At 53.7% G+C, this 57,671-nt stretch carries 54 protein-coding genes (1 of these 54 running past the window's edge); 47 read left to right on the top strand and 7 right to left on the bottom strand.

The annotated features are described in order from the left end of the window. From JJU47_RS10310 to pheT, 4 genes are all read left to right on the top strand, one after another. A protein-coding gene (locus tag JJU47_RS10310; protein ID WP_228618992.1) for a M42 family metallopeptidase crosses the window boundary here: on the top strand, window positions 1-243 show its final stretch. 837 nt of this gene lie to the left of the window's left edge; only the last 243 of its 1,080 coding nucleotides appear in the window; its start codon lies off the left edge, out of view; it ends in the stop codon at window positions 241-243. Window position 244: 1 nt separating this feature from the next. Continuing rightward, entirely contained in the window at window positions 245-991 is a 747-nt protein-coding gene (locus JJU47_RS10305; protein WP_228618989.1) for a TrmH family RNA methyltransferase, read from the top strand. A 299-nt stretch (window positions 992-1,290) separates the two neighbouring features. Continuing rightward, window positions 1,291-2,313 (top strand): phenylalanine--tRNA ligase subunit alpha, encoded by a 1,023-nt coding sequence (gene pheS, locus JJU47_RS10300; RefSeq protein WP_228618986.1) that lies wholly within the window; start codon window positions 1,291-1,293, stop codon window positions 2,311-2,313. 12 nt (window positions 2,314-2,325) lie between these two features. After that, window positions 2,326-4,698: a phenylalanine--tRNA ligase subunit beta gene (pheT, locus tag JJU47_RS10295; protein ID WP_228618983.1), complete on the top strand. Its 2,373-nt coding sequence runs from the start codon at window positions 2,326-2,328 to the stop codon at window positions 4,696-4,698. 41 nt (window positions 4,699-4,739) lie between these two features. Here pheT and JJU47_RS10290 read toward each other — a convergent pair whose 3' ends face one another. The 3 genes from JJU47_RS10290 to rnhC all read right to left on the bottom strand — a co-directional run bounded on the left by JJU47_RS10290 (window position 4,740) and on the right by rnhC (window position 7,902). Continuing rightward, window positions 4,740-5,762 carry a PTS sugar transporter subunit IIC gene (locus tag JJU47_RS10290; protein WP_228618980.1) on the bottom strand — a complete coding sequence of 341 codons (1,023 nt, stop codon included), beginning with the start codon at window positions 5,760-5,762 and terminating at the stop codon, window positions 4,740-4,742. Window positions 5,763-6,105: 343 nt separating this feature from the next. Continuing rightward, window positions 6,106-6,918 carry an alpha/beta fold hydrolase gene (locus JJU47_RS10285; protein ID WP_228618978.1) on the bottom strand — a complete coding sequence of 271 codons (813 nt, stop codon included), beginning with the start codon at window positions 6,916-6,918 and terminating at the stop codon, window positions 6,106-6,108. Window positions 6,919-6,990: 72 nt separating this feature from the next. Beyond that, a complete protein-coding gene (gene rnhC / locus JJU47_RS10280; RefSeq protein ID WP_300997836.1) occupies window positions 6,991-7,902 on the bottom strand; it encodes a ribonuclease HIII in 912 nt (303 codons plus the stop codon). 125 nt (window positions 7,903-8,027) lie between these two features. On the opposite strand from rnhC, the gene JJU47_RS10275 reads away from it, so the two are divergent. The 7 genes from JJU47_RS10275 (at window position 8,028) to JJU47_RS10245 (ending at window position 16,106) form a co-directional block, all read left to right on the top strand. Further along, entirely contained in the window at window positions 8,028-8,429 is a 402-nt protein-coding gene (locus JJU47_RS10275) for a hypothetical protein (RefSeq protein WP_228618975.1), read from the top strand. Further along, entirely contained in the window at window positions 8,429-8,953 is a 525-nt protein-coding gene (locus JJU47_RS10270) for an NfeD family protein (RefSeq protein WP_228618973.1), read from the top strand. The genes JJU47_RS10275 and JJU47_RS10270 overlap by 1 nt, the downstream gene beginning before the upstream one ends. After that, a complete protein-coding gene (locus JJU47_RS10265; protein WP_228618971.1) occupies window positions 8,954-10,474 on the top strand; it encodes a flotillin lipid rafts scaffold protein FloT in 1,521 nt (506 codons plus the stop codon). It begins immediately after the preceding gene. A 138-nt stretch (window positions 10,475-10,612) separates the two neighbouring features. After that, the gene (locus JJU47_RS10260; protein WP_228618968.1) at window positions 10,613-11,584 is read left to right on the top strand and encodes a BMP family lipoprotein; all 972 of its coding nucleotides are present in this window, start codon (window positions 10,613-10,615) and stop codon (window positions 11,582-11,584) included. Continuing rightward, window positions 11,581-13,224 (top strand): methyl-accepting chemotaxis protein, encoded by a 1,644-nt coding sequence (locus JJU47_RS10255; protein ID WP_228618966.1) that lies wholly within the window; start codon window positions 11,581-11,583, stop codon window positions 13,222-13,224. Before JJU47_RS10260 ends, JJU47_RS10255 begins: the two co-directional genes overlap by 4 nt. Before the next feature lie 172 nt (window positions 13,225-13,396). Then, window positions 13,397-13,972 (top strand): helix-hairpin-helix domain-containing protein, encoded by a 576-nt coding sequence (locus JJU47_RS10250; protein WP_228618964.1) that lies wholly within the window; start codon window positions 13,397-13,399, stop codon window positions 13,970-13,972. Between the two features lies 1 nt (window position 13,973). Beyond that, window positions 13,974-16,106, top strand: coding sequence for a DNA internalization-related competence protein ComEC/Rec2 (locus JJU47_RS10245; RefSeq protein ID WP_228618962.1), 2,133 nt, complete (start codon window positions 13,974-13,976; stop codon window positions 16,104-16,106). Window positions 16,107-16,159: 53 nt separating this feature from the next. On the opposite strand, the gene JJU47_RS10240 is transcribed toward JJU47_RS10245, so the two are convergent. Then, window positions 16,160-16,324 (bottom strand): YqzM family protein, encoded by a 165-nt coding sequence (locus tag JJU47_RS10240; RefSeq protein ID WP_024371416.1) that lies wholly within the window; start codon window positions 16,322-16,324, stop codon window positions 16,160-16,162. A 91-nt stretch (window positions 16,325-16,415) separates the two neighbouring features. Between JJU47_RS10240 and holA the strand changes: the two genes are divergently transcribed. Then, window positions 16,416-17,426, top strand: a complete 1,011-nt coding sequence (gene holA, locus JJU47_RS10235) for a DNA polymerase III subunit delta (RefSeq protein WP_228619116.1) — start codon at window positions 16,416-16,418, stop codon at window positions 17,424-17,426. 9 nt (window positions 17,427-17,435) lie between these two features. Then, window positions 17,436-17,870, top strand: coding sequence for a GNAT family N-acetyltransferase (locus JJU47_RS10230; protein WP_228618959.1), 435 nt, complete (start codon window positions 17,436-17,438; stop codon window positions 17,868-17,870). 30 nt (window positions 17,871-17,900) lie between these two features. Here the strand turns inward: JJU47_RS10230 and rpsT are convergent, their stop codons facing one another. Beyond that, on the bottom strand, window positions 17,901-18,161 hold the full coding sequence (gene rpsT, locus JJU47_RS10225; RefSeq protein ID WP_021065661.1) for a 30S ribosomal protein S20: 261 nt from the start codon (window positions 18,159-18,161) through the stop codon (window positions 17,901-17,903). Between the two features lie 219 nt (window positions 18,162-18,380). Between rpsT and lepA the strand changes: the two genes are divergently transcribed. The 5 genes from lepA to hemW all read left to right on the top strand — a co-directional run bounded on the left by lepA (window position 18,381) and on the right by hemW (window position 24,959). Then, window positions 18,381-20,204 (top strand): translation elongation factor 4, encoded by a 1,824-nt coding sequence (gene lepA / locus JJU47_RS10220; RefSeq protein WP_228618957.1) that lies wholly within the window; start codon window positions 18,381-18,383, stop codon window positions 20,202-20,204. Window positions 20,205-20,317: 113 nt separating this feature from the next. Next, a complete protein-coding gene (gene serC / locus JJU47_RS10215; RefSeq protein WP_483298125.1) occupies window positions 20,318-21,397 on the top strand; it encodes a 3-phosphoserine/phosphohydroxythreonine transaminase in 1,080 nt (359 codons plus the stop codon). After that, complete coding sequence (locus tag JJU47_RS10210) at window positions 21,375-22,538, top strand: phosphoglycerate dehydrogenase (protein WP_228618951.1); 1,164 nt, start codon at window positions 21,375-21,377, stop codon at window positions 22,536-22,538. Before serC ends, JJU47_RS10210 begins: the two co-directional genes overlap by 23 nt. A gap of 12 nt (window positions 22,539-22,550) precedes the next feature. Then, window positions 22,551-23,735, top strand: coding sequence for a DUF1015 domain-containing protein (locus JJU47_RS10205; RefSeq protein WP_228618948.1), 1,185 nt, complete (start codon window positions 22,551-22,553; stop codon window positions 23,733-23,735). Between the two features lie 66 nt (window positions 23,736-23,801). Further along, window positions 23,802-24,959, top strand: coding sequence for a radical SAM family heme chaperone HemW (gene hemW, locus JJU47_RS10200; protein ID WP_228618946.1), 1,158 nt, complete (start codon window positions 23,802-23,804; stop codon window positions 24,957-24,959). Between the two features lie 53 nt (window positions 24,960-25,012). Here the strand turns inward: hemW and JJU47_RS10195 are convergent, their stop codons facing one another. Beyond that, complete coding sequence (locus JJU47_RS10195) at window positions 25,013-25,618, bottom strand: DUF1054 domain-containing protein (RefSeq protein WP_228618944.1); 606 nt, start codon at window positions 25,616-25,618, stop codon at window positions 25,013-25,015. Window positions 25,619-25,809: 191 nt separating this feature from the next. Between JJU47_RS10195 and hrcA the strand changes: the two genes are divergently transcribed. The 6 genes from hrcA (at window position 25,810) to JJU47_RS10165 (ending at window position 32,197) form a co-directional block, all read left to right on the top strand. Next, window positions 25,810-26,832 carry a heat-inducible transcriptional repressor HrcA gene (gene hrcA, locus JJU47_RS10190; protein WP_228618941.1) on the top strand — a complete coding sequence of 341 codons (1,023 nt, stop codon included), beginning with the start codon at window positions 25,810-25,812 and terminating at the stop codon, window positions 26,830-26,832. A gap of 17 nt (window positions 26,833-26,849) precedes the next feature. Next, window positions 26,850-27,428 carry a nucleotide exchange factor GrpE gene (grpE, locus tag JJU47_RS10185; RefSeq protein ID WP_228618939.1) on the top strand — a complete coding sequence of 193 codons (579 nt, stop codon included), beginning with the start codon at window positions 26,850-26,852 and terminating at the stop codon, window positions 27,426-27,428. A 29-nt stretch (window positions 27,429-27,457) separates the two neighbouring features. Then, window positions 27,458-29,281, top strand: a complete 1,824-nt coding sequence (gene dnaK / locus JJU47_RS10180; protein WP_228618936.1) for a molecular chaperone DnaK — start codon at window positions 27,458-27,460, stop codon at window positions 29,279-29,281. A 106-nt stretch (window positions 29,282-29,387) separates the two neighbouring features. Further along, complete coding sequence (gene dnaJ / locus JJU47_RS10175; protein ID WP_228618934.1) at window positions 29,388-30,491, top strand: molecular chaperone DnaJ; 1,104 nt, start codon at window positions 29,388-29,390, stop codon at window positions 30,489-30,491. Between the two features lie 17 nt (window positions 30,492-30,508). Further along, window positions 30,509-31,447 carry a 50S ribosomal protein L11 methyltransferase gene (prmA, locus tag JJU47_RS10170; RefSeq protein WP_228618931.1) on the top strand — a complete coding sequence of 313 codons (939 nt, stop codon included), beginning with the start codon at window positions 30,509-30,511 and terminating at the stop codon, window positions 31,445-31,447. A 3-nt stretch (window positions 31,448-31,450) separates the two neighbouring features. Next, window positions 31,451-32,197: an RsmE family RNA methyltransferase gene (locus tag JJU47_RS10165; protein WP_228618928.1), complete on the top strand. Its 747-nt coding sequence runs from the start codon at window positions 31,451-31,453 to the stop codon at window positions 32,195-32,197. A 43-nt stretch (window positions 32,198-32,240) separates the two neighbouring features. On the opposite strand, the gene JJU47_RS10160 is transcribed toward JJU47_RS10165, so the two are convergent. Next, window positions 32,241-35,903 carry a S8 family serine peptidase gene (locus tag JJU47_RS10160; protein ID WP_228618926.1) on the bottom strand — a complete coding sequence of 1,221 codons (3,663 nt, stop codon included), beginning with the start codon at window positions 35,901-35,903 and terminating at the stop codon, window positions 32,241-32,243. Window positions 35,904-36,222: 319 nt separating this feature from the next. On the opposite strand from JJU47_RS10160, the gene JJU47_RS10155 reads away from it, so the two are divergent. The 23 genes from JJU47_RS10155 to rpoD all read left to right on the top strand — a co-directional run bounded on the left by JJU47_RS10155 (window position 36,223) and on the right by rpoD (window position 57,504). Then, window positions 36,223-36,867, top strand: coding sequence for a class I SAM-dependent methyltransferase (locus tag JJU47_RS10155; protein ID WP_228618924.1), 645 nt, complete (start codon window positions 36,223-36,225; stop codon window positions 36,865-36,867). Further along, window positions 36,864-37,331 (top strand): S-ribosylhomocysteine lyase, encoded by a 468-nt coding sequence (locus JJU47_RS10150; RefSeq protein ID WP_214760959.1) that lies wholly within the window; start codon window positions 36,864-36,866, stop codon window positions 37,329-37,331. The genes JJU47_RS10155 and JJU47_RS10150 overlap by 4 nt, the downstream gene beginning before the upstream one ends. Next, window positions 37,332-38,270 (top strand): PLP-dependent cysteine synthase family protein, encoded by a 939-nt coding sequence (locus JJU47_RS10145; RefSeq protein ID WP_228618921.1) that lies wholly within the window; start codon window positions 37,332-37,334, stop codon window positions 38,268-38,270. After that, window positions 38,236-39,393 carry a bifunctional cystathionine gamma-lyase/homocysteine desulfhydrase gene (locus tag JJU47_RS10140; protein WP_228618919.1) on the top strand — a complete coding sequence of 386 codons (1,158 nt, stop codon included), beginning with the start codon at window positions 38,236-38,238 and terminating at the stop codon, window positions 39,391-39,393. The genes JJU47_RS10145 and JJU47_RS10140 overlap by 35 nt, the downstream gene beginning before the upstream one ends. 121 nt (window positions 39,394-39,514) lie before the next feature. Next, window positions 39,515-40,402, top strand: coding sequence for an EamA family transporter RarD (gene rarD / locus JJU47_RS10135; protein WP_228618916.1), 888 nt, complete (start codon window positions 39,515-39,517; stop codon window positions 40,400-40,402). A 90-nt stretch (window positions 40,403-40,492) separates the two neighbouring features. Then, entirely contained in the window at window positions 40,493-41,158 is a 666-nt protein-coding gene (deoC, locus tag JJU47_RS10130; RefSeq protein WP_228618914.1) for a deoxyribose-phosphate aldolase, read from the top strand. A 77-nt stretch (window positions 41,159-41,235) separates the two neighbouring features. Further along, window positions 41,236-41,430, top strand: coding sequence for a 30S ribosomal protein S21 (rpsU, locus tag JJU47_RS10125; protein ID WP_029334745.1), 195 nt, complete (start codon window positions 41,236-41,238; stop codon window positions 41,428-41,430). Window positions 41,431-41,463: 33 nt separating this feature from the next. Next, on the top strand, window positions 41,464-41,913 hold the full coding sequence (locus JJU47_RS10120; RefSeq protein ID WP_228618911.1) for a GatB/YqeY domain-containing protein: 450 nt from the start codon (window positions 41,464-41,466) through the stop codon (window positions 41,911-41,913). Between the two features lie 134 nt (window positions 41,914-42,047). Then, complete coding sequence (locus tag JJU47_RS10115) at window positions 42,048-42,560, top strand: NfeD family protein (protein WP_228618909.1); 513 nt, start codon at window positions 42,048-42,050, stop codon at window positions 42,558-42,560. Continuing rightward, window positions 42,557-43,537, top strand: coding sequence for a flotillin-like protein FloA (gene floA / locus JJU47_RS10110; RefSeq protein WP_228618907.1), 981 nt, complete (start codon window positions 42,557-42,559; stop codon window positions 43,535-43,537). Before JJU47_RS10115 ends, floA begins: the two co-directional genes overlap by 4 nt. Before the next feature lie 5 nt (window positions 43,538-43,542). Continuing rightward, window positions 43,543-43,986: a hypothetical protein gene (locus tag JJU47_RS10105; protein ID WP_228618904.1), complete on the top strand. Its 444-nt coding sequence runs from the start codon at window positions 43,543-43,545 to the stop codon at window positions 43,984-43,986. Between the two features lie 185 nt (window positions 43,987-44,171). Further along, a complete protein-coding gene (locus tag JJU47_RS10100; RefSeq protein WP_228619113.1) occupies window positions 44,172-45,128 on the top strand; it encodes a PhoH family protein in 957 nt (318 codons plus the stop codon). A gap of 18 nt (window positions 45,129-45,146) precedes the next feature. Further along, on the top strand, window positions 45,147-47,228 hold the full coding sequence (locus tag JJU47_RS10095; RefSeq protein WP_228618901.1) for an HD family phosphohydrolase: 2,082 nt from the start codon (window positions 45,147-45,149) through the stop codon (window positions 47,226-47,228). Next, the gene (gene ybeY / locus JJU47_RS10090; protein ID WP_228618899.1) at window positions 47,206-47,682 is read left to right on the top strand and encodes an rRNA maturation RNase YbeY; all 477 of its coding nucleotides are present in this window, start codon (window positions 47,206-47,208) and stop codon (window positions 47,680-47,682) included. The genes JJU47_RS10095 and ybeY overlap by 23 nt, the downstream gene beginning before the upstream one ends. Continuing rightward, window positions 47,679-48,023, top strand: a complete 345-nt coding sequence (locus tag JJU47_RS10085) for a diacylglycerol kinase family protein (RefSeq protein ID WP_228618895.1) — start codon at window positions 47,679-47,681, stop codon at window positions 48,021-48,023. The genes ybeY and JJU47_RS10085 overlap by 4 nt, the downstream gene beginning before the upstream one ends. A gap of 49 nt (window positions 48,024-48,072) precedes the next feature. Next, window positions 48,073-48,981 carry a GTPase Era gene (era, locus tag JJU47_RS10080; RefSeq protein ID WP_228618892.1) on the top strand — a complete coding sequence of 303 codons (909 nt, stop codon included), beginning with the start codon at window positions 48,073-48,075 and terminating at the stop codon, window positions 48,979-48,981. Window positions 48,982-48,984: 3 nt separating this feature from the next. Next, complete coding sequence (gene recO, locus JJU47_RS10075) at window positions 48,985-49,734, top strand: DNA repair protein RecO (protein ID WP_228618889.1); 750 nt, start codon at window positions 48,985-48,987, stop codon at window positions 49,732-49,734. 290 nt (window positions 49,735-50,024) lie between these two features. After that, complete coding sequence (gene glyQ, locus JJU47_RS10070) at window positions 50,025-50,918, top strand: glycine--tRNA ligase subunit alpha (protein WP_369793398.1); 894 nt, start codon at window positions 50,025-50,027, stop codon at window positions 50,916-50,918. Next, on the top strand, window positions 50,911-52,965 hold the full coding sequence (gene glyS, locus JJU47_RS10065) for a glycine--tRNA ligase subunit beta (protein WP_228618887.1): 2,055 nt from the start codon (window positions 50,911-50,913) through the stop codon (window positions 52,963-52,965). The genes glyQ and glyS overlap by 8 nt, the downstream gene beginning before the upstream one ends. Before the next feature lie 21 nt (window positions 52,966-52,986). After that, window positions 52,987-53,616: a transcriptional regulator CcpN gene (gene ccpN / locus JJU47_RS10060; RefSeq protein WP_228618884.1), complete on the top strand. Its 630-nt coding sequence runs from the start codon at window positions 52,987-52,989 to the stop codon at window positions 53,614-53,616. Further along, entirely contained in the window at window positions 53,603-54,436 is an 834-nt protein-coding gene (locus JJU47_RS10055) for a pyruvate, water dikinase regulatory protein (protein WP_228619111.1), read from the top strand. The genes ccpN and JJU47_RS10055 overlap by 14 nt, the downstream gene beginning before the upstream one ends. A 120-nt stretch (window positions 54,437-54,556) precedes the next feature. Further along, complete coding sequence (gene dnaG, locus JJU47_RS10050) at window positions 54,557-56,374, top strand: DNA primase (RefSeq protein ID WP_228619108.1); 1,818 nt, start codon at window positions 54,557-54,559, stop codon at window positions 56,372-56,374. A gap of 35 nt (window positions 56,375-56,409) precedes the next feature. Beyond that, entirely contained in the window at window positions 56,410-57,504 is a 1,095-nt protein-coding gene (gene rpoD, locus JJU47_RS10045) for an RNA polymerase sigma factor RpoD (RefSeq protein WP_228618882.1), read from the top strand. Window positions 57,505-57,671 lie beyond the last annotated feature (167 nt).

The following is a 57,671-nucleotide window of genomic DNA, read 5'->3' as shown; positions in this document are numbered from 1 at the left end:
GTGGCGAAAGAGAACGACATCAAGTACCAATTGGACTTGACACCGGGTGGCGGCACGGATGCCGGTCGCTTCCACTTGTCAGGGGTCGGGATGCCGGCCGTGGCGCTCACGGTGCCGGTCCGTTACTTGCACACGAACGTCTCGATTATCCATAAAGCGGATTACGAGGCGGCGGTCGACTTAGTCGTCGCGCTCACAAAACGATTAGATCAAGAAACGGTTCAATGGTTGAAAGAGGGATAATATGACGAAAATCACGTCTACGAAAAGTGAGACCATCAAGCGGTTGAAACGGTTGATGACGAAAAAAGGCAGACAAGAGTCCGGACAATTTCTTGTCGAGGGTGAACATTTGGTCGACGAGGCGATTCGTGCCGGTCGTCTCGTCCAGTTGATCATGGGAGAATCTTACTCGCCAAAGAGCTCATGGCGTCTAGATGAGATGCCTGTGCTCGAACTGTCAGACCATGTCGCCGATTTGTTGTCTGAGACGGAGAAGACGCAAGGCGTCTTCGCTGTCGTGAACATGTCCCCGGTCGAGCGCAAGATGAAGCACGTCCTCGTCCTCGACCGGATTCAAGACCCGGGTAACTTGGGGACAATGATTCGGACGGCTGATGCGGCCGGGTTTGATACGGTGTTGCTCGGGAAAGGGACGGTCGACCCGTATAACGCCAAGGCGGTCCGGGCGACGCAAGGCTCACTGTTCCACGTGAACGTGCGCTCGGTCGATTTGCTCGAGACGTTGCCTGAATTGAAGAGTGAGGGTTTCCGCGTCTACGGGACGGCCCTTTCAAAAGCGAAGTCATATGAACAAGTCGACTTCCACGAGAAAGTCGCTCTCGTCATCGGGAACGAGGCGCAAGGCGTTCAAGCTGACGTTCTCGCCTTGTGCGACACGCGTGTCCATATCCCGTTGCTCGGCGACGCCGAATCACTCAACGCCGCGGTTGCGGCCGGGATCCTCATGTACCGCATCGCGCTAAAATAAACTTGTCAGCTTTTTTGAATCGTGATAGGTTAGTTATATTGAACGTAATAGTATAGACGTTGAAGGAGCATAGTACGCGAACTACCGAACGAGTACAGGGAGCATGGGCCGTGATTGTGAGCCGATGCCTCGGTCGGCGCCGAATTCACTCTGGAGTCGTGTTGGAGACAACACCGGGTTGGCATCTCGATAACGATGCCTCTTAAGTGGGCCTCACGGCCAAGTAGGGTGGTACCGCGATTATTCGTCCCTTCAGTCATTGACTGAAGGGACTTTTTTTTGTAGAGGAGGAACTAGTAATGAAAGAACAGTTAGAGTTGTTACAACAAGAAGCGCTTCAAGAGATTGAGGCGGCATCGACGCAAAAGACGTTGAACGACGTCCGGATCAAATATTTAGGGAAGAAAGGTCCGATGACCGAAGTGTTGCGCGGCATGGGGAAACTGTCCCCAGAAGAACGTCCCGTCGTCGGTGAACTTGCCAACACGGTCCGTACGGCGATTCAAGAAGCGTTAGAAGCGCGTCTTGAAGGTGTGAAAGCAGCGGAACTCGAGGCAAAGCTCGCTGCAGAAACGATTGACGTCACACTCCCGGGACGGACGGCACTCCCAGGCCATAGCCATCTGTTACAACAGATCGTCGATGAGATGGAAGATTTGTTCGTCGGCCTCGGCTACACGATTGCGGAAGGCCCGGAAGTCGAAACCGACTTGTACAACTTCGAGATGCTCAATCTTCCGAAAGACCATCCGGCTCGCGACATGCAAGACTCGTTCTACATTACGGACGAGACGCTGTTGCGGACGCATACGTCTCCGGTACAGGCCCGCACGATGCTACTCGCGAACGGGGAGCCGATCCGTATCATCTGTCCGGGGAAAGTGTATCGTCGGGACGAAGATGATGCGACGCACTCTCATCAGTTCATGCAAATCGAAGGACTCGTCGTCGATGAGCACATCTCGATGGCTGACTTGAAAGGGACGCTTGAAGTGTTCGTCAAACAACTGTTCGGAGAGACGCGTGAGATCCGTCTCCGTCCGAGTTTCTTCCCGTTCACAGAGCCTTCGGTCGAAGTCGATATCTCATGCTTCAAATGTGGCGGCACGGGCTGTAACGTCTGTAAAGGGACAGGTTGGATCGAGATCCTCGGCGGCGGTATGGTCCATCCGCGCGTCCTCGAGATGGCAGGGTATGATGCGACAAAAATGTCCGGTTTCGCTTTCGGAATCGGCGTCGAACGGATGGCGATGCTGAAGCACGGCGTCGATGACATTCGTCACTTCTATACAAACGACTTACGCTTCATCGAGCAATTTTAAGGGGGATCACACATGTTATTATCGAAAAAATGGTTGAACCAATATATCGACGTCTCAGATTTGAGCGGGCAACAGCTCGCCGACTTGATCACGAAAAACGGGATTGAAGTCGAAGGCGTGACGAACCGGGCCGAAGGATTGAGCGGCCTCGTCGTTGGACGCGTCTTGACGTGCGAGAAGCATCCGGAAGCGGACAAGCTGAACGTCACGACTGTCGATGTCGGAGAAGAGACGGTGCAAATCGTCTGTGGCGCACCGAACGTCGCGGCCGGACAACACGTCATTGTCGCGAAAGTCGGGGCGAAACTTCCAGGGCTTAAAATCAAGAAGGCAAAGCTTCGTGGCGTCGAGTCACAAGGCATGATCTGTTCACTCGAAGAGCTTGGTTTCGAGAAAAAGCAGATTCGTGAAGACGAACAAGACGGGATCCATACTTTCCGTGAGTCGGTTGAAGTCGGGGCGGACGTCGTGGCGCTACTCGACCTCGACGATGAAGTGCTCGAACTCGGCTTGACTCCGAACCGTTCAGATTGCCTCAGCCTTTACGGAATCATCCATGAAGTGGCAGCCATCCTCGAGCGCCCGTTCACGTTGCCGGAAACGAACGTGTCAACGGACGCGCCGAACCGTGTCGACATCACACTCGAAACAGACAATTGCCCGTACTATGCGGCCCGCCGTGTGGACGGTGTCGTCATCACCGATTCGCCACAATGGTTGAAAAATGTGTTGATCGCGGAAGGGGTGCGACCGATCAACAACGTCGTCGATGTGACGAACTACGTCATGCTCGAACTCGGTCAGCCGCTCCACGCGTTTGACGCCGCGAAACTTGGCGATGTGATCGTCGTACGTCAAGCGACAGACGGAGAGGCGATCGTCACCCTTGACGACACGACACGCACACTCGACGAGTCGATGATGGTCATCACCGACGGTCAAGCCCCGGTCGCGATCGCCGGTGTCATGGGCGGTGCGAACACGGAAGTCGACACGACGACGACAAGCATCGTCTTAGAGTCGGCATACTTCGCGCCAGCCTCGGTCCGGAAAACGAGCCGTGTACTCGGACTCCGTTCGGATTCGAGCGCCCGCTTTGAAAAAGGGGTCGATCCGGAACGTGTCGTGTTAGCGCTCGACCGAGCCGCGGAACTGATCCAATCTGTCAGCGGCGGGACGATCAGCGAAGCGGTCACGGCAGGCGGAGTCGCCTCAGCCGGACGGACGATCGACGTTTCGATCGCCTACATCAACCATCGCCTCGGCATGGAACTCGACCGCGGTACGATTGTCACGATTTTGGAACGTCTCGGTCTGACGGTCGAGGGAGACGACATGTTGACGGTTCACGTACCGTCGCGCCGTCCTGATTTGGAGCTCCCGGCAGACATCACTGAAGAAGTGGCCCGTCTGTACGGATACGACAGCTTGCCGTCCACGCTTCCAGCCTCACAGGCAAAAGGTTATTTGCCAAGTGTCAACGTACTGCGCCGCCAGATCCGCCGCGTCCTCCAAGGGACGGGCTTGTCCCAGGCCATCACTTATTCGTTGACGAGTGCAGCGAACGCATCTCGGTTCGGTGGCGAAGAGGCGAAACAAGTCCGTCTCGCTATGCCGATGAGTGAGGAACGTTCCGTACTTCGGACGTCGCTCGTTCCAGGCTTGCTCGAAGCGGTGCGCCATAACACGGCCCGGCAACAGGCGAACGTCCGCTTGTTCGAGACCGGACGCGTCTACGTGGAAGCAGGAGAGACGTTGCCGCGTGAGACCGAATGTGTTGCGGGTATTGTGACCGGACTTTGGTACGATCACCGCTCGCAAGGGACGCGTGTGCCGGTCGATTATTTCGTCGCCAAAGGAATCGTCGACACGCTCGCCGAATCGCTTCAAATCGAAGTGACGTATGAAGCGGCTCGCCTTGCAGACATGCACCCAGGCCGTACGGCGAACGTGCTCGTCGAGGGACGCGTCATCGGGTACGTCGGCCAAGTGCACCCAGGTGTCTCTAAAGAAGTGTACGGCTTGAAGGAAGTGTACGTCTTCGAGCTCGACTTGAATGCGTTCGACGTCGAAACGACACGTATTTATCAAGATGTACCGCGTTACCCTTCCATTTCGCGTGACTTGGCGCTCGTCTTGAAACGTGATGTCTCGGCTGGACAAGTCGAGGCGACCATCAAGGAAGCGGCCGGACCGTTGTTGATCGACTTGGCGTTGTTCGATGTATACACAGGAGAAAACGTTGGAGCGGATGAGAAGTCGCTCGCGTTCTCACTCAAATATCAAGATCCGACCCGAACACTTCTAGATGAAGAAGTCACGGCGTCCTACGAAACGATCATCGCCGCTGTGAAAGCGGCTCACGGCGCGGAAGTTCGCGCTTAACGCAAAAACTGCGATTCCTAAGCCTAGGAATCGCAGTTTTTTTATTGTACTTCGAGTGCTAAGTCACCGAACTTCGTCCATCCGACGAGGCAAGTCACTTTATAAAGAAGGAACGTAATGACCGCGGGAAGCACGACGCCTGTGCCGACGAAGATCGCGAACGCCTCGGCGCCTTGCGCCGCCAAGATGTTGAGCGGGGCGATCATCGAGTTGAGCCCGAGACCGGCGATCTCATACGGCACTTCGAGCGAGAACCAGAGCGTCGCGATCGGGGCGCTGATCATGGCGGCGATGAACGGCGGCATGACGACGCGCGGGTTTTTGACGACGTTCGGGAACTGGACTTTCGGTGTCACGAAGAACGATGCGACCAAGCCGCCCGGGTCCGTCTGACGATATGCCATGAGCGTGAAGCCGACAAATTGAGCCGTACAGCCGATGAGCGCGGCGGCACTTGCGACCGGATCAAGTTGGAGCGCGATCGCGAGCGCGGCCGAGGACGCCGGTGACATGAGCATGACGCTGAAAACGAGTGCGATGACAAGTGACGTGGCGACCGGTGACGTGTTGACCGAAGCCGTGATGCTGGCGCTGATCGAATTGATGAGCGGTGTCGTCACGGCAGCGGCCCCGACGCCGACAATGCCGCCGCCAAGAACGGCCGTGACGGGTACGACCATCATGTCAAACTTCGTCTTGCCGAGAACACGTTTGCCTAACCAGACGGCCGCAGCCGCTGCGATCAACGCACTGATCGGTTGACCAGGGACGAGGACGAGTCCGCTTTCTGTCGGTTGGAGCGCGGCCCCACCGACGGTCGCCGCAATCATCGAACTGAATAAAATAAGGGTGTTGCCGCCGAGCTGATAGGCGACACCGGCACCGAGCGCCGGGGCGAGCAACGACTTGGCGACTTGCCCGATCGTGACGAGCATGTCGAGTCCTGCCATTTTACCAATCGTCTCGATGAGGAGCCCGACCCCTAGTGTGACGAGGACGGCGCTTGCCATCCCGGCTGATATTTTAATCATTCGATCCATTGCGTACTGTTTCACTTCCATCATCTCCTCTGTCTAATGTCCAATAAAAAAACCTATCCGGATGGGATAGGCGCACGATACAAACGGTGAGCGCCTCGTCCGAAACCATCGAAACAAGGGCCCAAAAATTCGTCTCGGTCATCGAGTCGATTTTCAGTCCCTTCGTCGAATAATAATCAGCAGGCAGTGTTGTGTGTGTGTATACATGGTTGCTCGCTCCTCCGTTTGCTAAGATTTGTCTTAGAGTAACACGACAATTTTCAATAATCAATATTTTCTGAAAATTTATTTGAAAATATTTGTCGGCTCATAAAAAAAGAGAGACAGCCGCTTTTTTTGGAAGCGCTACCTCTCATTGAAGAAGTGGTTAAGACGTACTGGCTGTGATCAAACCGACTTGTTCATCGATAAAATTCATCGATACCGAGTTAAAAATGTCGGGTTGGTCGACGTTGACGACGTGTCCGGAATCATGGACGACATGAACGTTGGCTGTCGGTTGATGTTTCGCCGTCCGTTCGACCGCCTCGAGAAACATGTAGTCCTCGTCTCCCATGATGTAGAGAATCGGGACCGCCGTTTGAATCGACGAGAAGTGGCGGAGGAGCGGATTCATGTTTTCTGTCATTTTGAACCAACGGATGAACTCGCGCTGGCACAAGTTGGCGGCATCGCGGACGAACATCATCCGAGACTTCTTATGCCGCTTTTTCGGTAACAAGATCCAGGCGAACAGTTGATACAGCCACATATATGGGACAAAACTTTGCACGAGACTTCCAAGCCGGATCAACAGCGTGGAACGGACGTTGAACTTGACGATCGCTCCCCCGAGGACGACCGAGGCGATCCGCTCCGGGTGGTGTTCAAACATCGCTTGGATGACAATCGTGCCGAGTGACAAGCCGACCATATGGCCTTTTTTGATTTTTAAATGATCCATCACTTCAACGACGTCTTCGACGACGACGTCAAGCGTATAGGCGTTGAGCGGTTGATTCAAAGACTGTTCCGCGTCATAGGAGCCGCCATGTCCACGCAAATCAAGCAACAGGACGTTATATTTCTTTTTGAACGGTCGGATTTGACGATACCAGTGAGATAAACTTCCCCCAGCGCCATGAATGAAGATGACCCAAGGATGGTCGTCACTTAATGTGTACGTTTTATAATGCAACATGAACGCTATCCTCCAAAAATTTTTAAGTTCATTAAACCTTAAAACCAATATACCATATGTCGCTTAGGAGCACTATCGTTTCAGCTCGCTCAAGCGGACCGCTTTTTTCGTGTTCGCGAAGTGGACTTTGGCGATCTCGTTCAGCTTTTCGATGCCGTGCTGCTTAATGATCGTTGCGGCGACTTCATCGACTTTCGCGCCGGCCCCTTTCGGCAACGTGATGCCGGTCGTTTGGCTCAAGCGATCCATTTCTTTTAAGAAAAATGCCCGCGCCAAAATCGAGGCGGCGGCGACGGCCACATGAAGCCCTTCAGCTTTCGTCGAAAAGAAGACATCGTCCTTGACGACAGCGGCTTCGGCGCTTAAATGTCTGTAATAGACATTTTTTTCGGCGAATTGGTCGATCAAGATGGCGTCTGGCTTTTGATCGAGCTTCTTCAATAATGCCGACAAGGCGGCGTTATGGGCGATCGCCGTCATTTTCCCTTGGGTCATCGTCCGTTGCATCTTGTTGTACATCGGATTATGGAGCGTTGCCTTTTGATAGGGGATGGTGACGTGCAAGTCGCGAGCGATGCGTTTAATGTCCGTATCCGATAACAACTTGGAGTCTTTGACGCCGAGTTCTTTGACGAGCTCGATGTTGTCACTTGAGACGTAGGCGGCGACGACGACGAGCGGACCGAAGTAGTCGCCTTTGCCGACTTCGTCACTGCCGACGACGGACCATTCGGAAAAGCCATCAGGCAATGTCGTTTTCGGAACAGAAGCCGTCTTTTGAATGGCGTCTCCCCATTTCGCCGCTTCTTGTTCGGCGGTACGGCCTTGGAACATGACTTTACCCGAATTGTAAACGGTAATCACACAACTTGGTGTTTTCGCACAGAAACGAGCGTGAGGCGGCGGATTGACCGCCTGGGAGGAATACGTTTCGATGAGGGCGTGTTGCGCCTCGACCGATAATTTGATGACTTGGTTGCCCAACAGGAGCACTTCCTTTCTGTCTCGCAAATTAATCTTACATTTTTTTTGTATATTTTGAAACCAACGTACCGGCTTTTTCGTATGAAATAGTGAGTCGAGTAGAAGTGAAGTGAGGTGAGACGGAGATGTGGTGGCGCGATGACACGGAGCAAGATGAGGCGGGATCCCTCTATAAACAGATTCTTGAACTTGAGTCGAGGATCGCGAAACTAGTTGCCCATCAAGTGCGGGTGCGTCGGCTGCTCATGCAAGAGTCGTCTGAGGCGACGGCCGAACAGATTATCACATTGCAGGCAGAAGTCGATCATTATTTAACGTTACTGCGAAAGGAAAGACTGGAGGCGGTCGACCAATACGAACGCTTGCGTTTTGAACAGACGATCGGACGTGTGCGCGAATCCGTCGCACAACCGACACGGCCGCTCACAGAGTGGGACACGATCGAACGGGCGCTCGCGCTCGAAGTCGAACATCTGCGCCGCGTGCTCGCTTTCGAGCATGAACGTCGGAGCGAGGAGGGATGGTAATGGAATCACTTGATCAATTATATTGGTGGGTATTGATCATCGCCGGACTCGGCACGTTCATTTATATGCTGTTTTCCGATGCGTTCGATTTATTTGAGGGGTGGTTCAACCCGGCCGTCATCCTCTCGTTCTTGGCGCTCGGCGCAGGGATCGGCTTGATCTTGAACGCACTCGCCCACGTATCCCCGATGATCGGTCTCGCTGTCGCCCTCGTCGGTTCGTTCGCCTTGACGACACTTCTTTATCTGTTCGTCTTGTTGCCGTTATCGAATGCAGAAGAGTCGATTGGGATGACCGACGAGTCGCTCGTCGGTCTCGTCGGCCGGCTGACCGTGCCAGTCCCTGAAGGGGGCTACGGGGAAGTGCTCGTCGAGTCAGTGATCGGCTCAGTAGTAAAGACGGCGCAAAGCATCGATGGAAAAGCCATTTCGGCAGACCGTCGTGTCGTCATTATCGAAGTAGAACGAAACATTGCGGTCGTCATGGAATATGACGAACCGACAATCCGGAAGGAGAATGGATAGATGGATACAGTCATACTCGCAAGCATTATCGTTGGGGTCATCATTCTTTCCCTCATTTTTGTATTCGTATTAAAGTACCGTACGGTCGGACCGGATGAGGCGTTGATCGTCACCGGCAGTTACTTAGGGAAAAAGAACGTCCATAGCGACGCCTCGGGCAATCGCGTGAAAATTATTCGTGGCGGCGGTACGTTCGTGTTACCGGTGTTCCAACAGGCAGAACCGCTCAGCCTTCTTTCGAGTAAGTTAGAAGTGACGACACCGGAAGTGTACACCGAGCAAGGTGTACCAGTCATGGCCGATGGCACAGCCATCATTAAAATCGGCGGATCGATCAGCGAAATCGCGACGGCGGCCGAACAATTCCTCGGGAAACCGAAAATCGAGCGCGAGAACGAAGCGAAAGAAGTACTCGAAGGTCACCTCCGTTCCATCCTCGGTTCGATGACCGTCGAAGAAATCTACAAGAACCGTGACAAGTTCTCACAAGAAGTGCAACGTGTCGCCTCGCAAGACTTGGCGAAAATGGGTCTCGTCATCGTATCGTTCACGATCAAAGACGTCCGCGACAAGAACGGTTACCTCGAGTCGCTCGGGAAGCCACGGATCGCACAAGTGAAGCGTGACGCCGATATCGCGACGGCCGAAGCTGACAAAGAGACGCGCATCAAACAAGCAGAAGCGATGAAAGATGCGAAGAAGGCGGAACTAGAGCGGGCTTCTGAGATCGCTGAAGCCGAGAAAGAGAACCAGCTCCGGATTGCGGCGTATCGTCGTGAACAAGACGTCGCCAAAGCCCGGGCCGACCAAGCGTACGAGCTTGAAGAAGCGAAAGCGAAGCAAGAAGTCACGGAGCAGCAGATGCAAGTCCAAATCATCGAGCGTCAAAAGCAAATCGAGCTCGAAGAAAAAGAAATCATGCGTCGTGAGAAGCAATACGATTCGGAAGTGAAGAAAAAAGCAGACGCCGACCGCTATGCGATCGAGCAATCGGCAGAAGCCGACAAAGCACGTCAAATCGCCTCAGCCGATGCCGAAAAGTACCGAATCGAAGCGGAAGCGAAAGCAGACGCCGAACGCGTCCGTCTCGCCGGTGTCGCCGAAGCGGACTCGGAACGGGCGAAAGGGGAAGCGGAAGCTGAAATCATCCGCTTGACCGGTCTTGCCGAAGCCGAAGCGAAACAGAAGATCGCCGAAGCGTTCGAGCAATACGGACAGGCTGCGATTCTCGACATGGTCGTCAAGATGCTTCCGGACTATGCGAAACAGATTGCGGCACCGCTCGGCAACATCGACCAAATCACGGTCGTCGACACGGGGAGCGGCAAAGACGGCGGAGCCGGAAAAGTCACAGGTTATGCGACTGACTTGATGGCTTCGCTCCAACAGACGCTCAAAGCGTCATCGGGCATCGACATGAAAGATTTGCTCGACAATTTTGTCGGAAAAGGCAACGTCCCGACTGGAGACACATCAGACCGTAAGTTGACGGAACCGTCTGTCGCGGCAACAGAAGAATAACGAGCAAGGCTGTAGGCGAATCGTCTGCAGCCTTTTTTTACGGCCGATTCCCTTAACTTTCAAACGGAATGACTTCAATCGCAGTCGAATTCTGTCGATAAGTGAGATGTCAGACCAATAGAGAGAGGAAGTATAGTCATGAAAAAAGCAGTCATAATCGGGATGATGACCGCGTGCGTCGCGTGGTTATCCGGATGTCAATCCGTGATCGATCAACCAGAGACGACCGTCGAGGAGCGGCAATCGATGGGTGTCGTCTTATCGGACGTCGGTCTCGGAGACCAGTCGTTCAGCGACGCGGCGATGCGGGGGATGGGCCAATTACGGGAAACCGGAGAATGGTTCGTCGACTATCGGGAACTTGATGAGACCGAGACGTATAAAGCGGGCTTCGAGCAACTCGTCGCCGACGGTCACGATGTCATCATCGGTCTCGGCTTCGCTTGCCAGGCCGACTTGGAAACGGTGGCCGCCGATCATCCGGACCAACAGTTCGCCTTGATCGATGCGGTGTCAACGTTACCGAACGTCATCTCGGTCACGTTTGAAGAAGTGGAAGGAAGCGCCTTGGCCGGTGCGGTCGCTGGATTAGAGACCGAGACGGACAAAATCGGATTCATCGGCGGGGTGGACAATGAGCTCATTCAAAAGTTCTCGACCGGTTTTTTGCTCGGTGTAAAAGCGGTAAATGAAGACGTCGAGCTCGTCGTTGATTATGCGAACGATTTCGCCTCCCCGGACATCGGCCGTGCGTTGGCAGAAAAACAAATTCAAGCGGGTGTTGACGTGTTATATGCAGCCGCAGGCTTGACGGGCGTCGGTGTGTTAGAGACCGCTGAAGCGAACGGGGTGAAGGCAATCGGTGTCGATAGCGACCAATCGATGATCGCCCCGGATGCCGTCATCACGTCAATGTTGAAACAAGTCGACTTGGCGATCGTCGAAATTGCGAACAACGTCAAAGAAGATGCGTTCAGTGAACATTACGTACTCGGTCTCGACCAAGGCGGGGTCGGCTTGTCGGCGCTGCGGCGCGTCCAGTGGACCGAAGACGAGCGTGAACGGTTCGAAACGTTCGAGAAACGTCTGATGGAGGGGACACAGCCATGAGTTTACGGAAACGATTTATTTTCTCCACGGTCTTCACGGTGTTGTTGATCGTCTTGATGATGAGTTACGTCTTGACGACATTGAATCGGTTGCAGACTTATAACGAACAGTACGGCTCACAAATGATCGAGCTGTCACAACTCGAGACGTCGCTGCTCCAAGAGCAGTCGCTTTGGACGTCGCTCGGTGAGCAGATGAGCCCGGCGACACTCGATCAATTAGAACGCATCCGTTTAAACAACACGGAGACGTTCGACACGTTGCAAGAAACGTACTTGATTCCTGTGTTCGAACAACATTTGGAGCGAGCGACGATGAAATATGAGCGGATCGGCGCCGATGTCGAAACGGCGCGTGAAGGCGGGATTGCGGCGCGCATCCAAGCCGCCAAGCTTGAAGGTCTATTGAACGATGTGAATACGCTCTTGCTGAAGAACGGTACCTTTTATGAGGCGCTGCAGCGTGAGGCGGCTCAAGAGACAAAACGCCTGTTGATCGTGTCGATCGTCCTGACGGCGTTCGTCATTGTCGCGCTCGGAATTTACAACTTCTTCTTCGCGCGGTCGATCACACGTCCGCTTGAGCGGAACGTCGAGGCGGCCGAAGCGATTGCCTCTGGCCGATTGATCACGTTACCAGACTCGACGCGGCGCGACGAGATCGGACGGTTGGAGCGGGCGATGCAAGACATGACGGCTTCTTTACAAACGGTCATCGGATCGATCCGTGTCACCTCGATGCGAGTGAATGACATGACCGAGACGGCGGCGGCCGAAAACGAGGCGGTCGTGAGCACGACGTCGAACATCACGAATGCGGTCGACGAAATGGCGAATGGCGCCCAATCGATCGCGACCGAACTGCAAGAGACGCTCGAGTCGGTCGGGATCATGGCCTCTTCATTCGAGACGAGCTTGGATCAGACGAGACAGACGACCGAAGAGACGACCGAGATGACACGTGAAGTGGCCGCCGGCATCGAGACGCTCACCGATCAAGAACGCATCTTGCATCGCTCGAGTGAACGAAACGAGATGCTCGTGACGCGGATGGAACATTTCGCACGAAACACGGCCGAAATCGAGAAGATGGCCCAGCTCGTCGAAGACGTCGCGGCCCAGACGAACTTGCTCGCACTGAACGCGGCCATCGAGGCCGCACGCGCCGGAGAGGCCGGACGCGGATTCGCTGTCGTGGCGAGCGAGGTGAAGAAGTTGGCCGAAGAGAGCAACGTCGCGACCCGGTCCATCTTTGGTGTCGTCCAATCGATTCGTGAAGAAGTCGAGCGGTTGAAAGAGACGGTCGAAGAGGCGAGTCGTGAGCAGAGCGCCCAATTGCAAGCGTTCGGGTTGACGAAACAAGCGTTCACGCGCATTCATGACCGGACCGATCACGTGGCGACATTCGTCACGACGATTGAACGCGAGATGGTCGCCTCGAGCCGTGAAGTGACGAACGTGTTGAAGCGGGTCGAGGAAGTGAGCGGCGTGACCGAGGAACTCGCCGCCGGCAATGAGGAAGTGGCCGCCTCGATGAAAGAGCAACAAGCGAGCTTTGACCAAATCTTTGCCTTGATGCAAGAGTTAGAAGGACAAGCGGCCGCGCTCGCGAGCCAAGTCCAACATTTCGAGAACGAATGAGCAAGAGACAAGTTTCGGCTTGTCTCTTTTTTGTCGTGCCTCTGGATGAGACAAGTGGAGAAACTGTTCGCAACGGAGCGGGAGAACGTTGCGTTAACCGGGCAGGCGCTAAAGATTTACAGGCGGCATACTTACTATGTAGTGAACACTTGCCGATCAAGGGGGATGCGCAATGGAAAAATGGAAACGGTACGTCGTTTTGCTCGTCGTCGGTCTATTCATCGGTGTCGGGTATTTATTCGCGTCAAAACAACCAGAGACGACGATGGTCGAAGAATTCACGATCGCTGAAGAAGTGGAGCCAAACGTTTCGGCAGAAGGGGTCGTGTCTCAAATCGTCGTGTACGTGGCAGGGGCTGTCGAGGCTCCGGACGTGTACACGATGCCTCAAGGCGCGCGAGTCGGGGACGTGCTGTCGCTCGCCGTTTTGACAAGCGATGCCGACCCGCAACAGTTGAATTTGGCTCAACTGCTCGTCGACGGCACTAAAATCACCGTCCCGCGAAAAGGCGAGGTCCTCGCGGCCGCGCCGGAAACGAGTAGTCCCGGCATGAACGGTGTCCACGTCAACAGTGCGACAAAAGACGAGTTGATGAGCGTGCCTGGCATCGGTCCTGCCAAGGCTGATGCGATTTTGAACTACTTGCAAGCGCATGGACCGTTCAAGTCGTACGAAGAGATCGGGAACGTCAAAGGGTTCGGCGAGAAGACGCTAGAGAGCATGAAAGGGTATTTGCTGGTCCCGTGACATGCCGATCTATCCGTTCCTTCCTATCATGCTCGTGATCGCCTTATCTTCTGGGGTCACGACGATCGCGTTGATCGTCGCCGTCCTCCTCGTCCTGACGTTTCGTGGCCAGTCGATGGTCACCCATATCGGAGCGAGTTGTCTCGCCCTGCTCGTCTTCGTTCATGACGATCCGTTGCCGATCAAAGGAGATGAACCGAACGATTTTGCGATTGAGAGCCGACGGGACAACGGTCGTTCGGTTCGTCTATACGGTACGATCGATGGCGCGAGCGGTGTGTTGGTCGGACGGGATATAGAGACCGGACGTCCGGGCGAGACGTGCCGGGTGACATTCGAAACGGAAGCTTTTTCGCCGCTTCGAAACGTCGGCGGCTTTGACGAGGCGTCCTTTGCACGCGGATCAGGACTTAGCTTTAAAGGCAAGAACAGCTCGGTCGGACCGTGTCATCCGACAGCCACGTGGGACGGGCGGATGCTCCGCTTCAAAGAGAGGCAACTCGTAAGGATCGAAACGCGGCACCGTCCTGACGTCGCGCTCTATATGCAGGCGCTCTTGTTCGGGGAAGGCCGTCTGCTGGACGAAGAGACTTCTTTTTCGTACCGTGTGACCGGTCTGCTTCATCTGCTCGTCATTTCAGGGTCGCATATCGCCATGCTCGTGCTCGCGTTCAAATGGCTTCTCCGGCCGCTGCCGCTACATCGGGAGACGAAGACGGTTCTCGTCATGATCGGTGTGACGGCGTTCGGTTGGCTGACCGGTTTTTCTCCGCCGGTCGCTCGGGCCGTGCTCGTGGCGGACGTAGTGCTTGCTTTGACGCTCGTCGGTTATTCGGTGCGCGACCCGATGCGACTGCTCAGTTGGTGCGCGGCGGTGCTGTTGGCGCTTCACCCTTATTTACTGTTCAATCTCGGCTTTCAATTGACGGTCGGGATGACTCTCTTTTTGATCGTGACCCGGTCTCTATGGACGAACGTATTCAGTTTGGCGCTTTACGCCCAATGGTTTGGCTTGATCGTCCTTTGGGCCGTCCAACCGGTCATTTCATGGTTCGCTCCGTTTTATAACGTGGTCGTTGCCATCTTGATCTCTTGGGTCATCATTCCGCTCGCTTTGTTGACGTATGTCTTTCCGTCGTGCGATCGGTTGTTACATCCGATTCTCGATGGATTGAATGGAACGTTTGCGCTTCACCATACGTACAAACCGTGGTTCCCGCTTCACGACGTGACGCTATCGCATAGTCTATATCTCGCCGCCTCGTTGTGGGTCGGCCTCGTCTTGTTGGAACAAGGGCGGAAAGCCGGCTGGATGGTCGCCGGGGCAGCGCTCCTCGTTCTCGCGCTCATATTAGAATCAACCGAAGAAGAACGGGTCACCTTTTTAGACGTCGGTCAAGGGGACGCGATCGTCGTCGAGGCGAACGGGGTGACAGGACTGATCGATGTCGGAGGGGTGTATCAAGACCCGGACGAGCTGAAACGGTCGACGTATGACCCGGGCGCCGATGTCGTCGTCCCGTACGTCTGGAAACGAGGCGAGCGGCAACTTGATTTTATTTTGCTCACCCACGCCGATCATGATCATATTGGTGGGTTGACCGGTGTTCTCGAGGCGATACACGTCAGGGAAATATGGCTTTCGGCCGAGGTGGCCGATGACGCGAAGCGGAGCCGGTTATTGAACGAGCTCGCTGCGTATGATGTGACGGTCAAGTTTTTACGAGCCGGGGATCGACCGTATCCATGGTTATGGGTCGTCACCCCGACTGGTCCAGGCGAAGATGAGAACGCCAATTCGGTCTCTGTTTTCATGAAAGTCGGACGGATGACGTACTTGTTGACCGGTGACTTACCGGCAGAAAAGGAGACGGACATTCCTGCTGTCGATGTCGATGTGTTCAAGCTCGGCCATCATGGGTCGGACACCTCGTCAAGCGAGGCGCTTCTCGACCGCATTGACCCGGAATGGGTAGTCGTGAGTGTCGGAAAGAACAACCGATACGGACATCCTCATGCGGACGTGTTGGCACGGCTCAGCGGGAGGCGGGTGTTGCGGACGGACGAGACGGGGATGATCGTCTGTGAGCGAGGGGGCTGCCGAGGGATGGTGGAAACAGGGGTCAGCCGGTGAAATGTATGATAAACTAAAAAACGATTGCTCCCCCGGGGCAATCGTTTGATACATTATAAGCTTAAGAACTTGATGAGAACGCCGATCGCGAACAGTGTGAAGAAAAAGCCGAACGGTACGATGAAGCCGATTGCTGAATCGATCGCGTCGTTACGTTTGCATTGCACGTCGTTCTCGAACGGGTTTTCGCTTGGTGGGCGAACAGAGTTAATATGCATAGTGAGTCCCTCCTTGAAATGGTTCCGTCCTAAGTATAGCGAATCGGAGAAGGATTATCTATGTTTTAGATAAGAATAAATTGTGAAAGTGGTGTGTGTTTTGAATGAACCATGGCTACATAACGGGAAGCTGTCCAATGTTTACGTGTTGTTCGGGACAGAGAAGTATTTACTCGACACGTGGGAACGTGAAATCGTCAAAGCGGCCAACCCGTCCGGAGATCAGTTCGACGTCATGCGGCTCGACTTGCATGAGACGTCGCTCGATACTGCGCTCGATGAGGCCGAGACGGTACCGTTTTTCAGTGAGTATCGGACCGTCGTCGTCAAACACGCTCAGTTTTTGACCGGTGCGAAAGAAAAACAGAAACAAAACGTGGACCGACTGACAGAGTATGTTCTGCAACCAGCCCCTTATTCGGTGCTCGTCTTTATCGTCGAAGCGGAAAAGCTCGATGAGCGGAAAAAAGTCGTCAAGCGCTTGAAAGAGCGGGCCATCGTCCTTGAAGCGAAAAAACCGAGCCAGACGGAGCTGATGCGTTACGTCGGAGATGAGTTGAGCCGCCGCGGGCAGAAGATGGAACGAGCGACCGTCGAACGGTTATTATTTTTATGCCAGGACGACTGGGGAAAACTCGTGCGCGAGCTCGAAAAATTACAGTTATATGCGAGCGATGGAGCCGAGATTCCACTTGATGTCGTCAACGATCTCGTCCCGCGAACACTAGAAGACAACGTGTTCCAATTGTCTGAGTTTTTAGTGGCCAGACGTGCCGATGCCGCGCTTCGACTCGTACGAGACCTCGAGAAACAAGGTCAAGAATTGATTGGACTGCTGTCTTTGCTTGCACGGCAATACCGAAATATGTATCTCACGAAACAGTTGACGGAAAAAGGGTACGGCGAGAAACAGATCGCCTCGAAAATAGGGGCTCATCCGTATACCGTCAAACTTGCGGGACAGGCGAGCCGCAAGTTCACTGAAGCCCAGCTCGCTACAGCCTTGACGGTCATTGCCGAGGCGGACGAATCGATGAAGACGGGACGGGGTGACAAACAGATCGTGTTTGATACGCTCGTCTGTCAATTGACACTACTGTGAGGTGAGGACATGGGGTTACGAGAAGTGAGACTTGAAGATGTGATTCCGCTCCGGCATGCGGTGTTGCGTCCGGGGCGTCCGGTCGAGACGTGCTATTTTGACGGGGATGACGCGGCTACGACGCGTCATTTCGCCTGGGTCGAAGACGGGCGTATCCGTTCGATCGCGACCGTCATGCGACAAGCGCGTGAGCTTTCAGGCGAGCGTGTGCCTTTTCAACTGCGCGGCATGGCGACCGCTCCGGACGCCGCGGGGCGCGGGATCGGCTCGGCTTTCCTCCAGGCGTTAAACGCGGAACTTGGGGCTTCGTGGTGGTGTAACGCCCGAGCCGTCGCTGTCCGCTTTTATGAACGGAACGGTCTCGTCGTCGTCGGTGAGCCGTTTGACATTCCGGAAATCGGGACGCATTACGTCATGCTTTACGAAAAAACAGCCGGCTCCTAATGGAGGCGGCTGTTTCGTTTTGGTCTCTAATTAGAGAGCTGCGATGCGAGCTGCGAGACGTGATTTGTCACGGCCAGCTTTGTTTTGGTGGATAAGACCTTTTGCTGCAGCTTTGTCGATTTTCTTCGTAGCGAGGACGAAAGCTTCTTGAGCAGCTTCTTTGTTTCCTTCGAGTACGAGAGCGTCAACACGTTTTACTGCTGTACGCATTGCTGCTTTCTCTTGCGAGTTCGCGACACGGCGTTTTTCAGAAGTTTTTGCACGTTTGATTGCTGATTTGATGTTTGCCATTGTTTGTCACCTCCTGAAACAAGAAAGTGTATGTTCTTATTACTTCAAGTAATCATTCAACAGAACAAGCACAATTGTAGCAAACGGTTATTCGAAAAGCAACCACTTGATGATTATTCTGAAAACTATATGTGGTATTGTTGTAGTAGGTCGTACACATTAAGTTAGGATTTTGATATAATGACACGGTATGCATGAGAAGGATAGGTGAACCCATATATGAACAATCAAGAATTAGAGAATCGTCAGAAGAAGATTCGCAACTTTTCCATTATCGCCCACATCGACCATGGGAAGTCGACGCTCGCTGACCGGATTCTCGAAAAGACCGGTGCGCTCACGGCGCGTGAAATGAAAGAACAGACACTCGATGCGATGGATCTCGAACGGGAACGTGGGATTACGATCAAATTGAACGCCGTCAAATTGAACTATACGGCAAAAGACGGCGAAGAGTACATCCTTCACTTGATCGATACACCGGGCCACGTCGACTTCACATACGAAGTCTCGCGTTCGCTCGCTGCTTGTGAAGGGGCTGTCCTTGTCGTCGACGCGGCGCAAGGGATCGAGGCACAGACGCTCGCAAACGTCTACCTCGCCCTCGACAACGACCTTGAGATCATTCCGGTCATCAACAAGATCGACTTGCCGTCAGCCGACGTTGAGCGCGTCCGTCAAGAAATTGAAGACGTGATCGGTCTTGACGCGAGTGACGCCGTGCCGGCCTCTGCTAAAGCAGGCATCGGGATTGAAGAGATTCTCGAACAAATCGTCGAACTCGTCCCGGCTCCGACGGGTGATCCATCGGCACCGCTCCAGGCGCTCATCTTTGACTCCTACTATGACGCGTATCGCGGCGTCGTCGCCTCGATTCGAATCGTCAACGGTTCTGTCAAGGTCGGAGACAAAGTACAGATGATGTCGACAGGGAAATCGTTCGAAGTCACGGACCTCGGCGTCTCGACGCCGAAACCGCTCTCAGTGAAAGAGTTGAACGTCGGGGACGTAGGGACGCTCTCTGCTTCCATCAAGACGGTTGGCGACGTTCGTGTCGGTGATACGATCACACTGGCTAAAAACCCATCGACCGAACAACTCCCGGGTTACCGGAAGATGAACCCGATGGTATACTGTGGTCTTTATCCGATCGACGCGGCCAAGTATAACGATTTACGTGAAGCGCTTGAGCGACTTCAGTTGTCGGATGCGGCGCTCGAATTCGAACCGGAGACGTCACAGGCGCTCGGATTTGGTTTCCGTAGCGGGTTCCTCGGTATGCTCCACATGGAAATCATTCAAGAGCGCATCGAGCGCGAGTTCGGGATCGATTTGATCACGACGGCACCGTCGGTTATTTATCACGTCACGACGACGTCAGGCGACGTCATCCATGTCGATAACCCGTCGAAAATGCCAGAGCAACAAAAAGTCGAATTGATTGAAGAGCCGTACGTCAAAGCGGCCATCATGACGCCGAACGATTACGTCGGGGCCATCATGGAACTTTGTCAGAAGAAGCGCGGGAGCTTCATCGATATGCAATATATCGATACGACCCGCGTCAAGATCACGTACGATATCCCGCTCAGTGAGATCGTCTATGACTTCTTCGATCAATTGAAGTCGAGCACGAAAGGGTATGCCTCACTTGACTACGACTTGATCGGCTATCGTCCGTCACGACTCGTCAAGATGGATATCCTCCTCAACAACGAGCTCGTCGATGCGCTCAGCTTCATCGTTCACCGCGACTTCGCCTACGAGCGCGGAAAAGTCATCGTCGAGAAGTTGAAGGCGCTCATCCCGCGGATGCAATTTGAAGTGCCGATCCAGGCAGCGGTCGGAACGAAGATCGTCGCCCGCTCAACGATCAAAGCGCTCCGTAAAAACGTTCTCGCGAAATGTTACGGCGGGGACATCTCGCGGAAGCGGAAGCTTCTTGAGAAGCAAAAAGAAGGTAAAAAGCGCATGAAGATGGTCGGATCTGTCGAAGTGCCGCAAGAAGCGTTCATGTCTGTCTTGTCGATGGACGAAGAATAATCATGTCTCGCCCTTATCTCCGGATAAGGGCGATTTTTGTCATTTGGCAGGATATGGACGCCCTTATACGGAATAGTACCCACTTACAGATCATATATAGAGGAGGAGTGGCCGTGCCGATCTACAATTTTTCAGCCGGGCCGGGCATGTTGCCCGCACCTGTACTGCGTGAAGTCCAAGCGCAGTTTCTTTCTTATAAAGAGAGCGGCGTCTCGATCGTCGAGATGAGCCATCGCTCGAAACGTTTCACGGAACTCGCCCGTCATCTTGAGGAGCGGTTACGGCGTTTGATGGCAATCCCGGACGAGTACGCCGTCCTCTGGCTCCAAGGCGGGGCGACGTTACAGTTCTCGATGGTGCCGATGAACTTGAAGACGGCGGGTCGTTTCGCCTATCTCGATAGCGGCGTCTGGTCGCAAAAAGCGATCGCTGACGCACGCCGCGTCGGGACGGTCGATGTCATCGGCAGTGCGCGCGGCGTCGGGTACAGCGAGTTGCCGACATGGCCGGAAACGATCCAAGGCGCGGACTACCTTCATCTGACATTGAACAACACGATCGAAGGGACGCGCTACACAGCGTTGCCGGAGACGGACGTCCCGCTCGTGGCAGACGTGTCTTCGAACATTTTAGCGGAACACATCGACGTGCGGCGATTCGGCTTGCTCTATGCCGGGGCCCAAAAAAACATCGGGCCCGCCGGTTTGACCGTCGTCATCGTTCGACGCGACTTGATCTCTGAGCGAGACGTACCAAGTTACTTGAGCTATGAAAACCATGTCGACACGCTCCTGAACACGCCGTCGACGTTCAGTATGTACGTCGCCGAGCGGGTGCTCGCCTGGATCGAGGCCGAGGGGGGCGTCGATGAGATGGAGCGGCGTAATCGCTTGAAGAGTGAGCGGTTGTATCGTGCGCTCGATACGTCATCGTTGTTCCGTCCGCTCGTGACCGACACGACAAGCCGCTCATTGACAAATATCCCGTTCACGACCGGAAACGAAGAGACGGACGAGGCGTTTCGTCTGTACGCCGAAGCACGCGATTTAATTGAGCTCGGAGGCCATCGCTCTGTCGGCGGCTTGCGGGCCAGCCTATACAACGCGATGCCGCTTGAAGGCGTCGAGCGGCTCGTGGACACCATGCATGAGTTTGAACAGGAGGGACACCATGTTTCATATAAAAACGTATAATCAAATCGCTGCAGAAGGGCTCGGCCGTTTTGAACCGAGCGAGTACGCGGTCAATGCGTCCGAGCAGGCCGATGCGTGGGTCATCAGAAGCCATGATGTGCACGAAGCTGAAATCCCGCCGTATTTGCTAGCGATCGCCCGAGCCGGCGCCGGGGTCAACAATCTTCCACTCGAACGATTGGCGCGCCAAGGCGTCGTCGTGTTCCATACACCGGGGGCGAACGCGAACGCGGTGAAAGAACTCGTGCTTGCGAGCATGCTCTTGTCGGTGCGTCCGATTTTACAAGGAGTGAACTGGGTGAACGATCAAACGTTCTCTAGCCAGACGTTGCTCGAACGGGCGATGGAAGACGAGAAACGTCGGTTCGTCGGGTCCGAACTGCGCGGGAAAAAAGTTGGGATCGTCGGTCTTGGGGCAATCGGTTCGGCCCTTGCGAGCGACTTGATTCAGCTCGGGGTCGACGTCGTCGGCTACGACCCGCACTTATCGGTCGACGGGGCGTGGAACGTTTCGAAGCAAGTGAAACGGGCTAGACATTTGAGTGAGCTCCTCGCGGACATCGATTTGCTGTCCATCCATATGCCGCTCACAGAAGACACGCGTGAAGTGATCGATGACGCATGGTTCGCTCAAATGAAACGAGGGATCACCGTCTTGAATTTTGCCCGCGGTGAATTGGTGAATGATGAGCATTTATTGCGGGCGTTAGATGATCGCGTCGCGACTTACATCACCGATTTTCCAAAACATGCTCTTCTCGGTCACCCGCGCGTCCTGGCGTTTCCGCATCTTGGCGCTTCGACGAAAGAATCTGAAGTGAACTGTGCGATTCAAGCGGTTGATACATTGAAAGCCTATTTAGAGACCGGCAACATCCGGCATTCGGCGAATTTTCCCGATACCGAGCTCCCTTATATCGGGAAGCGACGTCTTGCCGTCTTGCATTTGAACGTGCCGAATATGGTCGGTCAAATCGCGAGCCGACTCGCCGAGGCGAGCATCAATATCGATAACATGGTGAACCGGAGCCGTGGTGACGTGGCTTACACGCTGATCGACATCGACAACCATCAACATGAGCAATTATCTGTCCATACATTGTATGAGATCGAGGGCGTCATGCGCGTCCGCGAATTTTAAGGAGGAATGACCATGGTCGTCTTTAAACCGTTTGCCCCGTATATACCGAACCATCCTGAAGCGGTCGCTGCCGATCCGTACGACGTCGTCAACGTCGAAGATGCCCGCCGCGATATCAAGCAACGTCCGAATTCGTTTTTGGCGGTCGACAAACCTGAAGCGCTCGAGAGTGACATGGCGCTTGAAGCGTGGGGGCGTCGCGCCCGGAGTGAACTCGAGCGTCTGTATGAGACCGAGTTGAGCCGGCACGACGAAGGGTTTTATGTGTATCAGCTCACCGATGCGGGACGGAAGCAGACCGGACTCGTCGCGACATTCGCTGTCTCTGACTATGAGGCTGGCCGGATCAAAATCCACGAGCACACCCGCGTCACGAAAGAGCGGGAACGAGTCGAACATGTGGCAGTGACGAAAGCGCACACCGGACCGATCTTATTGAGTCATCAACCGGACGAGGCGTTGAAACGGCTACTCAGTGCGGCGGCGGACGGCACGGCCCTATTTTCATTCACGGACGAACGTGGTGTCAGGCACGAAGGGTTTCGTATCCCGTCAAAAGATCTTGCCCGCTTGATCATGATTGGGGCCAGCATCCCGGCCATCTATATCGCCGATGGGCATCACCGAGCCAAAGCCGCGGCCGTCGTCGCCAGGAGTCCGATTCATGAAGGGGAATCGAAACAAGAGCGGGACCATTTTCTCGGCGTCTTGTTTCCGAGCGACGAGTTGACGATTTTACCGTATCATCGCCTGTTGACGAATGTGGCACCCGAAGAAGTCACGGCGCTCTTAGAAGGAATCTCATTCACATATGTGGTCGACCCGGTCGAGGACCTGTTCGTTCCGGAAGAACGTGGCGCGTTCGGTCTGACGTATCGAGGGGCGCACTATAAGTTGACGAAACGGCAAGCGACGGACGCACTCGCTGTCGCCACGCTGCAACGTGATCTTCTTGAGCCGTATTTCCATGTCAAGGACGTCCGGTCGGATGAACGGATCGACTTCGTCGGCGGAAAAGAGGCAGTGTCGCGATTGAAGCAGCTTGCTGAGCGGCCGGATGTCGTCGTCTTGACGTGCCACGCCACGGCGATGGAAGAGCTGATGCGCGTCGCCGATGAAGCCGGACAAATGCCGCCAAAATCGACATGGTTCGAGCCGAAATTGAAGAGCGGGCTGTTCATCCATCGCTTCGATTGAATGCGGAGAGTGGCGTGAAGGCGTGAAAAGCGTTATAAATGGAAGGAGAAGAAAGGGGTGGCCGCCATGGCTAAAGCCGTATATCTTCACATTCCATTTTGTGAACATATTTGTTATTACTGTGATTTCAACAAGGTGTTCTTAAAGAACCAACCGGTTGATGACTATTTAGATGCCCTCGAACGAGAGATCGTCCTATCGCTCGAACAATATCCGACCGATCAAATCGACACGATTTTTATCGGCGGCGGGACACCGACCGCACTCGATGAAACGCAAATGAAACGTCTCATGGACATGGTCGAACGGCACTTGTTGCCACTCGCTTCAGATGACCTTGAATATTCGGTCGAGGCGAATCCGAACTTCGTGAGCGCGGAGAAACTCGACACGATGAAACGAGGCGGCGTCAACCGCGTCAGTTTCGGTGTCCAGACGTTCGATGACGGCGGACTCGAACGAATCGGACGGACACACCGGGCCGATGACGTGTTCGCGACGGTGAACGAGGCCGCCAAGCGGTTCGATAATATTTCAATCGACCTCATGTTTGGACTGCCGGAACAGACGCTCGAACAAATCGAGCGCGATCTCGATTTGGCGTTTCAGCTCCCGATCCAACACGTCTCTTCCTACTCTTTGATTCTCGAGCCGCATACCGTGTTCGCGATTCAAGAGCGGAAAGGGAAACTGCGCCTTCCGGGCGAAGACATCGAAGTCGCGATGTATTTAAAAGTGATGGAGACGCTCGAACGGCGTGGTCTGAAACAATACGAAATCTCGAACTACAGCCTTCCGGGGCGGGAGAGCCGCCATAACCAAGTGTATTGGCGCAATGAGGAGTATTACGGCTTCGGCGCCGGGGCCCATAGCTATTTGAAAGGGGAACGGCGGGCCAATATCGCCCCGATCCCGCACTATATTAAAGCGGAAGGATTGCCCGTTCGGAGCACGACGCGTCTCGAGACGGTCGAGAAGATGGAAGAAGAGCTCTTCCTCGGTCTTCGCATGCGTTCCGGGGTGGCGTTCGAGGCGTTTGAAGCGAAGTACGGCGTGACGATGCAGGCGGTGTTCGGTCACGTCTTGACCGACCTCGAAGCGAAGCGATTGATTGAACTGACGGACACACACGTCCGTTTGACGGAGTCGGGGTTACCGCTCGCCAACGAGGCGTTCGCCGCGTTCATCGGTGAGGCCCGCGTCGATCCGAATCCGGTGAAATAAAGGTAGATCGCATACAAAAAAGGGAATCCGCAACAACGGATTCCCTTTTCATATTACAAGACGAGATCGCGATACATCGGCGTGAGCCGGCTGAACGTATCCTCGACGAGAGCGAGGAACGCCGCCTCGTTTTGGAGGATAGACGCATCGGCCGGAAGTTGGCGGCCGATTAAAAAGTCGGCCTTCTTCACGTCTTTGAACCGGTCCATGATCGTGTCGATCGCTTCTGAAGACGTGTCCTCGAGCAAGAACGCTTCTTTTTTCATATGATCACCGGCGATATGGAAATCAGGAAACGCAGACTTGATGTCAATCGTCTTCAACCGTTCGGCAATCGCCGCCTTGTTCGGCATCTCGTAGATGAATGCGAGCCAAATAAAGACCCGGTCGTCAAAGAGACCGACCTGGAAGTGAGGATGTTTTTTGTATCCGCGTTTATCATGGCAGATCGCCATCCAAGTGTCTTTAGGCGGGTTGACGGTCCGGCGCGCATGTTTGGCGACGTGTAAATACAGCGGGATACCGACATCGGCCTCGAGCTGGGGGCCGACTTCTTCATAAATCTGGTGGAAAAGCGGCTGAATGTTCGAACGGATGCCTTCCATGCGGGCATCTAGTCCGTCTTTTGTGAAAACATCGAATTGTTGTGTTGTAAACATAAGATCACCTCAATTTGTATCATACCGAATCCACTGAAAACATGCATAGGCGACGACTTCAGGTTAGCTCAAAAAATGAGACGAATGAATTGACAAATAGAGAGAACATGATAATATTTGAAGTGTGATTAGCACTCGTTAAATATGAGTGCTAATAAAGCGAGGCCTATCTTTCAGAGAGGAGTGAAGATGTGCTGACAGAGAGACAGTTGCTCATTTTACGAGCTATCATTGACGATTATATCCAGACGGCGCAACCGGTCGGCTCCCGTACGTTGTCGAAACGGGGTGACTTGTCATTCAGCTCGGCGACGATTCGGAACGATATGGCCGATCTAGAGGACATGGGTCTCATTGAAAAGCCCCACACGTCGGCCGGACGGATCCCGTCCGAGGTCGGATATCGTTATTACGTCGACCATCTCGTCGAAAAGAAAATCATCGACGAGCGGGAGACGTATCGTCTCGGGGAACATTTGCGGGCGTCTGCACAGGAGTCCGCAGTGCTCATCCGTCAAGCCGCCGACTTACTCTCTGATTTGACCAACTATACGACCGTCGCCCTCGGTCCGAACAGCCAAATGAACCGGTTGGCGCGAATCGACTTGATGCCGCTCGATGAACGGCGTGGCGTCGTCTTGATCGTGACGGACCAAGGGCATGTCGAACACCGGACGGTCGTCTTTGAATCGCCGATGGCGCCGGACATGGTCGAAGAGACGATTCGTTTTCTAAACGATCGTCTCAAAGGAACACCGCTCGGTCAACTCAAGTTCCGCATCGGTGAAGAAATATCGAAGCTTCAACTCGCGCATCAAGAACAGTATGAGAATATGATGCAGCTCATCCAATCGACCGCCGGGCTGCATCATCCGACCTCGCTCTACTTGGGCGGGAAAAAGAACATCTTCAATCAACCGGAGTTTCAATCGCTCGATACGCTCCGTCCGTTCCTCGAATGGATCGATGAACAGGAGCGCTTGACCGATTGGCTCGAATCGTTGCCAAATCGCGAGATTTATGTGAGCATTGGGAGCGAGAATGGGATCGTCGCGCTTCAAAATTGCAGCGTCATCACCTCGGATTATACGCTTGACGGGAAGACGTTCGGGACGATCGCCATGATCGGACCGACTCGGATGGACTATCGGCACGGGGTGCAGATGATGGGGCAACTCATCGAGGCGCTCAGGCGAACGAAACTAGAAGAGTGACGGAAAGGAGCCTCAACATGACAGCAGACAACCAAAACGGTCCAGACAAGGACGAAGTGCTCGAAGAGAAAGATTTCGAACCGAAGCAAGAACCGACGACAGACGTCGAATCAGACGAGGTTTCAAATGCTCAGAATGTGGAAGAAAGTTCTGAGGGGACGGATTTACAAAAAGAAATCGAAGCGCTCAAAGCGAGTGAACTGCGCATTCGCGCCGATTTTGACAACTTCCGCCGCCGGACGAACGAAGAGAACGCGAAACGCGTCAAGTTCGCCTCGCAAACGGTCGTCGAAAAATTGATTCCACTGATCGATAACTTCGAGCGCGCGATGCAAGTCGAAGCGAATTCAGACGATGCCAAACAAATCCAGGCAGGTGTCGATATGATCCATCGGCAATTGCTCGACGTGTTGAACGGCGAGAACGTCGAAGCGATCGAAGCGGTCGGCCAACCGTTTGACCCGAACTTCCACCAAGCGGTCATGCAAGAGCCGAGCGATGAGTTCGAGTCAGGAATCGTGACGATGGAACTTCAAAAAGGTTACACGATGCACGGACGCGTCATTCGTCCGAGCATGGTAAAAGTCGCAGAATAACATTACTTAACTAGATGGAGGAATCGACAATGGGTAAAATTATCGGAATTGACTTAGGGACAACAAACTCATGCGTAGCAGTCATGGAAGGTGGCGAAGCGGTCGTCATCTCGAACGCGGAAGGGAACCGTACGACTCCTTCTGTCGTCGCATTCAAAGGGGAAGAGCGTCAAGTCGGGGAAGTCGCGAAACGTCAAGCGATCACGAACCCGAACACGATCCAATCAATCAAGCGTCACATGGGTACGTCACATACGGTAGAAGTCGACGGCAAGAAATTCACGCCGCAAGAGATTTCAGCCATCATTTTGCAAAAGCTTAAAAAAGACGCGGAAGACTACCTCGGCGAGTCAGTGACAGAAGCAGTCATCACTGTTCCTGCCTACTTCAACGATGCCGAGCGTCAAGCGACGAAAGATGCCGGGAAAATCGCCGGTCTCGAGGTCAAACGCATCATCAACGAGCCGACAGCGGCCGCACTCGCATACGGTCTCGATAAAGGCGAAGACCACACGATCTTGATCTATGACCTTGGCGGCGGTACGTTCGACGTCTCAATCCTCGAACTCGGAGATGGCGTCTTTGAAGTTGTCGCGACAGCCGGTGACAACCGTCTCGGTGGGGATGACTTCGACCAAAAAGTCATCGACTACCTCGTTCAAGAGTTCAAAAAAGAGAACGGCATCGACCTCGCCCAAGACAAGATGGCGCTTCAACGTTTGAAAGATGCAGCTGAGAAAGCGAAGAAAGACCTCTCAGGCGTGACGAGCGCCCACATCAGCCTCCCGTTCATCACGGCTGGAGCTGCGGGTCCGCTTCACCTTGAAACGACGCTCACGCGTGCGAAATTCGATGAATTGACAGCCGACCTCGTCGAGCGCACGATGGAGCCGACACGCCGCGCGTTGAAAGACTCAGGTCTCACGCCGTCTGACCTCGACAAGATCATCCTCGTCGGTGGTTCGACACGTATTCCGGCGGTCCAAAAAGCGATTCACGACTTCACGAAGAAAGAGCCGTTCAAAGGCGTTAACCCGGATGAAGTCGTTGCCCTCGGTGCAGCGATTCAAGGTGGTGTCCTTGCCGGTGACGTGAAAGACGTCGTCCTTCTCGATGTCACACCGCTCTCACTCGGTATCGAGACGATGGGCGGCGTCATGACGAAGTTGATCGACCGTAACACGACGATCCCGACGTCGAAGTCACAAGTCTTCTCGACGGCAGCGGACAATCAACCGGCCGTAGACATCCACGTCCTCCAAGGGGAACGTCCGATGGCGCCAGACAACAAGACGCTCGGTCGCTTCCAGTTGACGGACATCCCGCCGGCACAACGCGGCGTCCCGCAAATCGAAGTCAAGTTCGACATCGATGCGAACGGAATCGTTCACGTATCGGCGAAAGATCTCGGTACGAACAAAGAGCAGTCGATCACGATCCAGTCGTCTTCAGGTATCGACGAGTCTGAAATCGAGCGCATGGTAAAAGAAGCTGAAGCGAACGCCGAAGCCGACAAACAGCGCAAAGAAGAAGCTGAACTCCGCAACGAGACGGACCAACTCGTCTTCGCGACGGACAAGGCGATCAAAGACCTTGGCGAGCAAGTCGACGCAGCGGATAAAGACAAAGCCGAAGCAGCGAAAGAAAAAGCGAAATCAGCGCTTGAAGGAACAGACATGGAAGCCATTCGTTCGGCAAAAGACGAATTGGCGACAGTCGTTCAAGAGTTGACACAAAAAGTGTATGCAAAAATGGCTGAAGAGCAAGGTGCTGAAGGTGCGGAGGCCCAAACGGAAGCGAAAGACGACAATGTCGTTGACGCCGAGTTTGAAGACCTCGACGACCGTAAATAATAAAACCGATAGGAGGGCGCCAAAGCAGGTTTCTGCTTTGGCTCTTTCTATGTTAAGGTAGAATCGGTAAAATCGAACTTTATGGACAAGAATAGGAGAGAGTGACGTGGCGAAACGAGATTATTATGAAGTGCTTGGCCTGGATAAGTCGGCCTCGGCGCAAGACATTAAGCGGGCGTATCGAAAGCTCGCACGTGAATATCACCCGGACATCAACCAAGAGGCCGATGCGGCCGATAAGTTTAAAGAGATCGGCGAGGCGTATGAAGTGTTGTCGGACGAACAAAAGCGGGCCCAATACGACCGCTTCGGCTTTGAAGGGGCAAGCCAGTTCGGCGGCGGTGACTTCCAAGGCGGTTTCGGTGACATCTTTGATATGTTCTTCGGCGGAGGCGGACGTCGTCAAGACCCGAACGCACCGCGCCGTGGCGAAGACTATCAGTACGTGGTCGACCTCGACTTTATGGAGAGCGTCACTGGGAAGACGGAGACGATTGAACTCGAAATCGAAGTCGAATGTGACACGTGCATGGGTAGCGGCGCCAAGCCAGGTACGAAACCTGAAACGTGTGGACGTTGTGGCGGTAGTGGCGTTGAGACGGTCGAACAAAACACGATTCTCGGACGGATGGTCAATCAACGCCCATGTAGCCAATGTCATGGCACAGGGAAGACGATCAAAGAGAAATGTCCGACGTGCCACGGCTCTGGCCATGTGAAGAAAACACAACGCGTAGAAGTGAAAATTCCAGCCGGGATTGATAACGGCCAACAAATTCGGATGTCTGGAAAAGGTGGCCCCGGTTTCAACGGCGGACCAGCAGGAGATTTGTACGTCGTCGTCCGTGTCCGCGGTCACGAGATCTTTGAACGGGTCGACCAACATATCGCCATGGAGATGCCCGTCACGTTCACCCAAGCGGCCCTCGGTGCTGAAATCGAAGTTCCGACCGTTCATGGCAAAGTCAGCTTGAAAGTTCCGGCCGGCACACAGACCGGATCAAAATTCCGGTTGCGCGGCAAAGGGATGCCGAGCGTTCGTGGCGGTGGTCACGGGGACCAATACGTCACGATCGTCATCATGACACCGACGAACATGACCGATCGTCAAAAAGAATTGCTGCGCGAATTCGAAGAAATCAGCGGAGAAGCGGGTGTCGAAGAACAACATGGTCTGTTCCAAAAGATGAAAAAGTTTTTTAGTCACTAAAAGGAGCGTGTACAACGATGAAATGGTCTGAAATTTGTGTCCACACGACACAACAGGCAGTCGAAGCCGTATCAAACTTATTACATGAAGTGGGGGCACAAGGGGTCGTCATCGAGGACGTGGAAGACTACGACCAGATGATGGCCGAAGACCATTTCGGAGAGATTTGGGACGTTTCCGGACGCGAATCGTACCCGACGTCCGGTGTCTACGTGAAAGCGTACGTCCCGGCGTCGAGTGATTTCCAAGACACGCTTGCCGCCTTTAAAAAAGAAGTCGACCGTCTCCGGGACGTGCTCGACGTCGGTACCGGAGAAGTGACGGTCTCCGAGATGGACGAGGAGGACTGGGCCCATTCGTGGAAACAGTACTACAAACCGGTGAAAATCTCGCAGCAACTCACAATCGTCCCGCTATGGGAAGATTACGTGCCACAACCGGAAGAGAACGTGATTTTACTCGACCCAGGGATGGCGTTCGGCACGGGAACACACCCGACGACGATGTTGTGCATCCAAGCGATCGAGAACTATATCAATCCGGGCGATCGATTGATCGATGTCGGCACAGGATCGGGTGTTCTCGCCATCGCGGCGGCGAAGCTCGGGGCTGAACACGTCGAGGCGCTCGATTTGGATGCCGTCGCGGTCGAGTCGGCGCGGCAAAACGTCGAGACGAACGGCGTCGGTGATGTCGTCAACGTCAACACCGGCGATTTGTTGAAAGGGATGACCGGTGAGTATGACTTGGTCGTCGCCAATATTCTGGCCGACGTCATCATGCTCTTCACCGACGACGCATACGCGCGGGTCAAACAAGGCGGCTATTTCATTACATCCGGCATCATCGGACAAAAACGGGCGGAAGTGACCGAGGCGTTGAAAGCGGCCGGGTTTGTGATCGAAGAGACACGGGTCATGGAAGACTGGGTCGCGATCATCGCCAAGAAAGGGTGAGCGATGCAACGATACTTTTTACAACGTGAAGCGTTTAACATAGACACGGTCGAACTGCCGCCAGACGTCGTCCATCATATCGGGACGGTGTTGCGGGAAGGTCCGGGTTATCGGATGGTCTTATTGGATGGGACGGGTGTTGAGTACGAGTCTGAAGTACTGACGCTCGATAAAAAAACGGGGACGGCCAAAGTGTTGCAAAAGCGCGAAGCGACGACCGAGCTCCCGATTGATGTGACTCTCGCCTACGCCTTGCCAAAAGGGGATAAAGTCGAGCTTGTCGCTCAAAAAGCGACCGAGCTCGGGTTGCATCACTTGTTGGTGTTTGAGTCGAAACGGTCGGTCGCGAAGTGGGACGCTAAAAAAGCACCGAAGAAAGTTGAGCGGTTGCAAAAAATCATGCAAGAAGCGGCCGAACAGTCGTATCGTGCCGTCGTCCCGACGTGCCAGTATGTGTCGTCACGCGAGTTGGCGCACGGGTTCGAGCAGTACGACGCGATCGTGCTTGCCTATGAAGAGACGGCGAAGTCTGGGGAGCAGTCAGCGCTAGCAAACGTGATCGCATCACTCGCCCCAGGTGCTCGTCTGCTCTTGATTGTCGGACCGGAAGGCGGCTTCGATCAAGATGAAATCGACGGTTGGGTTGAACGAGGCGGCGTGCCGTGCGCGTTCGGCCCTCGGATTTTGCGATCGGAGACGGCGCCGCTCTACGCATTGGCTGCCATTTCCTATGCCCTTGAATTGACGTAAAAACAGCTCTTGCCACGAATGGCAAGAGCTGTTTTTGTGATGTTTATTTGACGAGTGTGATCGTCTCTTTCGTGACGTTGCCCGCGAGGTCGACGGCCTCGAACGTGAACGTGTTTTCACCCGACTTCACCGGGAGGGTGACTGTCTCTGTCCGTGAGAACGGACGCATCTCGTATGGGGCTTTCAACGTTTGACTAAATTTTAAGTCACCGTTGACGAGAAGCTTCACTTCGTCGAAGTTGTCTTTCACGGTCACGTCTAACCGGACCGTGTCTTGATTTTTATTGATTTTTTTCGGGAGCTTCCCGAATGAGATCGTCGCCGGTGTCGCATCGACGAAGATCGTCCGTTGGAAGTTGGCGACGTTGCCAGCCGCGTCCTCTGCCACGAAGCGAAGCTTATGGACACCGTCCTGGAACGAACGTGTCGTATTGAAGTCGTAGCGCTTCGTCGCTTCATTGAACGTGAGCGGGACCTCGACACCGTCGACTTGGAACGATTGGATGGCCGATGCGTCTTGGATTGATCCTGAAATCGGGATGACCGATGTCGCATACGGTGATAATGCGAGCGGTGCTGTCAAGAAGACACCCGGCTTGTCGGCGTCTGTCGAATAAGCGACCGCTTTCGTCGTACTGTTGCCGGCGTGGTCGGTGACGCGCACGCTGACGTTGTCCGTTTCGCTAAGTGAGGCGAACGTATGCGACGCTGAAGCGTTCATTGACGTGGCGACTGCCTTGCCGTTGACGAGATACTCGACGGAACGTACTCCGGCGAAGTCATCTTTTGCTTGGACGGCCAGGCTGTCCTGGAGCCATTTCGCTGTGAACGTCGGGTCTGTATAGTCGACTTTGACAGGGAAGCGGAGCGTTTGCGCTTCTTTTTTCATGTAATCGATGCTTGCTTCGATCTCATAGAAATACTTTCCGGCTGGTGCTGGTTTCCCGTTCAACTGACCGTCCCACTTGTAGGCGGCTGAATAGTAGTACGGAGTATTGCGTCCGCCGTCGAAGTAGTTTTTCCGTAACTCATCGTCTTGGCGGAGCGTGCGGACCACGTTGCCCGTCTCATCGACGATGCGATATTTGACATCTTTGGCGTTTCGGAGCAACGAGAACACCGGTGTGGCCGCATCTTTCACTCCATCACCATCTGGAGAGAAGGCGATTGCATCGAAGTTCAATGAATTATCGAGGTTGACTCCAAGGTAATTACCGGTCTGATCCACCATTCCTGCCGTCTCATAGAACGATCCAGACTCATAAACCGATGCATCGAAGATCGGTGCCTTGCCCCAGTCGCCTTCGAAGCCGACGAATGGAACGACGAGGTCCGGGTTGCCTTCTGATCCTTTAGAGTCGGTCAAACGGATGAATCCGTCGACGAAATAGCCGTTCTCAAACACGTCTTTTGCTGTCACGAGCCCGCTCAACGTTTTTGGATTCAGCACTTGTGCTTTTGAAACATCAACTGCAACTTTAATTTCTTTTTTCTGTCCAGCCTTCAGTTGGACGACATTGACCTCTTTTCCATTGACGGTCACTTTTGCGTTATGGAGCGGCTGGGCCTCCATCGCATTTTGAACGACACCTGGTGTGCGCTCGATGGCAAGGTCGGTCTGGAGTGACGACGAGACGTCGTATGAGACGGCTTCGTTCGACAAGTTCTCGACGACAAGCGTGAACGTCGCTTTACTGCGGTTCAACTCTTTCAATGCGACTTTCGCTTCTTTCGACGCTTTCTCATAGGCGACGGCCGGTGTCGAGACAGCGGCATGGAGCTGCATCAAGCCGGCTCCGCCGCGACGTGGCGTGTATGGAATGTTTTGCTTCAACTGTTGGTTGTAAGGACCGATGTCGGTCACGGCTTTTGACGTGTTAATCAACAAGTTTTTCGCCATCGTGACACGGTCGACTCCGTCGAGATTGAACTGCTCATCGACACGTTGGAGGACGAGGGCAGCTCCGCCTGCGACGTGAGGGGCTGCCATAGATGTCCCGCTCATCAAGCCGTACTGGTTATCGTTTAGCGTCGAGAAGATTTGACCGCCCGGAGCCGAGATTTCAGGTTTGAAGTCAAGGTTTGGCGTCACGCCCCATGACGTGAAGTTCGACAAAGCGCCAGCGGCCCGGTTGGCGACGCTGATGCGGTCTCCACTGAAGCCGATCCGCATCTCTTCTCCAGCGACGAGACGGTCGCGTAACTCGTTGCCGTCTTTAATGCTGAGTGAGGCCATCGGGATTTTCGGATTGGCGAGCGCCATGCTGACGTAATCACCATGACCGACCGCGCCTCGCACGATGACACCGGCCGCGCCTTGTGCTTCGGCCGTCTGTTGGATATTCGAGTAGAAGTAGCCGCCGTCGCGAACGGCGAAGACGATCTTTCCTTTGACGTCTTTTCCTTCGTATCCGCTCGGCTGACCGTCGCCGACGTAGACGACGTCGTATTCGCCGTTTGAAAACGCAGGACCGTCTTGCTTCTTCCAACCGATCTTTTCGGTCTTCTCGCCTGAACGGACCGAGAAGGCGTCGAGTTGGATTTGGTCGTTCTCGAGAGAAGCGACCGATGTGGAGGCGGAGCTGACACTCGGTGCCCCGACGACGCCCGTGTCCGGGTTGTTGGCGTACGGCAAGTCGTAGCCGTTCCCGAAGTAGGCCGAGTTCCCTGCCGAGATCGACATGAACACACCATTGTCGACTGCGCGCTGGACGGCTTGCTGTTCTGGCGAATCCGCACTGACGAATCCTGCCGTCGAGCCGAGGCTCATGTTGATGACGTCGGCGCCAAGTTTGATGGCGTCATCGATCGCTTTAATGTAAATATCTCCGTACGTCGACGCGTAGTTCGGGTCGTTACTGAACACTTTGAGTCCGAGCACTTGTGCTTCCGGCGCCACACCTTTCAAGCCGCCGGCCGCTTCGTCTCCGTTCGCGGCGACCGTACCGGACACGTGCATCCCGTGCATCGATGCGCCGGGCGAATCGTCACGGATATCATCGTTTTCGTCATAATAGTTGTAGGCGTAAGGGACTTTGTCGTTTATGTAGGCACCTGCCATGCCGAAGTCGTTCACGGCGGACGTTACTTCAGATTCAGACAGCTCGGCTTTTGAGCGGTCGCTCAATTGGAAGTCGCGGTGGTCGGCGTCGACACCGGTGTCGATGACGGCGACAACCGTTCCTTCACCCGTATATCCGTAGTCGCCCCATGTTTGTTGGGACTGAACCATGCCGTTGCTCGTCACCATGTCAGGCTTCACTTCCGGACGCTCATATTCGTTAACGAGGTGGACGGCAGCGACTTCAGGCAACGCCTCGATTTTTTGAATGTCTGACGTCGTCATGAACGTACTGAATCCGTTGAATACCGTCGTGAACTCTTCGATCGGGTCAGCGGTCACGCCTTGTTTGGAAATCGCTTGTTTCGCTTTCTTTTGTTCCGCTTTGACGAGACCGTGAGCCCGGTCTTTTTCAGTTTTCGTGAGGGCGTTGAACTTCTTCCCTTTCTGTTTCGCCTGTTCGATGGCAGGAGCACCCGCGAATTCGACGACGACGCGTACTTTTTCTTGCTTGTCAGCGACAGCGACGTTCGCCGTGACCGATGGTTTCGCGAGTACAGGTTCAGCGCCGAGTCCGAGTAGACCTGGCGTCAACGCGAGACACGTCGCGAGAGATACGTTTACATAAAACTTAGGTTGTGGCAAAGTGATGTCCTCCAATCAATTTTTAAAAGATTTAATCCATTTGTGGAAAATCATAGCGGAATAACGATGATAAATCCCCTATTTTTTTAAACGATAGGGTAATGAATTTGAACAAATTAAAAAATTCTGACAATTACTTTTGTCCTACTTCTCTTTTGATGAGGTAGGTCTTTTTTCATTTCGGGTCGATAAAACTAAAAATCCACCGCGTTCGCAAACAATTCACTTGAGATTTTTTTAGAAAGTTGGTATTGTCGGTGTATAGAATTCATATAAAACATATCAAAATAGTCGGAATAAACGAGAATGAGGTGAATCGATGGGACTTCAGTTCATGGAAATCTTCAAAGAATGGGCGTCGCAATACGATGAGACGGTGAATGGGCACGACGAACAATATAAAGAAGTGTTCGCCGGATATGACACGATGCTTGACGAGGTCGTTGAGCAGTTAGAAGGACGCGTCATGGAGTTTGGTGTCGGGACCGGCAATTTAAGTGCCCGTATTTTAAAACAGCACGAGTTGATTGCCATCGAGCCTTCTGATGAGATGCGCGAGGTAGCGGTCCAAAAACTCGGGATTGAAGTGGGGACGGGTGACTTCTTGAATTATCCGACTGAACAACGTGTTGATTCGATTGTATCGTCCTACGCGTTTCACCATTTGACAGACGCCGAGAAACGACAAGCGATTGAGAGCTATGTAGAGCATCTCGATTCACCGCGTTTCGTCTTGCTCGATACGATGTTCGCATCTGTCGAGGCACGGACGGAAATTATCGATTGGGCAACGGAACATGGTTTCATTGACTTGGTAGAAGATTTAAATCGCGAGTATTACCCATACACGGACACGATTCGGTCGATTTTAGAAGACAACGGATACGCTGTGCAAATGGAACAGAAAAACAAATTTGTATGGCTCGTCGTGGCCACGAAACAAACAGGAGGAACTCAATCATGAAAAGTTATAAAGTCGAAAGCTTTAATTTAGACCACACAAAAGTACAAGCGCCTTACGTCCGTTTAGCCGGAGTGAAGAAAGGAACGGCCGACACGATCTATAAGTATGATATCCGCTTCATTCAACCGAACGAAGGACTCATGCCGATGCGCGCCGTCCACTCGCTCGAGCATTTGATTGCTGAAAACAGCCGCAGCCACTCGAACCAAATTATTGATGTATCACCGATGGGTTGCCAGACAGGCTTCTATTGGACGATGCTCAACGATGGGGATTATGAAGCGATGCTCGACCTCGTCGAAAAGACACTCCGTGACGCGGCGAACGCGACGGAATTACCGGCGCAAAACCCGATTCAATGCGGAAGTGCGAACCATCACGATTTCGAGGGCGCGAAGAAGCTCGCGGCCGATATGCTCGCGAAGCGTGACGAGTGGCACATCATCTTCAAGGACGAGGCGTAAATGATTGTCCGGGATGTGTATGAGTTGGTCGGACATACCCCGCTCATCGAGTTGACGACGTTACCTATCCCGGAAGGTGTCAAAGTATACGGGAAGATGGAAATGCGAAACCCGGGCGGGAGCGTCAAAGATCGGCTCGGCCTGCAATTGATTGAGCGCGCCATCGAGCGGGGTCAACTCAAACGCGGCGGGACGGTCGTCGAACCGACCGCCGGGAATACGGGGATCGGACTCGCGCTCGCATGCCAGAAGTTCGGGATTAACTTGATGACGGTCACCCCTGAAAAGTTCAGTCAAGAAAAACAGGCGCTCATGCGCCTACTCGGGGCGACGGTCGTCAACACGCCGACAGCACTCGGGATGAAAGGTGCGATCGAACGAGCGAAAGAACTGGCACGTGAGCATGACGCTTACTTGCCGGAACAGTTTTCAAACCCGGATAACCCGGACGCGTACGTCGAGACGCTCGCCGCCGAACTGCTTGCGGACGTCCCGAACATTGACGTCTTTATCGCAGGGGCCGGATCGGGTGGGACGTTCACCGGGGTGGCGAAAACACTCCGACCTACCGGTACGAAGACGATCGTCGTCGAGCCGGAAGGATCGATTTTAAATGGAGGCGCTCCGGGTCCTCATAAAACTGAAGGCATCGGCGTGGAATCGTGGCCCGTGTTTTTAGATGAAACGTACGTCGACGGGATTTATACGATCACAGATGAAGAAGCGTTTTATTACGTTGCCCATTTGGCCAAGCGAGAAGGACTGCTCATCGGAAGTTCCTCGGGCGCTGCCATCGCGGCATGCGTCAAAGAAGCCAGTCAAATGTCAGACGGCGTGATCGTCACGGTTTTGCCGGATAGTGTGGAACGATATTTAAGTCAAGGGATAGTCGAGGAGGCAGAACATGCGTACAAAAACAGCGCTCATTCACGGCGGTAAAACGACCGACCCACTCACAGGGGCCGTCACACCAGCCATCTATCAAACGAGCACGTACAAACAAGACGGGATCGGGAATCTGCGGGAAGGGTATGAGTATTCACGTACCGCCAACCCGACACGCACAGCGCTCGAGACGCTGATCGCGGACATCGAAGGAGGGGCACGCGGATTCGCGTTCGCCTCTGGAATGGCGGCCGTGTCGACGATTTTGATGCTCTTAAAATCTGGGGACCACGTCATCGTCGGTTCTGACGTATATGGAGGAACGTATCGTGTATTCAATCGAGTATTTCAATCACTTGGCCTGGAGGCATCTTTTGTCGATACGGCCGATGAAGCAGCGGTCCGCGAAGCCGTCAAACCGAACACGAAAATGATTTACGTCGAGACGCCGACGAACCCGCTCTTAAACGTCACCGATTTGAAGCAGATGCGCCAAATCGCGGATGAAGCTGGGACGTTGTTCGTCGTCGACAACACGTTCATGACCCCGTACTTCCAAAATCCGATCGAGTTCGGAGCGGACTACGTGCTTCATAGCGCGACGAAATATTTAGGCGGTCATAGTGACGTCGTCGCTGGTCTCGTCGTCTCGCGCACCGAACAACTCGGTGAAGACTTGGCGTTCCTTCAAAACTCGGTCGGTGCCGTTCTTGGGCCACAGGACAGCTTCTTAGTCGTCCGCGGGATCAAGACGCTCGCCGTCCGGATGGAAGAAATCGAATCGAACGCGCTCGCGCTCGTCGATTTCTTGACAAAACATGAGGCGGTCGGGCGCGTGTTACACCCGAGCATCGCTAGTGCTGAGGCGAAACGTGTCCACACGTCACAAGCACGCGGCTTCGGTGGCATGATCGCGTTCGATGTCGGTTCCGCTGAAGCGGCAGAGCTCATCGTCGCGAAGACGCACTACTTCACGCTCGCTGAAAGTCTCGGAGCGGTCGAGAGTTTGATCAGTGTACCGGCACGGATGACACACGCTTCCATCCCTGCGGAACGTCGCCAAGAGCTCGGAATCACGGACGGACTCGTCCGTATCTCGGTCGGGCTTGAGGATGTCAACGATTTGATTGAAGATTTAGAACAGGCGCTCGCGTCTGTCGAGACAGTTTCGAACTGAAGAGAAGCTTGAAAAGAGATGTGCTGGATGCGCATCTCTTTTGTCGTCTAAAGAGGAAAAGAAATCGCTTGAATGTCCCATTCGCATCGACTAAACTGACGTTAATTGATCGAGAGGGCAGGTGAATGGATTGAATAAAGGAATCATGACCACAGTCGGCGCCTACGTCATGTGGGGGATTCTACCGATTTATTGGAAGTTTCTACAAGAGATCCCGAGCAGTCAAATTCTCGCGCACCGGATCGTCTGGTCGTTTCTCTTCATCTTGCTCGTGCTGAAATGGACGAAACAATGGACGGAATTCAATTATGCGCTCAGGCATCGGGCGACGCGAAATGCGTTCATGTTGAACGGGTTCATCGTAAGTGCGAACTGGTTCGTTTACATATGGGCCGTCAACAACGGTTATATCATCGAGGCGTCACTCGGCTATTACATCAATCCGCTCGTCAGCATGGTGTTAGGGGTGCTCGTATTTCGGGAATCATTAAACCGGGTCCAATGGCTCGCCGTGGGCGTGGCCACGGTCGGGGTTCTCGTCTTGACGTTCGGGTACGGGTCGTTCCCGTGGATCGCCTTCATCCTGGCGAGCACGTTCGGCTTTTACGGGATGGTGAAGAAACGGCGTCCGCTCGCTTCGACGGTCAGCCTCGGGATCGAGACGCTCGCCGTCGTCCCAGTCGCGATCGTGTTCCTCGGGTTTGAAGCGTCGCGCGAGACACTCACGTTGACGACGTCACCTGTCATTTGGCTCGCTCTTCTCGGGACGGGAGTCATGACCGCGTTGCCGCTCCTGTTGTTCGGTTACGGGGCCCAGCACATCCCGTTCACGCTCGTCGGATTCTTGCAATTTATCGCCCCGACGCTCAGTCTCGCCATCGGCGTCATCTTATATCATGAACCGTTTACGGCATATCACATCTTTGCGTTCACTTGTATATGGGTCGCCATCTTTTTCTTCAGTTGGAACAGTTGGGTCCAGACGAGAAAACGGCGCCAACTCGTATAAATGAAAGCTGTTACAGAAGACAGAAACATGATAATATGTTAGATGTCAGACCTATATGTCAGACTAAATGATCGAAGGAGGAATTTAACGATGGAATTATCACGTTATATCGACCACACAGCCTTGAAGGCGGAGACAACGAAAGACCAAATCACGAAACTTTGTGCAGAGGCGCTCGAATACAAGTTCGCAAGCGTCTGTGTCAATCCGACATGGGTGGCTTACGCGGCTGAACAGCTCAAGTCAGATGACGAAGTGAAAGTTTGTACGGTCATCGGATTCCCGCTCGGAGCCAACACGCCAGAAGTGAAGGCGTTTGAAACGAAAGACGCGATCGCTAAAGGGGCGGACGAAGTCGATATGGTCATCAACATCGGTGCGATGAAAGACGGCGACTTTGATCTTGTCGAACGCGACATTCGTGCGGTAGTCGAGGCGGCGAACGGTACTCTCGTCAAAGTAATCTTTGAGACGTGCCTCCTTACGAAAGAAGAAATTAAAAAAGCTGCTGAATTGTCTGTCAAAGCAGGCGCGGACTTCGTGAAGACGTCAACAGGCTTCTCGACGGGCGGCGCGACGGTTGAAGACATTCGACTCATGCGTGAGACGGTCGGACCGGATGTCGGTGTGAAAGCTTCGGGCGGTGTCCGTGACTTTGAAGGGGCGAAAGCGATGATCGATGCCGGCGCGACACGCATCGGCGCTTCGGCTGGAATCGCCATCGTCACTGGCGGTCGTTCAGACAGCGACTATTAATAACTAGTGGTTGACCGCACGTATTAATTTCACTATAATATGTTATGACGTGTGAAACACGTTTCCTTAGTCGTGTAATTCGGAGGGAGGGAAAACTAGTGGAAACTCGTGTCCGTAAAAACGAATCGCTTGAAGACGCTCTTCGTCGTTTCAAACGCGGTGTTTCGAAAGACGGCACTCTTGCCGAAGTTCGTAAACGTCGTCACTACGAAAAGCCAAGCGTAAAACGCAAATTGAAATCAGAAGCTGCGCGTAAGCGTAAGAAATTCTGATTCCAGTTTCTTTTGTAGAAAGGGTGTTGGCTCATGAGTCTTCAAGAACGCTTGACGGACGACATGAAGCAAGCCATGCGCGCCAAACAGAAAGATCGTCTTACGACGATCCGAATGGTGAAAGCGTCGCTCCAAAATGAGGCTATCAAATTTGGCCGACAAGATCTTACCGAGGAAGAGGAACTCACGGTGCTCAACCGAGAGATGAAACAGCGCAGAGACTCCCTCCGAGAATTCGAAAGCGCTGGTCGTGAAGACCTTGCTTCTAAAGTTGCTGACGAGATTGTCGTGCTAGAAGCCTATATGCCTGAACAACTTTCGGAAGAGGATGTCACCGCGATCGTCAAAGCAGCTATTGCCGAGACGAACGCGTCGGCTCCATCTGATATGGGTAAGGTGATGGGCGTTGTCATGCCTCAAGTTAAAGGCAAGGCAGACGGTGGTCTTGTGAACCGAATTGTCAAACAACAATTGACGAACTAATGAAAAAGGCAGTGTCTTTTGGAAATTCCAAAAGATTCTGCCTTTTTTTGCGTATTATGAAACCACATTCAATCTCGTTTCGTATACACTAGAGATAAGAGGTAGCTTTTTATTTGGAAGGGGGTAGCAGTACGATGACATTTGGTCTCGGAGTGATTCTGACAGTTTTTTTCGTTGGAGTCGTCCTTCTTGGAATTGAAGTGTTCGTTGCCGGTTTTGGATTATTCGGAGTGCTCGGTATAGGTGCCGTCGTCGCCAGTCTGATTATGGCAGGTGCCACAATCGGTCAGCTATGGTTATCGCTCGGTTTGGCCACAGCAATCGTTGCCGGACTCGGATTTTGGGCGTATCGTCGATTGCAGTCGAATCGATCGCTCATGTACAAGGGCTTGATTTTGACGGACTCGACGTCGTCAGAAAAAGGGTACTTGTCACACGCTGACAAACAAAGTTTGCTCGGTAAAGTTGGCGTCACGTTGACACCACTTCGTCCAGCGGGTACCGCTGAGATTGAAGGAGAACGAATCGATGTCGTGACAGAGGGTGGCTATCTCGATCAACAAACTAAAATTCAGGTGTATAAAGTCGATTCAGGGCGTGTTGTCGTCCGAAGCTTTATAGAACCGAAGGAGGATGTAACAGAATGACACCAGAACTATTGACCACGTTACTCATCTCAGGCGGAAGTTTGATCGCACTTGCAGTGTTCTTCACGTTTGTACCGGTCGGGCTGTGGATCAGCTCGTTTGCGGCCGGCGTTCACGTCTCTATTTTCACGCTCGTCGGGATGCGACTCCGTCGCGTCGTCCCGTCAAAAATCGTAAATCCGCTCATTAAAGCGGTCAAGGCCGGCATCGGATTGAATACGAACCAGCTCGAGAGTCACTTCCTTGCAGGTGGTAACGTCGACCGTGTCGTCAACGCATTGATCGCGGCTCACCGCGCCAACATCGAATTGACGTTCGAGCGGGCGGCAGCAATCGACCTCGCAGGTCGTAACGTGCTAGAAGCCGTTCAAATGTCGGTTAACCCGAAAGTGATCGAGACACCATTCATCGCCGGTGTGGCCATGGACGGGATCGAAGTGAAAGCGAAAGCCCGCATCACCGTTCGTGCCAACATCGACCGTCTCGTCGGTGGTGCCGGTGAAGAAACGATTATCGCCCGTGTCGGTGAAGGGGTCGTCTCGACGATCGGTTCACAGCACAACCATAAACATGTCCTTGAAAACCCAGATTTGATTTCGCGTACGGTCTTGACGAAAGGTCTCGATTCAGGGACGGCGTTTGAGATTCTGTCGATCGACATCGCGGACATTGATATCGGCAAAAACATCGGCGCGGTGCTTCAAACAGACCAAGCCGAGGCAGATAAGAAAATCGCGCAAGCGAAAGCGGAAGAACGTCGCGCCATGGCGATCGCCCGTGAACAAGAAATGAAATCGTCTGTCGAAGAGATGCGTGCGAAAGTCGTCGCGGCCGAAGCGGAAGTTCCGCTCGCGATGGCCGAGGCACTCCGTCACGGCAAAATCGGCGTCATGGACTACGTGAACTACTTGAACGTCCAAGCCGATACAGATATGCGTAAAGCGATCGGACACCCAGTCGAATCTGACAAAGAGTGATTGATATGGATGGATTATGGATCTTACTGCTCGCCGCATTCGGGATCGCCTCGGCGGTCATGAAGCGGATAGAGAAATCTTCGTCGACCTCGGGGGAACGTCCGCCGAGTTCGGACTTGAAACGTTATCTCGATACGGTCGGCGATGTGATGAAAGAAGTCGAAGGTTCGCTTGACGAGCCGAAACAAGGGCAGACGTTGCGTCGTCGTGTCGCGATCCCTGTCGAGAAACCGGCAGAAGGTCGCGTGTTTGACCCGAACCGCCACGCCCCGAAGACGCAAGAACGTTTACCGAAAGTGAGTTCGGAATTTGAACAGACGGTGAAGATTCCGGCGCTCACTGAAGTGGAACAGAAGCGTCCATCCCCACGCATGTCCATGAAACAAGTGCGACAAGCGGTCATTTGGAGTGAAATCATTCAGCCGCCGGTCTCAAAACGCCGACGCTGACTATGGCAGTGCCTGTCGAACCGCCTCACCTCGTTGGATTCTCGAATCCAGCTTGTCGGGGCCGGTTCTGCCGGGTACTGTTTTTTTGTGTGTTGAAAAGACGGTCTTTCTTTCACGGACGGCTTGATAGTGCTAAAGTAAAGAAGGAACATTCTATTCAAGAGGGGGACTACATTCCATTGATTATGACTGATAAAATTCCGTTCGTCATGGAACATGCGAACGAAGCGCAAGCGCTCCTCGGTCCAAAAGATGAAGTGTTTGAGGCCATCGAAGCAGAACTTTCTGTCGCTTTGACGCCTCGGGGAGAAGAACTGATCATTCAAGCGGACTCGACGGATACGCTCGAGTTGACGAAAACTGTCATCAAGACGTTGCAACAGCTCGTTAAAAAAGGGGCTCGTCTAAACGAGAGCGATGCGATCAGCGTCATTCAACATATTAAAGTCGGCAAAGGAGACGAGCTGATCGAGCATTACGAGCGCGTCGTCTTCACGACTAATAAAGGGAAACCGATTCGGGCGAAGACGGTTGGACAAAGCCGTTACGTTCGCGCCATTGAAAGGCACGACCTCGTATTCGGGATCGGTCCGGCCGGGACAGGGAAAACTTATTTGGCCGTCGTCTTGGCGGTCCGTGCGTTGAAAGAAGGTCAAGTGAAGCGGATCATTTTGACTCGACCGGCCGTCGAGGCAGGGGAAAACTTAGGGTTCTTGCCGGGCGACTTGAAAGAGAAAGTCGATCCTTATTTGCGTCCGCTTTATGACGCCTTATTTGACGTGTACGGGGTGGAACAGACGAACCGGCTGCTCGAGCGCGGGACGATCGAAGTCGCGCCGCTCGCCTATATGCGGGGACGGACGCTAGAAGACGCGTTCGTCATTTTAGATGAGGCGCAGAACACGACGAAAGAACAGATGAAGATGTTTTTAACAAGACTCGGATTTGGATCGAAGATGGTCGTCACCGGTGACTTGACGCAAGTCGACTTGCCGAAAGGAAAAGCGTCAGGGCTGCAAGAAGCACTCCGGTTGCTAGAAGGAGTCGATGGCATCCATTTCGAACACTTCACGGCCTCCGACGTCGTTCGTCATCCGCTCGTGAAAAAGATTATTAACGCCTACAGCACAGACATCACATGACGAAAGGGGGGGGCGCTGATGCAGCAAGCACGTCACTGGACGGTCGCGACGATTTCCATCGTCTTCTTCCTGATCCTCGGAGCGATTTTATACTTTACAGTGCGCCCGTCCATCATAAGTGTCGAACCGCTTGGAATCGCGGAACAAGACATCCGTTCGCCGATCACAATTGAAGACCGGGTGGCGACCGACCGCTTGAAACAAGAGGCGACGAACGCCGTCGGCAGCCAATTCTCACTTCGCCGCGAGTTCGCGGATCAACAAATCGCGAAAGTCGAACAGCTTTTCGCGGCGTTTGAGAATACCGATGACGAGACGGAGTTGTCCGAGATCAAAAGCCGGCTCAATTCGACAGAAGCGAACGGGTTTCTCGGCGACGATGAGTTAGGTGCGTTGTTGCAAGCCAACGAGAACACACGGCGCACGGTCGAAGACGTGACGGTGACGGCGCTTCAAGAAGTGATGGCCAACCGGATCGAAACGAGTTCGGAATCGATTGCCGACGCAAGAGATCGTGCGGCCACGGTCGTCGATCAGTCCCCGCTCTCACTAGAGTTCCGGACGATCGCCAAAAGTTTGAGCGATCAACTGATTGTCCCGAACTATGTGTTCGACTCGGAAGCGACGCGGCAAAAAGAGCAAGAAGCGGTCGACGCCGTCGACCCGGTCATCATTCAAGAAGGACAGCTTCTCGTCAACCAAGGAGAAGTCGTCACGCGTGAAATTTACCGTAAGCTCGAGCTGACGGGAGCGATCGACCCGAACCGCTCATTTGCCCCTTTATTCGGGGCGTACTTGTTGAGTGGGCTATTGACGGCTGGTTTCTTGTTCATGCTCATCCGCTCGAAGATTCAACAGTTGTTGCTCCGTCCTAAAATATTGGTTACCGTGTATGGGTTGCTCTTGCTTCAACTTGGCCTCTTTTTCGGAGTCGGCTACGTCGGGCTGGAGTTCACGACGTACGCCTACGTTCTCGCGCCGACGGCGTTTGTCGTATTGTTGCTGCGAATTTTGGTCGATGAACGGGTCGCGCTCGCTTCGGCGCTCATCACGATGGTCGCTGGAGCCATCGTCGTCAGTTACGGGCAAAACACGAGTTTCATGACCGTCGTTTATTTTGCGGCCGGCAGCTTCATCGCCGTCTTTTTGGTCGAACCGAAAATTCAACGGAAGCGGCTCTTCTTGTCAGGCGTGTTGCTTGGCATCATCAACATCATCATGGTGCTCGCGCTCTTGTTCTTGCGCAACACGCAAGTGACGTGGGAGATGGCTGCTTACCTTTCAGGTTTCGCGGTCGTGAGCGCGCTGTTATCGATCGTGCTGACGTTCGGTTTCTTGCCGTTCCTCGAACCGTGGTTCGGCGTCCTCTCATCCGGCCGTCTCGTCGAACTGATGAGTCCGACCCACCCGCTCTTGCGGAAGTTGTTGATGGAGGCTCCGGGTACGTATCATCACAGCATGATGGTGGCGAACTTGGCCGAGTCGGCATGCGAGTCGATCGGGGCCGACGGGTTGCTCGCTCGAGTCGCTAGTTATTACCATGACCTCGGGAAGACCGAGCGTCCGCTTCATTTCATTGAAAATCAGCAGAGCGGGGTCAATCCCCACGATCGGCTCACTCCGGAAGAGTCGGCCGATATCATCATGGCCCATCCGTATGACGGGGCTGACCTGCTTCGGCGTTATAAGCTGCCGCAAGAGATCATCGACATCGCCGAGCAACATCACGGCACGTCATTGTTGAAATTTTTCTACGTCAAAGCGAAAGAGACACGGGACGTCTCGGAGTCGCGTTTCCGCTACCCGGGACCGAAACCGCAGACGCGCGAAGCGGCCGTCGTCATGATCGTCGATTCGATCGAGGCCGCGGTCCGGTCGCAAAAACAGCCGACGCCGGACCGGATTCGCCAGCTCGTCAACAGCATCATTCGCGACAAGTTGCAAGACGGTCAGTTCGAAGATTGTGATTTGACGACGAAAGAAGTGTGGCGCGTCGGAGAGAGCGCGTGTGAGACGTTGACGGGTCTTTTCCATGAACGCATCGAATATCCAGAACTAAAGAAAGAAGGCGACATGCATGCAAATCATTTCGAACGATGAGCACGGACTCTTGACGACCGCTCAACTTGAGCTCGTCGAGGCGATTTTAGTGCACGCGGCGACAGAAGAACAAGTCGAGGAGCCGAGCGAACTATCGGTCACGTTCGTGACGAACGAAGAAATTCAACAGATCAATCGGGAATGGCGCGGCAAAGACGCGGCGACCGATGTGATCAGTTTCGCCTTTGACGAGATGGGGGAAGAAGAGATGGACTTCATGCTCGACGAGGATGAGCCACGTCTGCTCGGCGACCTCATCATCTCTGTCGAGCGTTGCCGTGAGCAAGCGTCGGATTACGGCCACTCGTTTGAACGAGAACTCGGCTTTTTAGCGATTCACGGATTTTTGCATCTCCTCGGCTATGACCACATGTCGGCTGAAGAAGAAGCCGAGATGACGGCGCGCCAAGAAGAAGTGCTCGCTCATTTTGAGCTGAAACGAGGCGAAGTGTGAGACCGTTCTGGTTCGCCGTGCACGGGATCGTGCACGCTGCGCGGACCGAACGGAATATGCGGGTCCATCTGGTCGCAAGCATCCTCGTCGGGATATTTGCGTGGTTTCTCCCGACGACGCGGGTAGAAAATATCGTGTTGTTCGGCTGGGTCATTCTCGTCATCGCCTTCGAGTTGATGAACACGGCCGTCGAGCGCACCGTCGACCTCGTCACAAGCGAGGTGAGACCGCTCGCCAAACAAGCAAAAGATGTGGCCGCCGGAGCGGTGCTCGTCGCTTCTTTCGGGGCGGCGGTGACGGCGCTCGCCGTCTTCGGGCCATACCTCCTCGCACTCCTGTGACAGGTTGCGAAGGTGAACAAGCAAGGGAAATTGAGAAAGCAGGTGCACTATGTATCAAGAAGATTTTAAATCAGGATTTGTATCGATCATCGGCCGACCGAACGTCGGCAAATCAACGTTTTTAAACCGGGTCATCGGGCAGAAAATTGCGATCATGTCAGACAAGCCGCAAACGACGCGGAATAAAGTCCAAGGCGTATACACGACAGATGATGCACAAATCATCTTTATCGACACGCCGGGCATCCACAAGCCGAAGCACCGCCTCGGTGATTTCATGATGAAAGTCGCGACGAACGCCTTGCGTGAAGTCGACGCCATCCTGTTCATGGTAAACGTGACAGAACCGCGCGGCGCGGGTGACGATTTCATCATTGAAAAGCTAAAAGGACTCGATACTCCGATCGTTCTCGTTATGAACAAGATCGATATGATTCACCCGGATGCGATTCCGGCAGTCATCGAGCAGTACAAAGACAAACTCGACTTCGCGGCATACGTGCCGATCTCGGCCTTACAAGGCAACAACGTCGAGCCGCTCATCGGCGAGATTAAAAAATTGCTCCCGGAAGGACCGATGTATTATCCGGCCGATCAAGTGACCGATCACCCGGAACGGTTCATCATCTCCGAACTGATTCGCGAAAAAGTGCTCCATAAGACGCGCGATGAAGTGCCGCACTCGATCGCGGTCGCGATCGAATCGATCAAGAAGCGGGAAGGCTCGGAAATGATCGATGTCGAGGCCGTCATCATGGTCGAGCGGGATTCGCAAAAAGGAATCGTCATCGGTAAAAAAGGGACGATGCTCCGTGAAATCGGGACGGAAGCCCGGCAAGATATCGAGATGCTCCTCGGTACGAAAGTGTACTTGAACCTATGGGTGAAAGTACAAAAAGATTGGCGTAACAAGATGGGGCAGCTCCGCGACCTCGGTTTCCGCGACGACGAGTATTGAGCCATGTTGCAAAAAGTCACCGGCATCGTCGTCCGTACCGTCAACTACGGTGAATCAAACAAAGTCGTGACGTTGTTCACTGAAGAGCTCGGCAAAGTCGCCGTCATGGCCCGGGGTGCGAAAAAACCGGGCAGTCGGCTCCACGCTTCGAGTCAACCGTTCGTCGAGGCCGTTTATATTTTCCCGGCGAGCCGGGGACTCGGACAGTTGAAATCGTCCGATGTCATCACGTCCTATCCGGAAGTCCGGAAAGATGTTGACCGGATGGCGTACGCGATGTATTTGCTTGAACTCGTCGATCGTACCGTCGAAGAGCGCGTCCCGAACCGCCCGCTCTACCGTGTCTTGAATGATGCGCTACAGGCGCTCAACGCCGGAATGGACCCGGACGTGATCATCCATCACTTTGAATTGCGGATTCTTCATCTGCTCGGTGTCGCCCCGGTATTGACCGGGTGCATCCGCTGTAACGGCGTGACCGACCCGATGTATTTCTCCGTGACGGCCGGCGGTTTCCTTTGCTCGCGTCATAACGAGGAAGGTTCGATTCGGCTGAGTGAACGGTTGGCAAAACTCCTTTACTGGATGAGTCGTCACGACCTGTCCGAGTTCACCAACGTCCCGCTCACGAAAGAGACGCGCCTGCTCCTCAGACAGCTGTTTGATGCGTACATGGACTCCTATAGCGGTTTGCGTCTGAAGACGAAGCGGGTGCTCGATCAAATGCAACGACTTCACTTGAACGATGATTGACTTTTTCGACAAGATTCGATACCATAACTTACGATTAGACAAATGAAATAGCGTGCGCAATGAAGGAAATGAGTAACTTTTTAACGATGGGTTCAGCGAGTTCGGGCAGGTGGGAGCCGAGCGCCATGTGAAAAGTGAATGGCGATTCTGGAGCGCCCACAATCCAAAGAGTGGCCTCGAAGTTGAGGCAAGTAGGGTGGAACCGCGGGTAATCCCGTCCCTATGTGCATGGCACATAGGGGCGTTTTTTGTCGTTTTAATACTTTTGGAGGTGTCACAAGATGAAACATATGACTGTGCAAGAAATCATTCTCACGCTGCAGAATTTCTGGGCGTCAAAAGGTTGCCTGACGATGCAGGCGTACGATGTCGAAAAAGGGGCCGGGACGATGAACCCGATGACGTTTTTACGAAGCCTCGGACCAGAACCGTGGAACGTATGCTATACGGAGCCTTCGCGCCGGCCGGCAGACGGGCGTTACGGTGAGAACCCGAACCGTCTCTACCAACACCATCAGTTCCAAGTCATCATGAAGCCTTCACCAAACAACATTCAAGAACTTTACTTGGAAAGCTTGGAACTCATCGGCATCAATCCGCTAGAGCACGATATCCGTTTCGTCGAAGACAACTGGGAGAACCCGACGTTCGGTGCGGCCGGCCTCGGCTGGGAAGTGTGGCTCAACGGGATGGAAATCACCCAGTTCACTTACTTCCAACAAGTCGGAGGGATCGAGTGCGATCCAATCGCCGTCGAAATCACGTACGGTCTTGAACGTCTCGCTTCATACATCCAAGAAGTCGAGAGCGTGTTCGACCTCGTCTGGACAGACGGGTTCAAATACGGGGATATCTTCTACCAACCAGAGTTCGAACATTCGAAGTATACGTTCGAATTGTCGGACGTCGACATGTTGTTCACGTTGTTCGACACGTATGAAAAAGAAGCGAAGCGCGCCCTCGACGAGAACCTCGTCTTCCCGGCGTATGATTACATCCTGAAATGCTCGCACACGTTCAACCTTCTCGATGCGAAAGGTGCGATCTCGGTGACGGAGCGGACCGGTTTCATCCAACGCGTCCGTAATATGTCCCGCGCATGTGCGGCCAAATTTATCGAAGAGCGGGAACGTCTCGGTTTCCCACTCCTTAATCAAGAGAAAGCAGGTGCCCTTGATGCGTGACCTTTTACTAGAAATCGGACTTGAAGAATTGCCAGCTCAATACGTACTCCGTTCAGAAAAACAATTGGCAGAACGGGTGACTTCGTTCTTGACGGACGCCCGTGTCAACTTCGGTGAAGTGACCGTCTATTCGACACCACGCCGTCTCGCCGTGCTCGTCCACGACGTCGAGGAGAACCAACAAGATTTGACGGAGACGCTCCGCGGACCGGCGAAGAAGATCGCGCAAGACGCAGAAGGCAACTGGTCAAAAGCTGCTGCCGGCTTCGCCCGTGGTCGTGGTCTCGCCGTAGAAGACCTTTACTTCGCTGAAGAGAAAGGTGTCGAGTACGTATTCGCCGACCGTCATGAGTCGGGTCAACCGACGATGAGCCTGCTCGCTGGACTTGAACAAGTCGTGCGCGGCATGACGTTCCCGAAAAATATGAAGTGGGGCACGAGCAGTCTGCGTTATATGCGTCCGATTCGTTGGCTCATCGCTTTGTTCGGAGATGAACAAATCGATTTCGAAATTGAAGGTGTCAAAACAGGCAACGTCACTCGCGGCCACCGCTTCTTGAGCAAAGGGGACGTGACGATCGCTTCTCCTCGTGCCTACGCCGAGACACTCGAACGTGAATTCGTCGTCGCCTCTTATGAAGACCGCCGCGAGCGGATTGAACGTCAAATCGAGTCGCTTGCGTCCGAACAAGGATGGACGGTCCCGCTCGACGGTTCGCTGCTTGAAGAAGTGACGAACCTCGTCGAATGGCCGACAGCTTTGTTCGGTGAGTTTGATGCGAGTTATCTCGACCTTCCGGAAGAAGTATTGATCACGACGATGAAAGAACATCAGCGTTACTTCCCGGTGTACGTCGGAGAGACGTTGAAAAACTATTTCGTGACCGTTCGCAACGGGAACGCCGATCATCTTCAGAACGTCGCCCGCGGGAATGAAAAAGTAATCCGGGCCCGTCTCGCCGATGCTGTCTTTTTCTACGAAGAAGACAAGAAAACGAACATCGATGACCAACTCGTTCGTCTTGACCGCATCGTCTTCCATGAGAAACTCGGGACGACAGGAGATAAAGTCCGTCGCGTCGAGCAACTTGCGCTCGAATTCGCTCCGCTCTTTAAAGCGGACGAAGCGAAAGTCGCACGGGCCGGAAAGATTCATAAGTTCGACCTCGTCAGTCAGATGGTGTATGAATTCACAGAACTCCAAGGCATCATGGGAGAAAAGTATGCGTTCATGCAAGGCGAAGACAAAGAAGTCGCTGCCGCTATTCGTGAACATTACATGCCGCGTTTTGCCGGAGACGAGTCACCGGTGACCGCAACCGGAGCTGCACTCGCGCTGGCCGATAAACTTGATTCGATTGCCGCCTTCTTTGGTATCGGAATGATTCCGAGCGGTTCGCAAGACCCGTTCGCGTTGCGTCGTCAAGCGCAAGGGGTCGTTCAAATTCTCGGAGACTGGAGCATCGACCTCCCGCTTGACGCGATCTTGTCACAAGTTGTCGAATCTCAGCTTCAAGCAGGACTTTATGATGCCGATAAAGAACAAGTCAAGGCGCAACTAAACGATTTCTTCTTGCTCCGTTTGAAGTATCGTCTCCAAGAGCGCCAAGTCCGTTACGATGTCATCGACGCTGTCCTTACGACCGGCCTCGCCGTCAACCGTCTCGACGCTCGCGCCGACGCGGTGCAAGCACTCGTATCAAACGATGCGAAAGCGTTGATTGAGCAGTTGACGCGCGTCGGAAATATCGCCAAAAAAGGTGAGAGCGGACCTGTCGACCCAGCGCTCTTTGAGAATGACGCGGAGAAGGCGCTGCACGAAGCAGCGGAAACGACGCTCAAAGCGACGCACGACGCGGTTGATCGAGGCGATTACGTCCAAGCGATCGTATCGTTGCGGGCGCTTGAGCAACCGATCAGCGCTTACTTTGAAAATACGATGGTCATGAGTGATGTAGATGCAGTTCGGATGAACCGTCTCCATGAGATGAAGCGTCTCGCCGCGGCGATCGAACGCGTCGCCGACTTCAACGCACTCGTGCTTTGACCAAAACAGAGGGGGTTGGCTATGCAGCTGAATGAACGCCAACAGAAAATCATCGAGATCGTGAAAGGGAACGGACCGATCACGGGTGAACAAATCGCTCAAGAGCTGTCGCTCACCCGAGCGACGCTCCGTCCCGATCTCGCCATTTTGACGATGACTGGAATACTAGAAGCTAGACCGCGTGTCGGCTATACGTTCGTCGGCAAACGGAATTCATCGATGCTCCGCGAAAAGCTGGACTCTTTGACCGTCGGTGACTTCATGTCGTCGGCGAAAGTCGTCAGTGATGAGATGACCGTCTATGACGCGGTCGTCACGCTGTTTTTAGAAGACGTTGGCTCTTTGTTCGTCGTCGGAAAAGACAGCGAGCTCGTCGGTGTGTTGTCCCGCAAAGATTTACTTCGGGCCGCAATCGGGAATCAAGACCTCGATCAATTGCCTGTCAACGTCATTATGACGCGGATGCCGAACATCACGGTGTGCGAAAAAGGCGAGACGCTCATCCGAGCCGGGATGAAGTTGATCGAGAAACAAATCGATGCGATGCCGGTCGTTGAAGAAAAAGACGGCAAATTGATCGTACTTGGTCGCATGACGAAGACGAACATGACGAAAGTGTTGATCGCTCTCGCCAATGATGAATCTTTCTGAGGAGGAACCAGGTTTGACGAAAAAACAACTCGTGTTTGTCGTGAGTGACTCGGTCGGGGAAACGTGTGAGCTCGTCGTCCGGGCCGCGAGCATTCAATTCCATGAAAACGCCATCGAGACGTTGCGCATCCCGTTCGTCGAGGATGAACAGACGATTCAAGATGTCGTCACGCAAGCGAGAGCACAAGGAGCAGTCATCGCTTTTACGCTCGTCAATGAGGAACACCGGGCGTTGATCACTGCCCTTGGCCGCGAGCACGGGGTGAAGACGGTCGACTTGCTCGGCAACTTGCTCGACGTCCTCTCGGGCGAGCTGCAAGAGAGCCCTCGTGAAAAACCAGGCCTCATCTATCGTCTCGACGACGATTATTTTCGGAAGATCGAGGCGATGGAATTCGCGGTCAAATACGACGACGGTCGCGACCCGCGCGGTTTAAAGAAAGCCGACATCGTGCTCGTCGGTGTCTCGCGCACCTCGAAGACCCCTTTGTCCCAATACTTGGCTTTGAAACGGTACAAAGTCGCCAACGTGCCGCTCGTGCCCGAGTCACGTCCGCCGGAAGAGTTGTTCGAACTGCCGCCTGAACGTTGCGTCGGCTTGATCATCTCGCCGGACAAGTTGATTTCGATTCGGATGGAGCGGTTGAAATCGCTCGGTCTGAAACCAGAGGCCGACTATGCCCAGCTCGAGCGCATCAATCGGGAGCTCGAATACGCGCGAGGCATTTACGAACGAATCGGATGCGAAGTGATCGACGTGACGAACAAAGCGGTCGAAGAGACGGCTGGTATCATTTTGCGTCACCTCGAACAATCGTGACGCGTCAAGCACTCGTATTAGTAATCGATGTCTTGAAACGGTATAATAGAGTACTGACATTACAGTGAAACGGAACGTGAAGCGCGTTCCGTTTCGTTGCGAGTTTGGAAGTGGGGAGTGGTGGAGTTGCCACGGATACCGGATGAAGTCATTGCAGAAGTAAAACAAGCGACGGATATCGTCGACTTGATCAGTGAACGTGTCGAACTGAAGAAACAAGGACATCGTCTCGTCGGGCTTTGCCCGTTCCACTCGGAGAACAGTCCGTCTTTCTCGGTGTCCCCTGAGAAAGGGATGTACCATTGTTTCGGGTGCGGTGCGGGCGGGAACGTATTCACGTTCGTGATGGAGACGGAAGGGTTATCGTTTCCTGAGACGATCGAACGTCTCGCCACCCGAGCGAACATCGCCATCGAAGGCGGAGTCGCCGGGGACGAACAGTTAACGCAAGACCAGCTCGTCCGTAAACAGATGCGCGACGCTCATCGCGTCGTCGCCGAGCTCTACTATGAAGTGCTGATGAAGACCGAGGCAGGTGAGGTCGGCTTAACGTATTTACGGGATCGTGGTCTAACCGAGACGACGATCACCCAATACAAGATCGGGTACGCCCCGGATCAACGCCGCTTCACCGTCGACTCTCTTGAACGAAGAGGGTTCGATCTTGAAGTGATGGTCGAGGCCGGACTGATCTCGAAGTCTAGGGCCGGTGAATATTTTGACCGGTTCGAAGGCCGGGTCGTCTTTCCGATTGCGGATCGAGACGGCACGATCGTCGGATTCAGCGGCCGGGCGATCGATGATCGCAAACCGAAGTATGTGAATACGTCAGACACGCCCCTCTTTAATAAGAGTGAACTGCTGTTCGGTTTTCCGCAGGCGCGGGCGGCGATGCGTAAACAAAAACGCGTCTTCCTCGTGGAAGGGAACGTCGACGTCCTCCAAGTCGCGCAAGCCGGGACGAGCGAAGTCGTCGCCTCGCTCGGCACCGCCTTTTCGCCCGGGCATGCCCGGGCGCTGTCACGGATGGTCGATGAGGTTGTTATTTGCTACGACGGCGACGATGCCGGACAAGCGGCGACGCTAAAAGTCGTGCGCCTGCTCGAAGCATACCCGCTCGACGTCCAAGTCCTCCCGTTGCCTGAAAAGACGGATCCAGACGACTATATTCGGACGAACGGTGCGGAGCAATGGCAACGCTTCGTCGATGCAGAGCGGCTTTCCGTTCTCGATTTCATGAACCGGACGCTCCGGCGCGGGAAAAACATGAATCGGGAAGGAGAACGGATTCGTTTTATTGAATCTATGCTTGAGGAAATCAGTAAAACTGATAATTCGATTCGCCGCGACTTGTATATAAAGAAATTAGCAGATGAATTCGAGCTTCCGGCCGCGACGCTCGCAAGCCGGATGCCCCGCACGGCAAAGGAGACGTCAAGACGTGAACCGATGCCAGAACCGGAACCGGTCCGGAAACGTGCGACGAAGTCAAACGAGTCCCGTTGGATGAAAGCCGAGAAACTGCTATTACGAGCGATGCTCAGTGGGCCGGAACGCGTGCGCTACGTTCGCGACCGGCTCGGCCTATCTTACCAAGATGAAGTCCATCGGATGTTAGCGACTGCCCTTTACGAAGTCGTCTCCGAAGACATGACGCTTGAAGAGTTCGAGCAGGTCGTGCCACCCTTTATGGAGCGCCACTGCAACGAACGGCCCGAGTATGCGAACCGCTACGCGGAAGTGCGGCTCATGGCTGCACCGGATGAGCTCGGCGAAGAGGTTTTAGATGAATACATTAAGGTCATAAACAGTTATGAGGAACAGCGTCAAATCGAACGGGCGAAGAGGGAAATCGCACACGATGCCGAAAGTATTGTAGACCAGGCATCCAAGTTGCAAGAGTTGATTAACCGAAGTCGCCGTCTACGCGAACGATAAGTGTGAAGGAAGTTTGGAAGGAGTTGAACTGCTAGATGGCAGAGAAGAAAAAAGAGGATTTATTTAACGCCATAGACGAACTCGAGAAGTTGGGGAAGAAAAAAGGCGTCGTATCGATGCAAGAAATCCAAGACCGCCTCAGCCACTTTGAGGTGGATTCAGACTTTATCGATAATTTCATTGAAGATTTAGAAGGCAAGGATATCCGTGTAACCGAGGATGCAGCCGATGCCGAAGAGACTCCGGCGAAAAAAGAGGACGATGAGGTCGATTTGAACGACTTGTCCGTCCCGCCAGGCATCAAGATCAATGACCCGGTCCGGATGTATTTGAAAGAGATCGGCCGCGTCGACTTGCTCAGCGCGAAAGACGAGACCGAGCTCGCGAAACGCATCGAGCAAGGTGACGAAGAAGCGAAGAAACGGCTCGCTGAGGCGAACCTTCGTCTCGTCGTCTCGATTGCGAAACGTTACGTCGGCCGCGGCATGCTCTTCCTCGATTTGATTCAAGAAGGAAACATGGGTCTCATCAAAGCAGTCGAGAAGTTCGACTACATGAAAGGGTTCAAATTCTCGACGTACGCGACGTGGTGGATCCGTCAAGCGATCACACGCGCCATCGCTGACCAGGCCCGGACGATCCGGATTCCGGTCCATATGGTCGAGACGATCAACAAACTGATCCGCGTTCAACGTCAGTTGCTTCAAGACCTCGGTCGCGAACCGGCACCTGAAGAGATCGCCAAAGAGATGGAATTGACACCAGAAAAAGTTCGGGAGATTCTTAAAATCGCCCAAGAGCCGGTGTCGCTCGAGACGCCGATCGGCGAAGAGGACGATTCGCACCTCGGAGACTTCATCGAAGACCAAGATGCGATGGCCCCTCAAGACGCGGCAGCTTACGAGTTGCTTAAAGAGCAGCTTGAAGACGTGCTCGACACGCTGACAGACCGAGAAGAAAACGTACTCCGTCTACGCTTCGGTCTCGATGACGGCCGCACGCGAACGCTCGAAGAAGTCGGTAAAGTGTTCGGCGTCACGCGTGAGCGGATTCGCCAAATCGAAGCGAAAGCGCTACGCAAGTTACGACACCCGAGCCGTTCGAAACGATTGAAAGATTTCCTCGACTGATCGTGTTTTTGAATAAAATGTGAAGTTTTAGAAGAAAGGAAGGAAAATGAGTGATTTTCCTTCCTTCTTTATTATTTTTTGAGTAAAATAGTGATGGGTAGAAATTTGGAATGAACATGAGGGGGAAATACAATGCGTAATCCATTGTTACCGTTTGCTGCGATTGC

Source organism: Exiguobacterium sp. (genome assembly GCF_020832205.1).
Classification (GTDB): Bacteria; Bacillota; Bacilli; order Exiguobacteriales; family Exiguobacteriaceae; genus Exiguobacterium.
This window is presented reverse-complemented; position numbering and strand designations above follow the sequence as displayed.

Coding starts and splice junctions, on each gene's coding strand:
- era (WP_228618892.1), top strand. CDS start 48,073: ATGTATCAAGAAGATTTTAAATCAGGATTTGTATCGATCATCGGCCGA.
- JJU47_RS10255 (WP_228618966.1), top strand. CDS start 11,581: ATGAGTTTACGGAAACGATTTATTTTCTCCACGGTCTTCACGGTGTTG.
- rpsT (WP_021065661.1), bottom strand. CDS start 18,161: ATGGCAAACATCAAATCAGCAATCAAACGTGCAAAAACTTCTGAAAAA.
- JJU47_RS10205 (WP_228618948.1), top strand. CDS start 22,551: ATGGTCGTCTTTAAACCGTTTGCCCCGTATATACCGAACCATCCTGAA.
- JJU47_RS10250 (WP_228618964.1), top strand. CDS start 13,397: ATGGAAAAATGGAAACGGTACGTCGTTTTGCTCGTCGTCGGTCTATTC.
- JJU47_RS10095 (WP_228618901.1), top strand. CDS start 45,147: ATGCAGCAAGCACGTCACTGGACGGTCGCGACGATTTCCATCGTCTTC.
- lepA (WP_228618957.1), top strand. CDS start 18,381: ATGAACAATCAAGAATTAGAGAATCGTCAGAAGAAGATTCGCAACTTT.
- JJU47_RS10115 (WP_228618909.1), top strand. CDS start 42,048: ATGACATTTGGTCTCGGAGTGATTCTGACAGTTTTTTTCGTTGGAGTC.
- JJU47_RS10145 (WP_228618921.1), top strand. CDS start 37,332: ATGATTGTCCGGGATGTGTATGAGTTGGTCGGACATACCCCGCTCATC.
- ccpN (WP_228618884.1), top strand. CDS start 52,987: ATGCAGCTGAATGAACGCCAACAGAAAATCATCGAGATCGTGAAAGGG.
- JJU47_RS10210 (WP_228618951.1), top strand. CDS start 21,375: ATGTTTCATATAAAAACGTATAATCAAATCGCTGCAGAAGGGCTCGGC.
- prmA (WP_228618931.1), top strand. CDS start 30,509: ATGAAATGGTCTGAAATTTGTGTCCACACGACACAACAGGCAGTCGAA.
- pheT (WP_228618983.1), top strand. CDS start 2,326: ATGTTATTATCGAAAAAATGGTTGAACCAATATATCGACGTCTCAGAT.
- JJU47_RS10195 (WP_228618944.1), bottom strand. CDS start 25,618: ATGTTTACAACACAACAATTCGATGTTTTCACAAAAGACGGACTAGAT.
- deoC (WP_228618914.1), top strand. CDS start 40,493: ATGGAATTATCACGTTATATCGACCACACAGCCTTGAAGGCGGAGACA.
- JJU47_RS10140 (WP_228618919.1), top strand. CDS start 38,236: ATGCGTACAAAAACAGCGCTCATTCACGGCGGTAAAACGACCGACCCA.
- JJU47_RS10240 (WP_024371416.1), bottom strand. CDS start 16,324: ATGCATATTAACTCTGTTCGCCCACCAAGCGAAAACCCGTTCGAGAAC.
- hemW (WP_228618946.1), top strand. CDS start 23,802: ATGGCTAAAGCCGTATATCTTCACATTCCATTTTGTGAACATATTTGT.
- JJU47_RS10270 (WP_228618973.1), top strand. CDS start 8,429: ATGGAATCACTTGATCAATTATATTGGTGGGTATTGATCATCGCCGGA.
- JJU47_RS10055 (WP_228619111.1), top strand. CDS start 53,603: ATGAATCTTTCTGAGGAGGAACCAGGTTTGACGAAAAAACAACTCGTG.
- grpE (WP_228618939.1), top strand. CDS start 26,850: ATGACAGCAGACAACCAAAACGGTCCAGACAAGGACGAAGTGCTCGAA.
- JJU47_RS10290 (WP_228618980.1), bottom strand. CDS start 5,762: ATGATGGAAGTGAAACAGTACGCAATGGATCGAATGATTAAAATATCA.
- JJU47_RS10155 (WP_228618924.1), top strand. CDS start 36,223: ATGGGACTTCAGTTCATGGAAATCTTCAAAGAATGGGCGTCGCAATAC.
- JJU47_RS10165 (WP_228618928.1), top strand. CDS start 31,451: ATGCAACGATACTTTTTACAACGTGAAGCGTTTAACATAGACACGGTC.
- JJU47_RS10260 (WP_228618968.1), top strand. CDS start 10,613: ATGAAAAAAGCAGTCATAATCGGGATGATGACCGCGTGCGTCGCGTGG.
- glyQ (WP_369793398.1), top strand. CDS start 50,025: ATGACTGTGCAAGAAATCATTCTCACGCTGCAGAATTTCTGGGCGTCA.
- JJU47_RS10230 (WP_228618959.1), top strand. CDS start 17,436: ATGGGGTTACGAGAAGTGAGACTTGAAGATGTGATTCCGCTCCGGCAT.
- JJU47_RS10305 (WP_228618989.1), top strand. CDS start 245: ATGACGAAAATCACGTCTACGAAAAGTGAGACCATCAAGCGGTTGAAA.
- JJU47_RS10100 (WP_228619113.1), top strand. CDS start 44,172: ATGACTGATAAAATTCCGTTCGTCATGGAACATGCGAACGAAGCGCAA.
- dnaK (WP_228618936.1), top strand. CDS start 27,458: ATGGGTAAAATTATCGGAATTGACTTAGGGACAACAAACTCATGCGTA.
- ybeY (WP_228618899.1), top strand. CDS start 47,206: ATGCAAATCATTTCGAACGATGAGCACGGACTCTTGACGACCGCTCAA.
- pheS (WP_228618986.1), top strand. CDS start 1,291: ATGAAAGAACAGTTAGAGTTGTTACAACAAGAAGCGCTTCAAGAGATT.
- JJU47_RS10150 (WP_214760959.1), top strand. CDS start 36,864: ATGAAAAGTTATAAAGTCGAAAGCTTTAATTTAGACCACACAAAAGTA.
- JJU47_RS10275 (WP_228618975.1), top strand. CDS start 8,028: ATGTGGTGGCGCGATGACACGGAGCAAGATGAGGCGGGATCCCTCTAT.
- glyS (WP_228618887.1), top strand. CDS start 50,911: ATGCGTGACCTTTTACTAGAAATCGGACTTGAAGAATTGCCAGCTCAA.
- JJU47_RS10285 (WP_228618978.1), bottom strand. CDS start 6,918: ATGTTGCATTATAAAACGTACACATTAAGTGACGACCATCCTTGGGTC.
- JJU47_RS10265 (WP_228618971.1), top strand. CDS start 8,954: ATGGATACAGTCATACTCGCAAGCATTATCGTTGGGGTCATCATTCTT.
- rpoD (WP_228618882.1), top strand. CDS start 56,410: ATGGCAGAGAAGAAAAAAGAGGATTTATTTAACGCCATAGACGAACTC.
- JJU47_RS10245 (WP_228618962.1), top strand. CDS start 13,974: ATGCCGATCTATCCGTTCCTTCCTATCATGCTCGTGATCGCCTTATCT.
- recO (WP_228618889.1), top strand. CDS start 48,985: ATGTTGCAAAAAGTCACCGGCATCGTCGTCCGTACCGTCAACTACGGT.
- JJU47_RS10105 (WP_228618904.1), top strand. CDS start 43,543: ATGGATGGATTATGGATCTTACTGCTCGCCGCATTCGGGATCGCCTCG.
- JJU47_RS10120 (WP_228618911.1), top strand. CDS start 41,464: ATGAGTCTTCAAGAACGCTTGACGGACGACATGAAGCAAGCCATGCGC.
- floA (WP_228618907.1), top strand. CDS start 42,557: ATGACACCAGAACTATTGACCACGTTACTCATCTCAGGCGGAAGTTTG.